60 protein-coding genes, 1 riboswitch and 1 other annotated feature (1 of these 62 running past the window's edge) are annotated in these 57671 nt (G+C 45.9%); of the genes, 22 read left to right on the forward strand and 38 right to left on the reverse strand.

Annotation, left to right across the window (positions count from 1 at the left end; translation table 11 throughout):
• Positions 1-204: 204 nt before the first annotated feature.
• The gene (locus tag PAEAM_RS28730) at positions 205-498 is read right to left on the reverse strand and encodes a YuiB family protein (RefSeq protein ID WP_017692435.1); all 294 of its coding nucleotides are present in this window, start codon (positions 496-498) and stop codon (positions 205-207) included.
• 228 nt (positions 499-726) lie between these two features.
• Here PAEAM_RS28730 and hemQ point away from each other — a divergent pair, with 228 nt between their 5' ends.
• Positions 727-1473: a hydrogen peroxide-dependent heme synthase gene (gene hemQ / locus PAEAM_RS28735; protein ID WP_062837936.1), complete on the forward strand. Its 747-nt coding sequence runs from the start codon at positions 727-729 to the stop codon at positions 1471-1473.
• 333 nt (positions 1474-1806) lie between these two features.
• On the opposite strand, the gene PAEAM_RS28740 is transcribed toward hemQ, so the two are convergent.
• Positions 1807-2061 (reverse strand): hypothetical protein, encoded by a 255-nt coding sequence (locus tag PAEAM_RS28740; RefSeq protein WP_036605767.1) that lies wholly within the window; start codon positions 2059-2061, stop codon positions 1807-1809.
• Positions 2058-3251: an NAD(P)/FAD-dependent oxidoreductase gene (locus PAEAM_RS28745; RefSeq protein ID WP_036605766.1), complete on the reverse strand. Its 1194-nt coding sequence runs from the start codon at positions 3249-3251 to the stop codon at positions 2058-2060. Before PAEAM_RS28745 ends, PAEAM_RS28740 begins: the two co-directional genes overlap by 4 nt.
• 655 nt (positions 3252-3906) lie before the next feature.
• On the opposite strand from PAEAM_RS28745, the gene PAEAM_RS28750 reads away from it, so the two are divergent.
• Both PAEAM_RS28750 and PAEAM_RS31640 read left to right on the forward strand, forming a co-directional pair.
• Positions 3907-4881 (forward strand): NAD(P)/FAD-dependent oxidoreductase, encoded by a 975-nt coding sequence (locus PAEAM_RS28750; RefSeq protein ID WP_207765610.1) that lies wholly within the window; start codon positions 3907-3909, stop codon positions 4879-4881.
• Between the two features lie 76 nt (positions 4882-4957).
• Complete coding sequence (locus PAEAM_RS31640) at positions 4958-5209, forward strand: hypothetical protein (protein ID WP_076319806.1); 252 nt, start codon at positions 4958-4960, stop codon at positions 5207-5209.
• Positions 5210-5230: 21 nt separating this feature from the next.
• Here the strand turns inward: PAEAM_RS31640 and sda are convergent, their stop codons facing one another.
• Both sda and PAEAM_RS28760 read right to left on the reverse strand, forming a co-directional pair.
• On the reverse strand, positions 5231-5374 hold the full coding sequence (sda, locus tag PAEAM_RS28755; protein ID WP_017692430.1) for a sporulation histidine kinase inhibitor Sda: 144 nt from the start codon (positions 5372-5374) through the stop codon (positions 5231-5233).
• Positions 5375-5729: 355 nt separating this feature from the next.
• Positions 5730-6389, reverse strand: a complete 660-nt coding sequence (locus tag PAEAM_RS28760; protein ID WP_076253234.1) for a YheC/YheD family protein — start codon at positions 6387-6389, stop codon at positions 5730-5732.
• A gap of 237 nt (positions 6390-6626) precedes the next feature.
• Here PAEAM_RS28760 and PAEAM_RS28765 point away from each other — a divergent pair, with 237 nt between their 5' ends.
• A complete protein-coding gene (locus PAEAM_RS28765; RefSeq protein ID WP_017692428.1) occupies positions 6627-6881 on the forward strand; it encodes a hypothetical protein in 255 nt (84 codons plus the stop codon).
• Positions 6882-6907: 26 nt separating this feature from the next.
• On the forward strand, positions 6908-8437 hold the full coding sequence (locus tag PAEAM_RS28770) for a Ppx/GppA phosphatase family protein (protein ID WP_047841288.1): 1530 nt from the start codon (positions 6908-6910) through the stop codon (positions 8435-8437).
• Here the strand turns inward: PAEAM_RS28770 and ppk1 are convergent.
• Positions 8397-10478, reverse strand: a complete 2082-nt coding sequence (ppk1, locus tag PAEAM_RS28775) for a polyphosphate kinase 1 (protein ID WP_100529767.1) — start codon at positions 10476-10478, stop codon at positions 8397-8399. The genes PAEAM_RS28770 and ppk1 overlap by 41 nt on opposite strands.
• 248 nt (positions 10479-10726) lie before the next feature.
• Here ppk1 and PAEAM_RS28780 point away from each other — a divergent pair, with 248 nt between their 5' ends.
• The 3 genes from PAEAM_RS28780 to PAEAM_RS28790 all read left to right on the forward strand — a co-directional run bounded on the left by PAEAM_RS28780 (position 10727) and on the right by PAEAM_RS28790 (position 13309).
• Positions 10727-10954 (forward strand): hypothetical protein, encoded by a 228-nt coding sequence (locus PAEAM_RS28780; RefSeq protein ID WP_017692425.1) that lies wholly within the window; start codon positions 10727-10729, stop codon positions 10952-10954.
• 347 nt (positions 10955-11301) lie between these two features.
• Complete coding sequence (locus tag PAEAM_RS28785) at positions 11302-12351, forward strand: glycoside hydrolase family 53 protein (protein WP_100529768.1); 1050 nt, start codon at positions 11302-11304, stop codon at positions 12349-12351.
• A 478-nt stretch (positions 12352-12829) separates the two neighbouring features.
• Complete coding sequence (locus PAEAM_RS28790) at positions 12830-13309, forward strand: hypothetical protein (protein WP_100529769.1); 480 nt, start codon at positions 12830-12832, stop codon at positions 13307-13309.
• Between the two features lie 521 nt (positions 13310-13830).
• On the opposite strand, the gene rarD is transcribed toward PAEAM_RS28790, so the two are convergent.
• From rarD to PAEAM_RS28825, 5 genes are all read right to left on the reverse strand, one after another.
• Complete coding sequence (gene rarD, locus PAEAM_RS28800; protein ID WP_017692421.1) at positions 13831-14709, reverse strand: EamA family transporter RarD; 879 nt, start codon at positions 14707-14709, stop codon at positions 13831-13833.
• Between the two features lie 151 nt (positions 14710-14860).
• Positions 14861-15439: a hypothetical protein gene (locus PAEAM_RS28805; RefSeq protein WP_100529770.1), complete on the reverse strand. Its 579-nt coding sequence runs from the start codon at positions 15437-15439 to the stop codon at positions 14861-14863.
• A gap of 219 nt (positions 15440-15658) precedes the next feature.
• A complete protein-coding gene (locus PAEAM_RS28815) occupies positions 15659-16006 on the reverse strand; it encodes a hypothetical protein (RefSeq protein ID WP_165790092.1) in 348 nt (115 codons plus the stop codon).
• 303 nt (positions 16007-16309) lie between these two features.
• Positions 16310-16951: an NAD(P)-dependent oxidoreductase gene (locus PAEAM_RS28820; protein ID WP_036605754.1), complete on the reverse strand. Its 642-nt coding sequence runs from the start codon at positions 16949-16951 to the stop codon at positions 16310-16312.
• A 223-nt stretch (positions 16952-17174) separates the two neighbouring features.
• Positions 17175-17531: a HesB/IscA family protein gene (locus tag PAEAM_RS28825; protein ID WP_036605753.1), complete on the reverse strand. Its 357-nt coding sequence runs from the start codon at positions 17529-17531 to the stop codon at positions 17175-17177.
• Between the two features lie 630 nt (positions 17532-18161).
• On the opposite strand from PAEAM_RS28825, the gene mqnE reads away from it, so the two are divergent.
• Together mqnE and PAEAM_RS28835 are read left to right on the forward strand one after the other, a co-directional pair.
• Positions 18162-19268 (forward strand): aminofutalosine synthase MqnE, encoded by a 1107-nt coding sequence (gene mqnE / locus PAEAM_RS28830; protein ID WP_047841294.1) that lies wholly within the window; start codon positions 18162-18164, stop codon positions 19266-19268.
• Between the two features lie 234 nt (positions 19269-19502).
• Positions 19503-20564: an NAD(P)/FAD-dependent oxidoreductase gene (locus PAEAM_RS28835; protein ID WP_036673332.1), complete on the forward strand. Its 1062-nt coding sequence runs from the start codon at positions 19503-19505 to the stop codon at positions 20562-20564.
• Here PAEAM_RS28835 and PAEAM_RS28840 read toward each other — a convergent pair.
• A complete protein-coding gene (locus tag PAEAM_RS28840; RefSeq protein WP_036605750.1) occupies positions 20561-20815 on the reverse strand; it encodes a YuzB family protein in 255 nt (84 codons plus the stop codon). The genes PAEAM_RS28835 and PAEAM_RS28840 overlap by 4 nt on opposite strands.
• Before the next feature lie 78 nt (positions 20816-20893).
• Between PAEAM_RS28840 and PAEAM_RS28845 the strand changes: the two genes are divergently transcribed.
• Positions 20894-21139, forward strand: a complete 246-nt coding sequence (locus tag PAEAM_RS28845; RefSeq protein WP_017692412.1) for a NifU family protein — start codon at positions 20894-20896, stop codon at positions 21137-21139.
• Positions 21140-21277: 138 nt separating this feature from the next.
• On the opposite strand, the gene PAEAM_RS28850 is transcribed toward PAEAM_RS28845, so the two are convergent.
• A complete protein-coding gene (locus tag PAEAM_RS28850) occupies positions 21278-22057 on the reverse strand; it encodes an SDR family oxidoreductase (protein WP_100529771.1) in 780 nt (259 codons plus the stop codon).
• A 212-nt stretch (positions 22058-22269) separates the two neighbouring features.
• On the opposite strand from PAEAM_RS28850, the gene PAEAM_RS28855 reads away from it, so the two are divergent.
• On the forward strand, positions 22270-23229 hold the full coding sequence (locus PAEAM_RS28855; RefSeq protein ID WP_165790093.1) for a DUF2167 domain-containing protein: 960 nt from the start codon (positions 22270-22272) through the stop codon (positions 23227-23229).
• Positions 23230-23352: 123 nt separating this feature from the next.
• On the opposite strand, the gene PAEAM_RS28860 is transcribed toward PAEAM_RS28855, so the two are convergent.
• From PAEAM_RS28860 to PAEAM_RS28885, 6 genes are all read right to left on the reverse strand, one after another.
• Entirely contained in the window at positions 23353-24192 is an 840-nt protein-coding gene (locus tag PAEAM_RS28860) for a MetQ/NlpA family ABC transporter substrate-binding protein (protein WP_036673328.1), read from the reverse strand.
• Positions 24193-24266: 74 nt separating this feature from the next.
• Complete coding sequence (locus tag PAEAM_RS28865; protein WP_036673326.1) at positions 24267-24926, reverse strand: methionine ABC transporter permease; 660 nt, start codon at positions 24924-24926, stop codon at positions 24267-24269.
• On the reverse strand, positions 24927-25961 hold the full coding sequence (locus tag PAEAM_RS28870; protein ID WP_100529773.1) for a methionine ABC transporter ATP-binding protein: 1035 nt from the start codon (positions 25959-25961) through the stop codon (positions 24927-24929).
• 125 nt (positions 25962-26086) lie between these two features.
• A riboswitch (SAM riboswitch) is annotated at positions 26087-26228 on the reverse strand.
• Between the two features lie 129 nt (positions 26229-26357).
• On the reverse strand, positions 26358-27074 hold the full coding sequence (locus tag PAEAM_RS28875) for a Cthe_2314 family HEPN domain-containing protein (protein WP_047841300.1): 717 nt from the start codon (positions 27072-27074) through the stop codon (positions 26358-26360).
• A 203-nt stretch (positions 27075-27277) separates the two neighbouring features.
• Positions 27278-28165, reverse strand: a complete 888-nt coding sequence (locus PAEAM_RS28880) for a COX15/CtaA family protein (RefSeq protein ID WP_243391500.1) — start codon at positions 28163-28165, stop codon at positions 27278-27280.
• 539 nt (positions 28166-28704) lie between these two features.
• On the reverse strand, positions 28705-29049 hold the full coding sequence (locus tag PAEAM_RS28885) for a thioredoxin family protein (RefSeq protein ID WP_017692403.1): 345 nt from the start codon (positions 29047-29049) through the stop codon (positions 28705-28707).
• 142 nt (positions 29050-29191) lie between these two features.
• Between PAEAM_RS28885 and PAEAM_RS28890 the strand changes: the two genes are divergently transcribed.
• Positions 29192-30478, forward strand: a complete 1287-nt coding sequence (locus tag PAEAM_RS28890) for a DUF2515 family protein (RefSeq protein ID WP_100529774.1) — start codon at positions 29192-29194, stop codon at positions 30476-30478.
• A 199-nt stretch (positions 30479-30677) separates the two neighbouring features.
• Here PAEAM_RS28890 and PAEAM_RS28895 read toward each other — a convergent pair whose 3' ends face one another.
• From PAEAM_RS28895 to PAEAM_RS28945, 11 genes are all read right to left on the reverse strand, one after another.
• Positions 30678-32306 (reverse strand): putative polysaccharide biosynthesis protein, encoded by a 1629-nt coding sequence (locus PAEAM_RS28895; protein ID WP_100529775.1) that lies wholly within the window; start codon positions 32304-32306, stop codon positions 30678-30680.
• Between the two features lie 61 nt (positions 32307-32367).
• Positions 32368-32808, reverse strand: a complete 441-nt coding sequence (locus PAEAM_RS28900; RefSeq protein ID WP_047841365.1) for a DUF456 domain-containing protein — start codon at positions 32806-32808, stop codon at positions 32368-32370.
• 54 nt (positions 32809-32862) lie between these two features.
• On the reverse strand, positions 32863-33612 hold the full coding sequence (locus PAEAM_RS28905; RefSeq protein WP_100529776.1) for a Cof-type HAD-IIB family hydrolase: 750 nt from the start codon (positions 33610-33612) through the stop codon (positions 32863-32865).
• Between the two features lie 689 nt (positions 33613-34301).
• On the reverse strand, positions 34302-35174 hold the full coding sequence (locus PAEAM_RS28910) for a metal ABC transporter permease (protein ID WP_076328977.1): 873 nt from the start codon (positions 35172-35174) through the stop codon (positions 34302-34304).
• Positions 35174-36133, reverse strand: coding sequence for a metal ABC transporter permease (locus PAEAM_RS28915; protein WP_017692397.1), 960 nt, complete (start codon positions 36131-36133; stop codon positions 35174-35176). Before PAEAM_RS28915 ends, PAEAM_RS28910 begins: the two co-directional genes overlap by 1 nt.
• A 3-nt stretch (positions 36134-36136) precedes the next feature.
• A complete protein-coding gene (locus PAEAM_RS28920) occupies positions 36137-36958 on the reverse strand; it encodes a metal ABC transporter ATP-binding protein (protein ID WP_235193917.1) in 822 nt (273 codons plus the stop codon).
• Positions 36959-36988: 30 nt separating this feature from the next.
• Complete coding sequence (locus tag PAEAM_RS28925; protein WP_100529777.1) at positions 36989-37933, reverse strand: metal ABC transporter solute-binding protein, Zn/Mn family; 945 nt, start codon at positions 37931-37933, stop codon at positions 36989-36991.
• Between the two features lie 237 nt (positions 37934-38170).
• A complete protein-coding gene (locus PAEAM_RS28930; RefSeq protein WP_165790095.1) occupies positions 38171-40117 on the reverse strand; it encodes a peptidoglycan D,D-transpeptidase FtsI family protein in 1947 nt (648 codons plus the stop codon).
• 396 nt (positions 40118-40513) lie between these two features.
• Positions 40514-42550 (reverse strand): peptidoglycan D,D-transpeptidase FtsI family protein, encoded by a 2037-nt coding sequence (locus PAEAM_RS28935; RefSeq protein WP_076328974.1) that lies wholly within the window; start codon positions 42548-42550, stop codon positions 40514-40516.
• Between the two features lie 105 nt (positions 42551-42655).
• Positions 42656-43801 (reverse strand): transglutaminase domain-containing protein, encoded by a 1146-nt coding sequence (locus PAEAM_RS28940; RefSeq protein WP_036605735.1) that lies wholly within the window; start codon positions 43799-43801, stop codon positions 42656-42658.
• Positions 43802-43819: 18 nt separating this feature from the next.
• Positions 43820-44302 (reverse strand): ATPase, encoded by a 483-nt coding sequence (locus PAEAM_RS28945; protein WP_174806458.1) that lies wholly within the window; start codon positions 44300-44302, stop codon positions 43820-43822.
• A 190-nt stretch (positions 44303-44492) separates the two neighbouring features.
• Between PAEAM_RS28945 and PAEAM_RS28950 the strand changes: the two genes are divergently transcribed.
• A complete protein-coding gene (locus PAEAM_RS28950) occupies positions 44493-45668 on the forward strand; it encodes an MFS transporter (RefSeq protein ID WP_047841308.1) in 1176 nt (391 codons plus the stop codon).
• 525 nt (positions 45669-46193) lie between these two features.
• The gene (locus PAEAM_RS28955; protein WP_062837991.1) at positions 46194-46541 is read left to right on the forward strand and encodes a toprim domain-containing protein; all 348 of its coding nucleotides are present in this window, start codon (positions 46194-46196) and stop codon (positions 46539-46541) included.
• Positions 46542-46614: 73 nt separating this feature from the next.
• Here PAEAM_RS28955 and PAEAM_RS28960 read toward each other — a convergent pair whose 3' ends face one another.
• A complete protein-coding gene (locus PAEAM_RS28960; protein WP_076254612.1) occupies positions 46615-47226 on the reverse strand; it encodes an SCO family protein in 612 nt (203 codons plus the stop codon).
• A 435-nt stretch (positions 47227-47661) separates the two neighbouring features.
• Between PAEAM_RS28960 and PAEAM_RS28965 the strand changes: the two genes are divergently transcribed.
• Positions 47662-48642: a metal-dependent hydrolase gene (locus tag PAEAM_RS28965; protein WP_036605731.1), complete on the forward strand. Its 981-nt coding sequence runs from the start codon at positions 47662-47664 to the stop codon at positions 48640-48642.
• A 116-nt stretch (positions 48643-48758) separates the two neighbouring features.
• Here PAEAM_RS28965 and PAEAM_RS28970 read toward each other — a convergent pair whose 3' ends face one another.
• Positions 48759-48977, reverse strand: coding sequence for an alpha/beta-type small acid-soluble spore protein (locus tag PAEAM_RS28970; protein ID WP_017692386.1), 219 nt, complete (start codon positions 48975-48977; stop codon positions 48759-48761).
• Positions 48978-49097: 120 nt separating this feature from the next.
• On the opposite strand from PAEAM_RS28970, the gene PAEAM_RS28975 reads away from it, so the two are divergent.
• Positions 49098-49298: a hypothetical protein gene (locus PAEAM_RS28975; RefSeq protein WP_017692385.1), complete on the forward strand. Its 201-nt coding sequence runs from the start codon at positions 49098-49100 to the stop codon at positions 49296-49298.
• Between the two features lie 114 nt (positions 49299-49412).
• On the opposite strand, the gene trpS is transcribed toward PAEAM_RS28975, so the two are convergent.
• Positions 49413-50405 carry a tryptophan--tRNA ligase gene (gene trpS, locus PAEAM_RS28980; protein WP_036605729.1) on the reverse strand — a complete coding sequence of 331 codons (993 nt, stop codon included), beginning with the start codon at positions 50403-50405 and terminating at the stop codon, positions 49413-49415.
• A 75-nt stretch (positions 50406-50480) separates the two neighbouring features.
• Positions 50481-50748, reverse strand: a binding site (T-box leader).
• Positions 50749-50993: 245 nt separating this feature from the next.
• Between trpS and PAEAM_RS28985 the strand changes: the two genes are divergently transcribed.
• Together PAEAM_RS28985 and PAEAM_RS28990 are read left to right on the forward strand one after the other, a co-directional pair.
• Positions 50994-51968 carry an aldose 1-epimerase gene (locus tag PAEAM_RS28985; RefSeq protein WP_036673298.1) on the forward strand — a complete coding sequence of 325 codons (975 nt, stop codon included), beginning with the start codon at positions 50994-50996 and terminating at the stop codon, positions 51966-51968.
• 205 nt (positions 51969-52173) lie between these two features.
• Complete coding sequence (locus tag PAEAM_RS28990; RefSeq protein ID WP_047841310.1) at positions 52174-52407, forward strand: alpha/beta-type small acid-soluble spore protein; 234 nt, start codon at positions 52174-52176, stop codon at positions 52405-52407.
• An 85-nt stretch (positions 52408-52492) separates the two neighbouring features.
• Here PAEAM_RS28990 and PAEAM_RS28995 read toward each other — a convergent pair whose 3' ends face one another.
• On the reverse strand, positions 52493-52903 hold the full coding sequence (locus tag PAEAM_RS28995) for an O-methyltransferase (protein ID WP_076319832.1): 411 nt from the start codon (positions 52901-52903) through the stop codon (positions 52493-52495).
• A gap of 289 nt (positions 52904-53192) precedes the next feature.
• Complete coding sequence (locus tag PAEAM_RS29000; protein ID WP_100529779.1) at positions 53193-54992, reverse strand: M3 family oligoendopeptidase; 1800 nt, start codon at positions 54990-54992, stop codon at positions 53193-53195.
• 118 nt (positions 54993-55110) lie between these two features.
• Between PAEAM_RS29000 and PAEAM_RS29005 the strand changes: the two genes are divergently transcribed.
• Together PAEAM_RS29005 and PAEAM_RS29010 are read left to right on the forward strand one after the other, a co-directional pair.
• Complete coding sequence (locus PAEAM_RS29005) at positions 55111-55281, forward strand: YycC family protein (protein WP_074096390.1); 171 nt, start codon at positions 55111-55113, stop codon at positions 55279-55281.
• Positions 55278-55511 carry a hypothetical protein gene (locus tag PAEAM_RS29010; protein ID WP_017692378.1) on the forward strand — a complete coding sequence of 78 codons (234 nt, stop codon included), beginning with the start codon at positions 55278-55280 and terminating at the stop codon, positions 55509-55511. Before PAEAM_RS29005 ends, PAEAM_RS29010 begins: the two co-directional genes overlap by 4 nt.
• Before the next feature lie 12 nt (positions 55512-55523).
• Here PAEAM_RS29010 and PAEAM_RS29015 read toward each other — a convergent pair whose 3' ends face one another.
• The 3 genes from PAEAM_RS29015 to PAEAM_RS32050 form a co-directional block, all read right to left on the reverse strand.
• Positions 55524-56255, reverse strand: a complete 732-nt coding sequence (locus PAEAM_RS29015; protein ID WP_036605724.1) for a DUF2225 domain-containing protein — start codon at positions 56253-56255, stop codon at positions 55524-55526.
• A gap of 43 nt (positions 56256-56298) precedes the next feature.
• Positions 56299-56676: a globin domain-containing protein gene (locus PAEAM_RS29020; protein ID WP_100529780.1), complete on the reverse strand. Its 378-nt coding sequence runs from the start codon at positions 56674-56676 to the stop codon at positions 56299-56301.
• 244 nt (positions 56677-56920) lie between these two features.
• A complete protein-coding gene (locus PAEAM_RS32050) occupies positions 56921-57085 on the reverse strand; it encodes a hypothetical protein (RefSeq protein ID WP_155984997.1) in 165 nt (54 codons plus the stop codon).
• A 152-nt stretch (positions 57086-57237) separates the two neighbouring features.
• On the opposite strand from PAEAM_RS32050, the gene ylbJ reads away from it, so the two are divergent.
• Positions 57238-57671: the start of a sporulation integral membrane protein YlbJ gene (ylbJ, locus tag PAEAM_RS29025; protein WP_100529781.1), read on the forward strand. It continues 820 nt past the right edge of the window; 434 of the gene's 1254 nt are visible here — the first part of the coding sequence; its start codon is at positions 57238-57240; its stop codon lies off the right edge, out of view.

A 57671-nucleotide genomic window follows, 5' to 3' on the forward strand; every position in this document is an offset into this window, starting at 1 on the left:
GAATACTATAAAAGCTCTAGCAGCAGAATACAAGTGAATATCTAAAGAGAATGTTCTCCAGATGTATATGAAGTACAAGTGTACAATAATCCTTATAATATAAATGAATAGCAAAAAAGCCTTCCCTTTGTACTCGTAAGCGTTTACGACAAAGACAAGACTTTCACGCGATTACAGTGGCATGTGTTACCTCTTTCCAACAATCTAAAACATTCTGTACCCACCCAGTCGCAACTTCTGGATCGTCCAGCCACTGATTACCGCACCAGCCAGTCCAGCGATGCCCGTCATATAGTCTACAAGCTGGAAAGAACCCAGATGTGACATCAGAGATGACGAATGATCCCATAGAGAGTACACGACGACAGGCAAAATCACAATGATGAACAGATAGGAAGGAAACCAGGTTGTCTTCATCAGCATGTTCAGAATGAAACCGATACCAAACATCATAACGAAAAATAATACCATCAATACCAACACAGGTATAAATTGCATCGGGCGACATTCACCTCTTCTTTCACACATTCAGGTTTCACTTCTGGATAGTAGTTAGTGTACCGCAAAAAATGTGGCGAAGCAACGAACTTTCTGGACAAATTTCCCTATATTTATACTCTGTTCATTTGCCCTTCTGCTTCATGTTGGGATACAATGTAAACGATAAAGCAATCACCCGTCCCTTATAGGGATTTGGAAATATACCTTGCAGGAGGAACACAACCAATGAACGAAGCCGCATCAACACTGGAGGGCTGGTATGCCCTGCATGATTTTCGCTCGATTAACTGGGCCGCCTGGAAAGCAGCAGATGATGAAGAACGCGCTGTAGCACTGGACGAGCTTCAGGAATTCTGGAAAGAATGGAAAGAAGTCGAGGATTCATCCAAAGGAAGTACCGTTGTATATACGGTTGTAGGTCAAAAAGCAGACCTCGTCATGATGCACCTGCGTGAAACGCTGGAAGATCTGAAGGCTGTTGAGAACGCGTTTAACAAAACGATGTTTGCTCAATACACAACTAAGTCGTATTCCTACGTTAGTGTAGTGGAACTGAGCAACTACCTTGGCAAAGAAGGCGAAGACCCGATGCAAAATCCGGAGATCATCGCCCGCCTGAAACCTGTTCTGCCACAACGACAATACATCTGCTTCTATCCAATGAACAAAAAACGTGAGCTGAATGACAACTGGTACATGCTGTCCATGGACGAGCGCCGCACCATGATGCGCAGTCACGGCATGATTGGCCGCAGCTATGCGGGTAAAGTAAAACAGATCATTACCGGCTCTGTCGGTTTCGACGATTGGGAATGGGGCGTTACGCTATTTGCGGATGACGCACTTCAGTTCAAGAAACTCGTCTATGAGATGCGTTTCGATGAAGTTAGCGCCCGTTATGGCGAATTCGGTTCGTTCTATGTGGGAAGTCTGTTGAACGAAGGAACACTGGAAGACATGCTTAAGCTGTAGAAACAGCACAAAGCACAATAAAGCACCGCGACATCTCCTGTAAAGGATACTGTCTGCGGTGCTTTATTATCTATCTATATTCTACTACCTCAAGCTTGATTTAGATCTATATTGTTTGAACTATTTATTTACACAAAAACGGAAAGGACAGAAAAAACCTGAAAAAGCGAAGCTATAAGCTTTCTGCAAGAAAGCTACTTCGAAAGCATCCACTTTGCCTACAAGCTTTCTGAAAGAAAGCTACATCGGAAGCATACGCTATCACCGGATTTTCCCTTTAACAAAAGGGAATCAAAAAAATCTGGGGATAACAGCGATTGGAAGGTTATGTCTCTAATCCTCGTCCTCATCATCTACCGCTTTTAGCGATTCGAGGAATTCGGCTGTGGCCCGATCACGGTCACGTCCCTTCTCTTTAAGCCGCTCAATCGCAGGCATAATGAGAATATCCACTTCTTTCTGCACGATGTAGGCCAGATCATACTGATCCTGTTCCTCGAGATAACCACCGACCTGCATCAGGGCGTTGTAACGATCCAGCTCTTCACGTGTTAATAGTCCCCGGACCTGAACACTGCAATGTCTCATCCAAAAAAACGCCCTTTCTTCAGTACCAGCGGAATACCACCAATGATGAACAGATAACGCAGATCTACCAGCTTCTTCAACTGAGCCGCTTTCCAGCCCTTGTATTTCTTGCCGCCCACAACGGCAATAGCTTCACCTTTACCAAGTGATGCAACCGTGCCTTTGCTCGTAAATACAAAAGGTTGTGGCTGTTTCTTGCGAATGGATGCCACGACGTTCTTAGCGCAGTTCACACCCTGCTGCATCGCAATCTGAGCTGTTGGCGGATAAGGCCGTCCTTCAGCATTGAACACAAGTGAATTATCACCAATGACATAGACATGCTCATGTCCAGGAGCACGCAGATAATCATCTACCTTCACACGTCCTCGCATCACTTCAAGACCTGCCTGTTCAAGCAGTGAGTTACCGCGAATACCGCCGGTCCATACGACTGTAGCTGCATCGAGCTTTTCACCTTCACCCACAATAACCCCGTCCGGGAGACATTGCTTGATTGGAACACCAATTTTGAAAGTAACACCCTTTTTCTTGAGCACATTCATTGCATGTTCTACCAATTCCGGGTCAAATCCAGGCAAGGCCGAAGGCGCTGCCTCTACATTATAGATGTGCACATGTTTCGGATTCACGTCGAACTCCTTGCACAGCTGTGGAATACGATCTGCAAGTTCAGCTACGAATTCAACACCACTGAAACCCGCTCCACCTACGACAAACCGAATACGATTTCGTTTGTTATCGTTTTTGTACATCGCAAATTGATATTCGATGTGTTCTCGAATCAGTCTGACCGAGTTAATGCTGCGGATTGTCATGGCGTGATCGAGCATCCCTGGAATACCGAAAGTCTCAGGCTCACCGCCTAGTCCAATAATCAGATAATCATAGGATAACGTGCCGTCCTCCAGAATAATCTTCCGATCCTGCAGACGAATCTCCTTCACGGAAGACTTGACCAGATCAATCTTGAACTCATCAATCAGCTTGGAAATGGGCACTCTCGCATGCTCAATGGTATCCGTGCCGGCTGCCGGCATATGTAGATGTGTAGTAATATAATGATAATCATGCCGGTTCACCAATGTGACGTCGGCCTCGTTATAGTTCAATTCCTTCTGCAGCCGCTGGGCTGTCAGAATCCCGCCATAGCCCGCGCCGAGGATGACGATTTTGGGAATACTGCTCATGTCTATACCCCTTCCGGTTTCACTTGCATCAGCCCGATCTTGGGTGAGATGCAAAATGCACATACTTACAAATATTGATGAGGTCTTGCCCATTATGACGACAAATGTTAACTTCGCGAATTTATTTAAACGTTTGCATCAAATTTCATAACTCACTAAAAATGGATTTTATGAAACTAGATATCGACGTATCGAACCGTTTTGATCTATATCTAGACTTGATTGAAGCAACTAAAGGGTTTATGAAATTGATACGTTTGCACGCAAGTTATCGTTTCAAGTTGTGAAATTAACCACAAGATTCTACAAAACACGGGATCTGTCTTCATATTACATATTGACTCTAAATTAGACAAAAAAACACATAGTACAGGTCAAGGATATCTGTATTTCTAGTAAAGATCAAGTTTTTTTTTGTTATTTTTCATAACCTTTCATTTCCAATTTCATCCTATTCTCATCTGATCTTCATCAATTGTTCCCAGTTTCGTGACGCCGCTAACTTTGCAACCCTGAATACACCGTTTATAATAGGAAAGACAGTTCAGCACCCATGCCGGTTACGATACGTAGCCTGCACATTCTTTCTGTTAACTACCTATTAAAATATGAAAGGTGTTGTTGATTCTTGACTGCACAAAATTCCAGTCATGATATGACTGATTTACTTATTATCGGTGGAGGCCCTGCGGGTCTGTTCGCCGCGTTTTATGGTGGGATGCGTCAGGCATCCGTTACACTGGTTGAAAGTATGCCACAGCTTGGTGGACAGCTTGCCGCTCTTTACCCGGAGAAATACATCTATGATGTAGCCGGATTCCCGAAAGTAACAGCTCAGGAACTGGTGAATAACCTCGTTGAGCAAATGAATCATTTTAACCCGAACATCCGGCTTGAAGAAAAGGTTGTATCGGTGGAAAAAAAGGATGAGCAACATTTCGTCGTGAAGACGGATGAGAATGAATATCATGCCAAAGCCGTCATTATTACAGCTGGTGTAGGTGCATTCGAACCACGTCGCCTGGAGCTTGAAGGTGCTGCCAAGTTCGAGAAGAGCAACCTGCACTACTTCATCAGTGATCTGAATGCCTTCGCTGGCAAAAAAGTACTGATCAGTGGCGGCGGTGACTCCGCGGTAGACTGGGCACTCATGCTGGAGCCTATCGCTGAGCAAGTAACGCTGATCCATCGCCGGGACAAGTTCCGTGCACATGAGCACAGTGTCGAAAACCTGATGAATTCCAAGGTGAATGTCGTTACACCGACCGAAATCACGGAACTTCACGGAGATGACACGATTACCAAGGTAACCCTTTCTCATGTGAAAACCAAAGAGACTCAGGAAATCGAAGTAGATGACGTGATCGTTAACTTCGGATTTGTCTCTTCTCTCGGACCGATTGCCGAGTGGGGTATCGAAATTGACAGTAACTCCATCGTTGTTGATTCCCGCATGGAAACATCCATTCCAGGAATCTTCGCTGCCGGAGATATCACAACATATCCGGGTAAACTGAAGCTGATCGCTGTCGGATTCGGCGAAGCTCCAACAGCCGTCAACAATGCGAAGGTATACTTCGATCCGGATGCCAAATTGTCCCCAGGACACAGCAGTAACATGAAACGCTAGTTTTGCTGAAATAACATATATTGATACAAAAAAGGGTATCTTACTCCTGAGTGAATCCATATCAGGAGGGATACCCTTGTCTTATATATGCCCGCTGTGTAACGGTCTGGTTGTACCGGAGCAGGCTTGCCCCCACTGCCTTCAGGGACTGTTAGAATGCGGCAAATTGGATGATTACACCGGACCATACAGCCCCTACGTATTCCAAACTTCCTCTGACACGGCAGACGAAGTCGAAAACGTTTGCAATCATGTGATGTACTGTCACCATTGTCAGACGAGCACGCCATGGCCAGTCTCACTATGGGACTTGTCCGGAAACCTGTAACATTGCCTGCAATGAGGATCTCTAGTGAAGAATGGCAGATACGTCGGTACCCAGTTTGCGCTTATGGATTTCTGCCAACAGCAGTGCGATGAAATCTCGTTCGAGATTCAACTCAATCGCTTTATGGTAGGAATCCAACAACATCTCATCGGATAACATAGCCATTTCCCGCCACAACCTTTCCTTTTTTTTCCTCAAAACTATCATATCAGAGATTCATATAGAGAACAAGCGTTCTTGTTATCCACAACGATATGTGGAAATCCTGTGCATAGTTTGTTGATAATTGGAAAAAATGTAGAGTAATCAACGTGTATAGTGTGGACAATATTTATGCACAGGGAGTTTGTACTACTGTCAGAACGTTTATCAGCGTATTTTTTTTGGAATAAATTCATAGTTTCAAGACTTGTTGCGAGTAAATTACCCGGTAATGTAAAATTTCAAACGGTTTTCATACCGTTTTCTTTTATATATTATCGGTTTTTCTTGAATTTTCTTGAGTTTTCCCATTCATTTTCTATTGGGGTCTGGTATTCACTTCCAGAATCCAGATCTTGCCTGAATAATCCAGTCCATAATCAAATCCAAGCTGACCTACACCAGGGAACTGACTTTCCATAATGTACGTACATGTCAGTGTAAGTGAACGCATCTCCCGGCGTTTGTGCCGACCGGATATATGTGGCAGGGATAAACCAAGAGCTCGCCTTCCTGATAACATGGTGCCACCCTTGCTCAGATTTGTCACACAGAGTCCGGGACGAGCGAGTCGCCCTACTAATGAACGGAATACCCAGCCTCGTTGGGTTTTGACAACTTTGACTCTGTAATCAACAGGTCTCCCTTGAATTGTTGCCAGATGAATGCCTTGCTGGATCAAGTACTTGCGTCTAGCCTTTACACGCACCAGAGAGCGATACATCTGGCTGAAACTGGCGAAAGAACGGGTCGTTTTCATATGGGTGTATCGATAAGCGCCACCGCTGGCCGATACCCGGATAACACCGTAACCTCCGCCTCCTACAATAGGTTTGACATACACCATTCCATAACGACTGAGCATTTGCAGCAGATTACCCGAGTTGAATGCCTTGGTCTGTGGGATATGGACAGCAGCTACCGGGTATTTCATCAGAGCCGCTGTCTTCCGCCATTTGCTTGCAAGTTGTCTCGACATGGGTTGATCTCCTTCCTTGAAACAATAGTCCTTCCTTATACATACTCAACAGAAGCCTTGCTTTCTTGGATGTCTGTCCACGGCAAAGGCCCCTTTTCCATGTAACCTGTCCCAGGGTGATGGCGGAAACGGGAACAAGCGCCCGGTTTACTTTTCAAACAAGTCAATCTGTCGTATGCTACTAAGGAATGGCTTGGAAGGGCTTAAATATGAGGATCTAAGGAGCGTTAAGAACAAATGGAAGCATTTTTCAAATCACTTTATGGCGTAGCCTATTTTGCAATGTCGATCGTTCTGGTAGCTGTTACGGTACTTCTCTTTGTCACAGGTATTCGACTGTTTATGCAAAAGCGTAATCGCGGCTTTGCCGTGAGTTGTCTTATATTTGCCTGTTTCATCGTCTTTATCATTGTTGTTATGTTAACTACGCCCTTCTCTGCCACACCGCCGGGTTCACCGGAAGCCATGGCTGCCCTTCTTCACTTCGGGTAGTTGAACCTCTGTAGAAGGAGATGCTTATGACACGTACTAATGAAACCTTAGGAATTATTGATATCGGGTCGAACTCCATTCGTCTAGTTATCTATGAACTGGATCAGGACGAAGCCTATCGCATCATTCATGAAGACAAATACGCCGCTCGTCTGAGCAGCGTTGTTGAGTCCGATGGAACCATTCTGCGCCATTCTCTGGATAAAGCCATCACCATCTTGAGTCAATTCAAAGCGACCTGTGAAGCGTACCAGACCAAACTGATTCGCGCAGCAGCTACCGCAGCTATTCGTAATGCAAGCAATGTCCTGGAGATTATCGAATGGCTGGAGACAGAGACGGGGCTTACCATTGAATGTGTATCGGGAGATCGGGAGGCCTATTATGGGTTCCTTGGTGTCACTCAATCCATTGATCTGGCAGACGGTTACGTCGTGGATATTGGAGGCGGCAGCACAGAGATCACGGTCTTTCGGGATCGGAAAAGGTTACATAGCATCTCCCTCCCTATTGGTGCAGTGAATTCACATGCCCGTTACGGGGGCGAAGATCAGTGGACTGAGGAGAATGCAAATGCATTATGCAACGAAGTCACTGAGGCTCTCCGCGGACAGGATTGGATTCGTGAGCATCCTGGTCTGCCACTCATCGGACTTGGCGGCACAATGCGTACACTCGCTAAAGTGGAACAGAAGCGTACCCAGTATTCTTTGCCTGTCAGCCATCATTATGAGATCAGTGAGGAAGCGATGGAGAATATCGCTCGCTCCTTACCACATCTCACCTCGGCACAGCGCAAAAAGGTACCTGGGCTCGCCAAAGATCGCGCAGACATCATTGTGCCCGGCGTACTGATCCTACGAACTGTCTTCCAGATAATACAAGGAGATCGTTATGTGGTTAGTGGCGCGGGTCTACGAGACGGGTTGTTGCGTGATTACATGGCTGGAGGGCAACCGGTCGTTCCAGACGCGCTGAAGGACAGTATCCGCAACTTTATCCATTTTGGTCCGCCTATTCCAGAGAAACGTCTGCAACGGATTCATCAGGATATGGTTACCCTGTATACGGCATTACAAGGTACCCCTCCTGATCAAGCAGATGCCCGAATCCTGTATGCATCCTCCATGCTGCACATGGCAGGTAAACAGATTAACTATTTCCGTTATACACAGCACTCGGCCTATTGGATTATGAATTCGAGCATTTATGGACTTTCTCATCGAGAGACCATTCTAAGTGCCAGTGCAGCTGATTATCATCCCAAAAAAAGAACGCCCCAGCTGCTGAATAAGCACCGGGACATTCTGAAAAACTCGGATGAGCGGCATGCTCATCGTTTAGGCTCTCTGCTGCGCGTAGCCGAAGCCATCAATCGATCCGAAAGCATCGCTGCGATCAAAGCAACAAAAGAAAACGACTCACTGCAGGTGCAATTCACCTGTACAGCTGAGCCGTTACTGGAACTAGATGGCCTGGAAGAGGCCGTCAAGGATCTGAAGGAAGCCTGGGGAGTTACGTTAACGCACTCCATTCAGCAGGCTTCCAAGGGATAATACCCATGGCCTCCGTCTGACTTCTCAGCGGGGGCTTTTCATTTTCTACAAATACATAATTGCCACCAGGCATAAGTTGTCTCGCTTTGACATTATCCATAAGGGACAGATTAAGGATATCCACTAGCATCTTTTTCAGCTCTGGATCAAATACGGGACACATCAGTTCAATTCTTCGATTCAGGTTACGTGTCATCCAGTCTGCACTGGAGATGAATACATCGGGGTTGCCGCTATTTTCAAAATAAAACAACCGTGAATGCTCCAGAAAACGATCCACAATGCTAATGACCCGAATATTCTCACTGATCCCCTCTACCCCCGGACGCAGACAACATACACCACGCACAATCAGATCGATCTGCACGCCGGCTTGAGAAGCCTCGTACAATTCATCAATCATTTCCTGATGGGATAAGGAGTTGATCTTGGCAATGATTCTGGAAGGTTTGCCTTTCAGCGCGTGCTCTGTTTCTCTACGAATCAGTGTAAACAACTCATCCTTCATACCATCCGGAGCTACACGGAACGCCTGCAATGCCTTCGGACCGGAGTATCCGGTAATCTCATTGAACAATTCGGATGCATCTTCCCCAATAATTGGATTAGAGGTGAACAGTCCCACGTCCGTATACACCTTGGCTGTACTCTCATTATAGTTACCGGTTCCTACATGAACATAACGTCTCAGCCCCTGCTGTTCCCTGCGTACAACAAGAATGATTTTGGCATGGGTCTTCAGTCCAACCAGTCCATATACCACGTGACAACCGGCTTTCTCCAGCTTACGCGCCCAAGCAATGTTGCGCTCTTCATCAAACCGGGCTTTCAGTTCCACCACCACCGTGACCTGCTTACCACTCTCAGCGGCAAGTGCAAGTGCCGGAATAAGGCGTGAATCGCCATTGACCCGATATAATGTCATCTTGATGGCCAGAACCCTTGGATCTTCTGAAGCCTCCAATATAAAATCAGTGACTGGTTCAAACGATTCGTACGGATGATGCACCAGTACATCGCGTTTGCGCAGTAGCTCAAAATGACTTTCTCTTGGCAGAAACTCAAGTGGGTAGACTGGCTTCACCGGACTGTATTTCAGATGTGAGAAACTTTCCAGACTGTCTACGAATCCCGCCAGAAAACTCAGATCAAGTGGTCCATCAATTTCATATACCGGGTCCTGAATATCAAATTCATCCTGCAATTCCAATAAGGCATCCGGACGAAAATCCTTGCACACTTCCAGTCTTACAGGAGCCCCGCGGCGTCTGCGGCGTAATTCTTTTTCAATAGCCTCAAGCAGATCTTCCGCTTCTTCTTCATTAATAAACAGATCCGCATTACGGGTCACTCTGAATTCCTGTGCAGCAAGCGAGATATATCCGCTGAAGAGCGTATGGATATGATGTTTGATAAGATCTTCAATCAGTATGAATGTTTTCTTTTTGCTATTCGCCCGAATGGGAGCCTGAACTACCCGCGGCAGATTGGAAGGCACCTGAACAATAGCCATAAACGGCTCGCCCTCTTGCTCCCCTTCCTTCTGTAACATCACGGACAGATAGACAGACTTGTTGTGTACCAGTGGGAACGGACGACTCTGGTCAATCGCCATCGGTGTGAGTACCGGAAAAATAATTTCATGAAAGTACTGGTCCATTGCGCGCTGCTGTGTCACATTAAGATCTGTATATTCCTGAATGTTCACGCCTTTCTTGGCGAGTAGACGAATGAGTTCACGATACGTTTTATACTGTTCGGCGACCATGGTCCCGGTTCGTTTGATCAATCTGCGGTACAATCCCGAAGGCGTGTATCCTGTAAAATCTTTTTGCGTGAATCCGGCCTTGATCTTCTCTTTTGTCTCCGCCACCCTTACACTGACGAACTCGTCCAGATTACTAGCGACAATGCCGAGAAATCTCATGCGTTCCAGCAGAGGCGTTGTTGGATCCTGGGCCTCCTGAAGTACGCGCCGATTAAATTCAACCCAACTCAAATCACGATTAACGTAGTTGCCTGTTTTGACGTCTCTATGCATGTATGGCCTCCGAATGTGTTGCATATCTATTCTTGGTTAGAAGTTCTCCTATAATTGTACTATTCGTAATCAACATCAAGCGTCAGCGCAGTGTAAACGCTACGTAAAATTTATGTAAATGATACCTCATGGCCGCAACTTTTTCCATCCCTTTACAAAGGTCAATAGACAGAGTAAAGTGAAGTACAGTGTGATTTGGTCCGGTTGCTTGTTCTCATTCCAAATATTATTGATCAAAGGAGTATATAATGAAATCCAACAAACCTAGAACGTTACAAAAAAATATAGAGTTTTTCACGGCTGCACTATCCCAATGTATGGTAAGCGCATGGCAGGAAGACCCGGCTGGCGTCTATTGCGAGGTCGGTTGTGGCATTGTGGAGCGGATCAGTGAAGACAGTGTGCGCATCCGAAACAATGACGGAACCAAGAGCCATTATGCACGAGATATCACGATGTTCCAGACTGAAAAATAATTTTTCGTAAATACGTAAAAAAGACTAGCTTTCCGAAACAAGGTGTTGTATACTCTTGCCACAAGGAAAGGAGGTGCGTCAACATTTCTAATGTCATGTTGAACGTGTCCCTTACCCGATCCACTAGCTCAAATTAAAAGAGTCTGGTGGAGGCGCGGGATACGGATCAATGTTTCAAAAAGCGCCACGGGTAGAAAAGCCGTCTTCGGACGGCTTTTTGTTTTCTCTTTTTCTGTAGAGAGGTTGAGAAAACACCCAAAATATTGGAAATGGACCCTTTAGTAGAGTAAACCAGGATGGCTATAATTAGGATGCAACTCAACCTAAATCCGAGGAGGCATCTTGTAATGTTCAAAAATGTAAGGGGTTTCAAGACATCCATCATGTTGGCTTTTGTTTTGTTATTCACCTCCATCATGTTGCCCGCAGGTCAACATGCCAGCGCAGCACCAAGTTTCGCCAAAGGAGCCGACATCAGTTGGGTTCCCGGAATGGAAGCCCAAGGTTACAAATGGAAAGATAAAAACGGCGTACAGCGCGACATCATTGATATTTTGAAAAAAGACTATCAAATCAATTCCGTTCGCATTCGGGTATTCGTTAATCCTTCGAATGATTATGGGAACGGTTACATGAATAAGGATCGTGCGGCTGCACTCGCACAACGTGCCAAGAATGCTGGCATGAGTGTAATGCTTACCCTGCACTATAGCGATTCATGGGCAGACCCTGGTCAACAAACCAAACCAGCTGCCTGGAAAAACTACACGTTTCAACAGCTCATGGATGCGGTGTGGAACCACACACGTGATGTCATGACGGCGATGCAAAGCAAAGGCGTTACCCCTGACTGGGTACAGATCGGTAATGAAACAAGCAACGGCATGTTATGGGAAGATGGTAAAGCATCTACCAACATGAAAAACTATGCGTGGTTGGTGAACACTGGCCATAACGCAGTAAAATCCCTGAGCAGCGGCACCAAAACCATTGTGCATCTGGCAGGTGGAGATGATAACGCCCTCTATGTATGGAATATTGGTGGTCTGATCAATAACGGAGCTAACTTTGACATGATTGCCATGTCCCTCTATCCTTCAGCTTCCGGCTGGAACACTGCTGTGACAAATACAGTAAACAACGCCAAGGATATGATCAACCGTTATGGCAAAGAGATCATCATCTCCGAAATTGGCATGGACAATAACCAGGCTGCAGCTGGAAAAAGTTTTGTTGCTGCGATGAAAAACCAAATCCGCAATCTGCCAAATGGCAAAGGTAAAGGTGTATTCTACTGGGAGCCTCAGGCTACACCAGGTTATAACAGTGGATATGGTAAGGGCGCTTGGCAGTCGAATATGATGCCGACTGTTGTCATGGAAGGATTTATTGACTAAGTACGGTGGGTAGAAGTGTGGGCTTTGGGGGCAGCGTGGTGGGTGTTCCGGTGGCGGATCGTTCTTATGATCGCTGTTATCCCCAGATTTTTATGAATTCCCCTGATAAGGGGAAAATCCGGGGATAAAGGCGACCGCTCCGCTTCTTCAGAATCGATTCCGCCCCCTCCACTACGTTGCTGCTCCTTGAGACACTTCTAAAACCGTGTGTAGGCAATGGTAAGTAGTAAGGTAAAACAAGAGCTTGAGGCGCTGTTCCCGGGGGGATTAGCGCCTTTTGGCGATGAAGTGCGTTGAGGGGGCAGCGTGCTGGACGTTTCGGGATCGGATCGGGCACTCCTAAAGCGTGTCGCAATCAATCGAGGAGGGGTGCATCGCTCGGGCTGGAGACTGATGTTCTTTTGGCTTACATATGAATATAATAAGTTTATTGAGATAACACATAGGATCAACTTCTAATTGGAGAGGAGACATAAGGATGAGTTTTTTAAAAATGTTCGGTCAGTTAGCTGGGGAAGTTACCGGGAAAGTGTTGGGCGGTAGCGTGAGGGTTGTTGGCGAAATTGCAGGAAGCCCCTTTATCAAAGAAGTCGGAAACGGCGTAGAGAAAGCCACGATTAATACAGGCAAAACCGTTGGACAACTCGCTAGCGGTACATATGATCTTGCCAGTGGTGCAATTCGAAAAGATGATACCGCCATAGACGCGGGGCTTGCCGATATTGGAGGTGCTGTAACCAATACTGCAAAAGGTGTAGCGATATCAGCCAAGTATGTATATAACAGCGGTAAAGATGTTGTTGTGGGCATGAAAGAGGAAGATAAGGACAGAGTGAAGCTTGGTGCCAAGAATCTTTTAGCTACTGCTGCGGTAACAACACTCGCTGTCGGTATCATCGATGCAGTTGATGGGGCTGAAGGTGTGGATACGTCGGAATCCGGATTAGATCACCAATAACACAACAACTGAAGAAAAACAGCTTATTAGGGCAACCAAAATATGGAGACAACTAAATGATATTTTTTCAAGAAAAATCCGTTGTTTCTTCTGAATAAAACATGAGTAGATGAACACCGTTATCACAACGGGCAGATATAAATGAAGATCCGGACCATCCGTGCTCGGTAATAGTTTATTAATATATCTACCTATCGTCTCGTTGACCATCATGAACCCATATATACTACCGATTATTGCTGAAACTGCAAACTGAAATAGTATCTGAACTACAGCCTTCTTTACAAAGAATGGTTCTCGTTTGCGGTAACGGTTATTAACCATCATATATCTGTCGCCTCCTCGTTTTTCTATTTCTCTTTTTGGTTACTATTTTTGATTACTACTCCTGTATTTTACCATAACGTTGATCAGCCTTCCTTTTTAGTTTTTATCGACCTATCGCTCCCCCACAAACAACAAATTGCCCTCTCCACCTCATTGGCAGAAAGGGCAATTATGGCGATACCAGATACCTCTGTTCAGCTTACCTTAGCGAGTCTCGTAGCACGTATCGATGCGGCAGCGTATACGATGAGCGCTGTCCAGATCAGCGCGAAACCAACGAGCAGAACTGGCGAGACCGTTTCCTTGAACACAAACACGCTCAGGATCAGCATGATTGTTGGCCCAATATACTGTACGAAGCCTAGTGTGGACAACGACATTCGAGCAGCCGCCCGTGCAAAGAACAGCAGCGGCAACGCCGTCACCACACCGGAAAGCAGCAGTTCGAAGAACATCGGTGCAGGCAACGTCCATGCCGTTGCTTTTCCTACTATGGCTAAGTATATCCAGTAGCCCAGTGCGACGGGCAGAACTACAGCTGTCTCCGAAAATAAACCCACAGAAGCGTCTTGCTTAATCTTCTTCTTCGCCAGACCGTACAAGCCAAATGACACGGCCAATGAGATCGCAACCCATGGGAAACGTCCGTAGTCGATAGCAATGATAAGCACTGCGACACCAGCGATGGCAATCGCGAGCCACTGTCCACGGTTTGGCTTTTCATGAAGGAAGACAACTGCCAGTAACACATTCAGCAACGGGTTCAAATAATAGCCCAGACTTGTCTCAACGACATGACCGTTGTTAACCGCCCAGATGAAGATAAGCCAATTAATAGCAATTAGGAGCCCACTCGCGGTAAGGGACAGCAGGGTCGAACGACTGGTCAGAATGCGCTTCATGTCACTCCAACGACGTTGGACGGCAACGAAAATCCCCATAAAGACAAATGACCAGACAACCCGGTGCGATAAAATCTCACCTGCCGGTACATTTTCAAACAACTTCCAATACAGCGGGAGAACTCCCCACATGATATACGCAATGATCGCGTTGATTAATCCACTATTCATAACTGTATCCCCTCTTATTGCTCTGATATCTCAACGGATTATACGCCTCGATCCTCATTTAAGTAAAGGGGGTAATAGGTCATACAGGAATCCATGCCTAGTTCAAATGACTTTTTGTTTGAGCAAAAGCTTCACGTTTAGCGCTACCAAATTATGCTTTGCGCTTTTTCTTTCTTACTCTCATGAAGAAGATAAAGATCGCCGCAAATACGACTACACCTACGATAAACAAATCCATATCTTGCTCAAACATAAACCACATTTTGTGTTCTACGTTCACTTGTTGTTTTGGTGGATATCCTTCCCCAAATAGCTCAGTTGCTTGGTTCAAATCATTCATTTCGATGGTCAAACTGCACGGACTACTACTTAATTCGCCATCCACTTCGCTAAAGTATATTAAGTATTTGTTACCTTCCTTGAAATCAAATCCCCATGTGAAATTAGTTGCAATAATTAGTTGAGAGTCAACTTCAGTATTCCAACTCCTCTCAACTTCCACTAAAATATATCTAATTTTCTCTTTGGTCCCCGTAAATCCCTCTTGCTTCAAGTCGACCTTTACTTGCTTTACTTCACCATAAACAGCTCCATCATATATTTCTAACTGTTCTTGGGGGCTTCCCGATTCAACACATGACAAAGCGTTAACATCTTGTGCATTTGAGATAAAGAACACGCTAGATATAAAAAAAATTAACGTGATTATACGAAGCTTCAGTTTTTCCACCTTCTTCTCATAATGTTAATTGGTACATCTTTATTGACCTGTTTAACAGGAAAAATGTTACATTTTTCCTGACCTTTAGGAACAAAATTCAGTCCATCTTTAACTCCAGTAATTTCAAATTCCATTCCGTCGACCTGTTCATATCCTGTAGTAGGAAGCCGTTCAGAAAAGAATCGTCTATGTATGGTAGCGTCACATTTGATCCTATTTTGGTTACTTTCACTTTCCTCCAACATGAAACACACCAATTACGGTTTCACCATCTTTGTCATACAGTGGAATATCCCATCCGTCTGGTGATCTGCTGTTCTGTATCGCAATAGCTTCTTCAGGTGTTTTTGGTTGCTCGCCATCCATGTCTTTTTTCAGCAGATATCCGTCTGTACCATCCACACCAGTAGCCAAGATTAAATCAGGTTCCGTTTCTGGAGAAGTCGCATATGCGGCAGAACCATATGTCTGTCCATTCTTATTTTTCGGATAAAGAGAAGTAATGTGAAATTGATTCATCTTATTTTTAACGTTTGTATATTGGGATAACCCTGAACCACTCGATTCATTCATCATAAAAACCAAAAAGATCAATAGTATAACTCCATTAGAATACATCTTCACAACTGTTCACTCCCTTGTACTTTTGAACTCGCAGCAATTCCAATGAAGAGAAGATGGCTTTCACACAATCAGACTTTCCTCCCAACTTTAGAATAATATAACATAGATTCAAAGGAGTAGTTGGAAGTTGAACGATACTCATCTAACCTATCTAACGTTATTGCAGAACTTCCCTCTTCGATAACATAAAAAAACGGACACCGATCTGTGGAGATCAGCGTCCGTTTGTATGTTCCATATTATCATTTAAAAGTGTTACTTCACTTCGCCAACAACGGTAAAGCGCTCGTTTTTGTGTTGTGGGTTCTCAATCTCATCAACCAAAGCAATCGCATAGTCTGCATAGCTGATGTAGCTGTTGCCTTCGCTATTCACGAGAATAACGTCGTTGCCTGCTTGATATTTGCCGGTGCGTACACCTTCTGGATTAAAGAATCCAGCCGGGCTCAGGAATGTCCATTGAATACCTGAGGATGCTTGCAGATCCTGCAAGTTTTGGCCTTGGTTCGTTGCAGTTGCTTTGTAAGCATCCGGGAATCCCGGGGATTCAAAGACACGCAATGTTTTGGACTCATCTGTGAACAGGCTTCCTGCTCCACCCACCACGATCAGACGAGTGTTTGGTGCATCCTTGAGGATGTTGATCAACGCTTGTCCTACTTCCACATGCAGGTTTTCTTTACCAGCTGGAGCACCAAATGCATTTACAACCACATCGAATGCTTTAAGATCTTCAGCTGTAAGATCAAATACATCTTTCTCCAGCGTATTCAGGCTTTTATCTTCCAATTTGGATGCATTACGAACGATTGCCGTTACTTTATGCCCTCTGTCTGCTGCTTCTTTCAAAATTACACTTCCTGCTTTGCCTGTTGCACCAATGATTGCAATGTTCATCATGATCTCTCCTTTAAATTATCGATATTGTTTATGTTTGAACTTTATATTGTAACTATAGTTGTTACAACTAAGTTTGTCAACCATGCACAATCAGTACACGCAAAAAAGCCCCTGATATCATGCCCGTGCAAAACGGATACAATTCAGAGGCTATCTATTAAAGGGACTACATACTGCTTATTTAAAACAAGATTGGGAAACCGCTGTACAACTCAGTTTCTTAACAATCCTTATCAGGCACACCCGCATCTTCCTTCGTACGGAAAGAAGATCCACATCCACAAGTGGCTACCGCGTTCGGATTATGGATGGTGAACCCACCCGTCATACCGGACTCTTCAAAATCAATTTCGAGACCATCCAGATACTTCAGGTTTTCCTTCTCAACTACAACCTTCATACTCTGAATATCCATATACAGGTCCTCATCGGACTCTTTATCGTCAAAGCCCATGGCGTACGAAAATCCGGTGCAACCGCCCGGTGCTACGCCAAGACGCAGGAACATACCAGGTGTTTCTTGCTGTGCAAGCATCTCTTTCAATCTGTCAGCAGCCGTTTCGCTGATGTTAATCATGCCAGGTCACTCTCCTTTTTCATATAAAATCATGTTCAAAAAGGGCGCTTTTCAGTACCAAGAAGATGGGATGAAGATAGAAATGGAGTAGCGGAGCGTAGGCAAAACTACGTGAGCAACGGACATTTCGGCTGAATCCCATATTCGACGCTGAGATGCCGCTAGGCATCCTTCGTAATCAAAAGCGGACTTTTTGAACTACCTTTCATTAACTCTTCTTTAAATTATACTCCACCCCGTCAAGGGTCTCAAGTCATGTTTGCCTCTTTCCGCGTTCCCCCTGAACTCCTTTTTCTTCCCAGTGTATTGAACCCCCGCGACACGAGGTTTATAATGAATAGGTGGTCGCACTGAAATGTCGATATTTTGCCATGACTTATTCAGGTGACGATCATATATAGAGTTGTAATTTTTTTCACATTTCGAGACTGTCCGCAGTCCCCAATGCATATAGAGTCACAAGACTCACTTTAATGAAAAAATTAGCTTTACGTACGCAGCACACGCTGCACCGGGTAAATAAGAGTTAGTCCATATAAGAAGGCGGCAGTTGACCGCATCTTTGCTATGTAGTTCTGTATACAGATCCTACACACAACTCAAATCCGGTTAAGAACAGGAGGAAACAGTATGTCTACATTGGTAACACCGTTCACAGACAAAAGAATGGCTGAAATCGTTGAGAAAGTGCAGAACGGCGTAAGGCTGAACGTAGAAGACGGCGTATATCTGTATGAAACAGATGATCTGCTAACTTTGGGCCAGCTGGCCAATGAGGCCAACTTGCGGAAAAATGGCAAGAAAGTATATTTCATCGAAAACATGAGTCTTTATTTTACAAACGTATGTGAAGCTCACTGCGCTTTTTGTAATTTCCGTAAAGACCAGGGTGAAGAAGGCTCCTATACATTATCCGGTCAGGAAATGATCGATTATGTGGAACAGCATATTCATCCAGGCGTACGTGAGTTCCATATCGTAGGCGGACATAACAACCATGTTCCTTTTCAGTATTATGTCGATTCCCTGCGTGCTTTAAACGAGAAATATCCGGATGTTACGCTGAAAGCCTACACGGCAGCCGAGATCGATTTCTTCACTCGCATCAGCGGACTCAGTATTAAGGAAGTTCTGCAGGAGCTGCAAAAAGCAGGTCTGAAAACATTGACTGGTGGCGGCGCTGAGATTCTGTCGGATGAATATCGCAAAAAAATGCGTGTAGACAAAGCGAACGTGGATCGTTATCTTGAGGTGCACCGTACTGCTCATAACCTGGGCATGCGTACCCATACAACGATGCTGTATGGATCGATTGAATCCTATGAAGACCGCGTTAACCACATGGTGCAGATCCGTGAATTACAAGACGAGACCAACGGATTCATGGTCTTTATCCCGCTTTCCATGCAGCCAAAAAGTAAAAACGCGAGCATTATGCGTCGTAACTCGGCTTATGAGGATCTCAAAACAATTGCGATCAGCCGTCTGATGCTGGATAACATCGATCATATCAAAGCATACTTCATTAACATCGGTCCACAGCTAGCTCAAGTTGCCCTTGGATTCGGTGCTTCGGATGCACACGGTACAATCGTTCGCGAACGGATTAGTCATGCGGCAGGTGCACTCACACCTGAAGGCCTTACACGTAAAGAGCTCATATGGCTCATTAAAGGTGCAGGACGTATTCCGGTAGAACGTGATACGTTCTACAATGAAATTCAAGTGTACGAATAGGATATACCTCCATCCACAACCAATATTGCACCAGCACCACTCCAGAAAGCAGCTTTCATTATAGGGAGACGTTTGAATTCGAGTGGTGCAAACTGCTGATTAATATCTTCAATTTTCAATATCTACTTTTCAATTATTCAAATCATAACAAAAGGAGCAGCTATGTTATTGCATAGCTGCTCCACAGTTTACAGCCCCATTTCAGTGGGACTGATGCAGAAAGGAAGCCGAGTCATGAAAAATTTCGTCATTCTTGGAGGCGGTTATGGCGGCCTCACCATCATCAAGGAACTTCTGGAGGGTAAAATTCCATCCGATACACAAATTATTTTGGTGGACCGCAGCCCCTTTCAGGGATTAAAGACAGAATATTACGCACTCGCAGCAGGAACCGTATCTGATTATGACCTGCGTATCCAATTTCCAGTGAGCGATAAAGTCACTTACCGTTATGGAGAAGTTACTTCGATTGACCTGGAACAGCGTCAGATTGAATTTGAAGGCCAAGACCCGCTCGTGTACGACAAACTTGTCATTGGACTTGGTTGTACAGACCGTTTCCACAACACACCAGGCGCCGAAGACTACAGCTGTACCATTCAGAGCTTTAGCAAAACACGCGAGACCTACCTGCGCCTTAATGAAGTCAAAGCCTATGGCAATGTGCATATCGTAGGTGGCGGATTAAGTGGTGTCGAGATGGCAGCCGAACTTCGTGAGAGCAGACCGGATCTGAACATCAGCATTTTGGATCGTGGTGAACGTGTATTATCCGCTTTCCCGCAACGTCTATCCGTGTATGTGCATGAATGGTTCAACGAACATCAGGTAGAGACACGCGGGCATATCGCCATTTCACGTGTTGAACCTAACGCCATCTATAACCGGGATGAACAGATTCTAACAGATGCTGTCGTGTGGACTGCAGGCATTCAACCAGTAAAAGTGGTACAGGATCTGGACGTAACCAAAGACCCTCAAGGACGTGTCGTCCTGAATGAATACTACCAAATCCCGGAATATACCGATGTGTATGTCGTTGGTGACTGTGCCAGTGTCCCTTATGCACCTAGCGGTCAAGCTGCGGAAGTACAGGGTGAGCAGATCGCCCATATTCAGCATGCCCTCTGGAAAGGCGAAAAGCCCAATCCACATCCACTCAAGCTTCGTGGCACACTGGGTGCACTCGGCAAGAAGTCTGGGTTTGGGCTGATGGGCAAAACGTCCATGATGGGACGTGTACCTCGTATTTTGAAAAGTGGTGTGCTCTGGATGTCCAAGCGCCATCTCGGTTAGTCGAGATCGAGCTCGTCCCAGACATCGGCTTCGGCAATTTTGGCCAGAATGGCGTTATATAGATCTTCCACTTTGTCCGTGATGACAACTTCACCATTCACCAGTGCAAAAGGAGTCATAGAACATTGGCCGCAGTTGGTGAGGCAGCCGTATTCAATCACGTCATAGTCTGGATTTTCTTCCAGTTGATCCATGACTTCATCTGTGCCAAAATGCATATTATTGGCACAAAATTCAATAATCGGTCTCATATAGGTTCACCTGCTTTGTTTGACCATTTTAATTTGTGGCCATTTGTAATATAATATAGGGGAAAGGAGTTGAAAAAAATGAGCGAAAACGCACAAAGCACCATGTATGATGAAGTAATTGATGTGCTTGACAAACTTCGTCCGTTTCTGCAACGCGATGGCGGTGACGTGGAACTGGTCGACGTGGAAGACGGCATTATTAAGCTGAAACTGGTCGGTGCCTGCGGCAGTTGCCCAAGCTCCACCATTACCTTAAAAGCCGGGATTGAACGTGCCCTTCTCGAAGAAGTTGAGGGTGTACAAGAAGTCGTACAAGTATTCTAATCAATCCTTCACGAAATAAACCTCAAGAGCCTTTCGCTTCGCATGAAGCGGAGGGCTCTTTTTTTGTGTGCATATGCAGAGAGTCCATGTTCACAGTCACCTTGACCCGTTTCCACGTACAATCCTTCAATTCACCTTTTAAGTATCCTCGCGCTGTATGGTCGGACGAATCGGATCAAGTCCTCCAGATACATCCATAATGTTGCCTGTTATAAAATCGGAATGATCAAGACACAGATACGTAATCACTCGTGCAATATCTTCACCGCTGCCTGGGCGCCCTCTTGGCGTTTCCTCGTCGGTGATGCCTGCCATTTCATCAATCGTTTTCTCTTTGTTCGCACCACGAATGTCACCTGGACATACCATGTTAACCGTAATTCCATACGGGGCTTCTTCAACCGCGAGTGTCTTTGTGAACGAAACCAGCCCCACCTTGGCAGCCGCATATACGGCGCGATGAGGCCAAGATCTCGCTTCTCCAGCATGACTGAAGCCAAAATGGATAATGCGTCCCCATTGCTTGCGTCTCATCTCTGGCAATACACGCTGATCCAGTAACATCGGTCCCAACAGATTTCCCTGCACAAGCATCTGGACCTCAGCTTCAGAATAATCCGCAAATAATCGTCGTTCACGGACAAATGGACCTGCGTTATTCACCAAAATATCAATGTTGCCCAGCTTACCTTCCACCTGCTCAACCAATGAAGAGATATCTTCCACCTTGGATATATCAGCCTGGATGGCAATGCACCGCACACCCTTGGCTATAATCTGAGCCTTTAAAGCCTCAGCTTCTGTTCTGCTGTGTACATAGTTGAGGGCAATATGACACCCTTGATCTGCCAGACTGAGGGCCGTCATTTTACCAAGACCTTTGGCACTTCCCGTTATGAGGGCAATCTTTCCCTTCACGTTCATCCCCCTCTTCAAAGAGCAGTCACTATCCAGTATAAAAGATTTATCGTCCTCCTACAACTCGCTTATCCACAAGGGATTATTCACCTTTAATTCCAAATATATCTTGATTGAAATTAAACACCTATGGTACTGTCGAGGATATAACCTGAAAGGACCTCTACACGAATATGAAGAACAAAAGATGGATATTATTTCTTACACTTTTAATGTTGAGTTTATTCACAGTCTCTAGTGCCTTACAGGTATCAGCGGCAAGTGAGAATGAGCCAGCACCTGATGAGTACGATTGGATTACTGGACCAGGATCTGTCTCTTTGGACGGTAAGGCCACCCTGGAAGTCCCTGAAAGCCATTCCTATCTGGATAAGCCCAATACCCAACGCTCGATACTTAACAGTGATGGGAAGCCTAACGGGAATGAAATCGGAAGCCTAACCAGCAATAGCGAATTCGGCTCGTGGTATGTAGTGTTCGAATACGTAAAGACAGGTCACATCCACGATGACGATCAAAATTTGAATGCCGAAGATCTGTTAAGCAGTTATATCCGAGGCACAGAAGAAGATAACAGAGAACTTGATCCTGAATATAGAACGTACATAACGGGGTGGGAAATCGAACCGGCATATGACAGTACCAAACATCAGTTGGTTTACTCCCTTGGTTTCAAGAATGCTGATCAGCAAGCCATGGTCAATTACAATGTAAAACTCCTGACACGCGAAGGGTACATCACAGCCATTCTGGTTACAGATACGGCCAACTTTCAACAGAGCCGTCAGGCATTCGAGGAAACCGTACTTCATAAGCTTAGCATCAATGCAGGATACACCTATGAGGAGTACAATGCTTCGACTGACAAAACATCCACTATAGGGCTCAACAGTCTTCTGATGGGCGGGATCGGGTACACAGCTTCCCAGAAATTCAGTGCTCTTCTTTTGCTCAAAAAAGGATGGGCTTTGATCCTCGTTGTCGTCCTTGGGTTAATCGGTTGGATCAGATACAAGATCAAAAGCTCACACGGAGAAGAAGAAACACTCTCTCCCTCCGAGAGAACGTACCTGCAAGAAGCAGATGAGCAGCAGTATGCTGATCAGAATGAATTATCCTACTACCGCCAATCTGGGCATCCATCCAACGCGGAGAAACAAGATAAGCCCTAACCCATCCTTTTTTGATCCCCACGTCAGCACAGATTAGGAAACATAAAATAAGCCGTATATCTCTTCTGAAGAGATATACGGCTTATTCTTAATAGCTTCACATCATATCATACATATCGTGAATTATTCAGTTGCAGGTTCAACTGCACCTTTATAACGTTCTTTGATGAATGTTTTCACTTCTTCGGAGTGCAAAGCAGCAGCCAGTTTTTGGATTGCATCTGCATCCTTGTTGTCCTCACGGGAAACGAGGATGTTTGCGTATGGGTTACCTTGCAGATCTTCGATCAGCAAAGCATCATTCGCCGGATTCAAGTTCGCTTCGAGCGCATAGTTAGCGTTGATGAATACCAGATCCGCTTCATCCAATTGACGAGGCATCATGGCTGCATCCAGTTCAATGATATCCAGGTTCTTCGGATTGGCTGTGATGTCTTGAATCGTAGATGAGATATTTGTGTTGTCTTTCAGCGTAATAATGCCTTCCTTCGCAAGTAACAACAGTGCACGTCCACCATTGGATGGGTCATTTGGAATTGCTACTTTTGCGCCATCAGCCAATTCATCCAAAGACTTAATCTTCTTGGAGTATCCGCCAAAAGGTTCAACATGAACAGGTGTTACAGAAACGAGGTTGAATCCACGTTCTTTATTCTCTGTGTCCAGATATGGTTGGTGTTGGAAGAAGTTTGCATCCAATTTTTTGTCAGCAAGTTGCTGATTGGGTTGAACATAGTCGTTGAATGTAACGACTTGCAGACGGATACCTTGTGCTTCCAGTTCAGGCTTGATGCTTTCCAGAATCTCTGCGTGTGGTGTAGGTGAAGCTCCAACTTTCAATTCAACTGTACGAGGTGCACCTGCTGAATTGTCTGCGCCGCTATCGGCGTCCTTGTTGTTTCCGCAAGCTGCGAGAACCGCAATCAACATAAGACTAAGTAGAGCAAAAGACCATTTTTTCATGTGTAAAACCCCTTCTCTAATCATTTTGTCATGTGGCGTCCGCATTATTGCATAACCATCATGTTATCTATGTGTTATTTCCTGGTGAAAAATGTAACCAAGCGATCTCCAGCCATCTGGAGAATTTGCACTAGAATGATCATCGACACTACGGATATGATCATAATTTCATTTTGATAACGGAAGTATCCATAGTTGATTGCCAGTGTTCCCAGACCTCCACCACCAACCATGCCCGCCATCGCCGTATAGGAGACGAGCGTAACAATGGTGATCGTTATACCCGCAAGCAGTCCAGGCAGCGCCTCAGGCAGTAACACCCGTCTTACAATCTGTCCGGTCGATGCACCCATCGACTGTGCCGCTTCAATGACACCACGATCAACTTCTCGCAACGTCGTCTCCACCAAACGAGCAAAATAAGGAGCTGCTGAAATCACCAAAGGAGGTATAACGCCGAGCACCCCCGTAGCTGTACCGACGAGTATACGAGTGAATGGAATAAGAGCAACAATCAATATGATAAATGGGACTGAGCGCAAAATATTCACAATCAGGGATAGTATAGTGTACACTGCCCGTGACTTAATCGAAGCAGATCGGGCTGTCATGAACAGCAGTACTCCGAGCGGTAAACCTAAGATAACGGTAAACAAGCCTGATACACCCAAAATTTGCAGTGTCTCTATGGAAGCTTTACCAACCTCTTCCCAACGTACGGTTGAAAAATCCATCTAACGAAGCACCTCCACATCAAGTCCCTCAGCGGTTAATTCTGATATCGTCCGATCAATCGCATTTGAATCACCCTCGAACCGAACGGTCAGCTGCCCATAAGGAACCTGTTTGATCGTAGAGATTGTACCTTGCAGGATGGCAAAATCCACGCCTGTTTTACGTACCGTTCTAGACAAAATCGCTTCATACGTTTTGTTACCCAGAAAGGATATCTTCACAAGTTTGGAAGCAGCACCTGCCTGCAATTCAACGCCTGCATTTGCCAGAGCGGTCTCTTCCAGAGCAAGTCCAGCTTCATGGTCACGCATCATGAAGTCCCGCGTAATCGCATGCTGCGGCTTCAGGAACACGTCTGTTACAGGTCCTTGTTCCACAATGCCACCTTGATGAATGACAGCCACCTTGTCACAGATGTTCTGAATGACATGCATCTCATGTGTGATCAGCACAATCGTTAGGTTGTACTTTTCATTAATGTCGAGTAATAACTTCAGGATTGAATTTGTCGTCTGCGGATCAAGTGCCGAAGTAGCCTCATCACAGAGAAGTACATTTGGATCACTTGCAAGTGCTCTCGCAATCCCTACACGTTGTTTCTGGCCACCCGATAATTGAGCCGGATATTTGCTGCTGTGGTGCTCCAGACCAACCAGTGCAAGCATTTCCTTCACTTTGCGATCAATGGCATCCTTGGGTGTATTCACAAGCTTTAGTGGAAAAGCTACATTGTCATATACCGTTGCCGAAGATAACAGATTAAAGTGTTGAAAAATCATCCCGATCTTGCGTCTCTGTTGCTGCAATTCGGTTTTGCTCAGTTCAGTCAGGTTGATTCCGTCGACCCATACCTCACCCTCCGTAGGCCGTTCCAGCAAATTAATGCAGCGAATCAATGTGCTTTTTCCAGCTCCGGAATGGCCAATCACACCGTAGATTTCACCCTTTTGGATGCTCAAATTCAGCTCGGATAACGCTGTTGTAGATTTTGCCCCTTTGCCGTACGTTTTCGTTAAACCTTTTAATTCAATCAATCGCACTTGCCCCTTTCCAAACACCTACATGTATCTTTACCCGATCTAAAGGAAAACTCCCCTTAAGTACAAAAAAAGAGCCCTTTGCAGATACAAAGAGGGCTCTTCACGTGAAAGAATATACCTTCTCATCTGCCAAAATCGTGTCTTGCACCATTTTGTAGGAATTAGCACCTAACATCTATAACGAATGATACATGTATCATGTCATTACAAATCGGTTGCCGGGCTTCATCGGGCCTGTCCCTCCGCCGCTCTCGATAAGAAATATGTTGTTGTAGGATTTTATAAGTTCATGTAGTTTATGCTTTATAATGTGAACGTAACTTCCGAAATATCAGTTATATCCATGTAACATTCGATTGAAACTCAGTATATTCCAAGTATTCCGATTTGTCAAAGGGAATTATTTCTTTTCCATATTTTATTGATATAACTATAAGAGGCTGTTAACGTTTCACAGACCATATCCACGCCCTGACGCATTTCCTGCACATGCTGATTCAGATCCTCCAATTTCACTTTACCTTGCAAGGTCTGGTGTAACTGCCACAGGTCATCGTGCATTTCTGAGTTCATGTAGTGAATTTCCATATTACGTCGCTTGCGCAGCTTGCTCATCGGTTCACGATAAGAGTCCTTGATCTGTATTAATTGCAATGCAAGATCATGATGCTCCCTTGCATAGTCGAACTGCCTTAACACAGTAAAATAAGAAAAATGCGCTTTGGTATTGGAAGTATTCAGCTGGAATATTTCATTTAATACTGTGCCGACTTTATCCAGAATGGCAAAGCAGCGGATAAAGCCATCTTTGTAGAAATACACATAACGTGCATACTCGGCTTTTTCAGTCGCCGTCATATCATCCGTTGAGCCTGCAACGACCTTTTTGCGAAAATGAGCAGCAGCGAAACAGCTTTGCTCCAGTTCATCCAGTGAGGAGATGAGTCCCTGAGTCCACACATACAGTTTCCGATAGTCATGCGTGGGATCATGGTCCACATGCATTTGTCGTTGAAATAGCTCAAGCGTATGCGCCATTGCGTCCATCGCTGCCTTCAATTTACCTTCGTTTATACGTGGCTTTTCCCCCAACAACGTTCGCAGCATATCTAACCTCCTCTTTTCCAAATCAACAAGAATTCATCACCGTAAACGAAACATCATTCATTCCGTGTAATTGCTGCTTGCCATAGGTTGCCCTGATCCCTCTGACATCAAACAAAGTCCACCTGTCCAATGATGTACATATCACTGGATGGTGGACTTTCATATTTAGCCCAAGTACCTTTGAAAAAGAATGGATCTATATCTTAGAAACGATTAGCCGGGCGATGTAGCTTGTACACCAGGAAACTCATATACGTTAAGACTCCAAACAATATGGCGATATCCAGCATATGAGCAAGAGCTACGAACATGTATACTTCCGGACGGTTCATTGTCACCATCATGAAAATACCAATGACTACTTGCATCAGAATAAGAACAACGGATACCACACCCAGAGTACGCATTTCCTTGTTGTCCGGATGATTACGGTAAGCGAAATGACCCAGGATTGCGATAACAATCACGAGCGACGCAGCTGCTGCACGGTGAGCAAAAGCAACCGCTACCCCACCCGAAAGCTCAGGAATAATCTGACCGTTACAAAGCGGAAATCCAGAACATCCACCGGCAGAATCCGTGTGACTCACAAATGCACCTGTGTATACCACGAGATATGTGTAAATGGTGGAGAACCAGACCAGATTCCTGAATTTTTTGCTAACCCGAGGGTATTTATTCAGGCGCTCCAATCCGCCATCTTTGGCCTCCTGCCTTATGCCCAGCGCCATCATTAGAGAACTCGCAAAAGCAATCAGTGCAAAACCAAAATGCAGTGCCATGACTGCTGAAGATTGGGAGAAGACAACGGCAAAAGCCCCCATGATTCCCTGGACGATAACAAATACCAGAGTTAAGAAAGAAAACAATTGCAGGTCACGGCGTGACTTGCCAAACCGCAGAAAAGCAACAAACGAGGCAATGGACAACAGTCCAGCCAGTGCACTTACAGCGCGATGGGAATATTCAATGAGTGAAGCCACAGTATGTGCGGGAACGAGTTTTCCGTTACATAAAGGCCATTCTGTTCCACAGCCAAGGCCTGATTCCGTTTTGGTTACGATGCCTCCACCAAAAGTGGCCAGAAACATGACAAGACAGGTTAATACGGTTAACCATTTAAACAAAGTTAAGTGTTTCAATTTTTTCTCACCCGCTGTTGGTTTAAGATGGCGAAGAATATTCTCCGCTTGTTTCGGTACTTTGACACTTATTTCACAACTAAATTCATTATACCGGATAAAATGTTCATTGACGTCGCGCTTTGTGACAAAATGTTAACGTCTGGTGAAATAATGACCCGCAGGTCATTGAGGATATGTACAGAAACGTTTCTTACATAGAACGTGTCGAACACACAAACGCCATTTCCCTATTTCAAGAGAAATGGCGTTCTTTTTATTATACCCTTTTACAACATGAACCTGTCATACTTTTATATAAGTTCATGAAACATTTACACAATAACGGAGAGGACAGAAATAACCAGAAGAAGCGGAGCGTTCGCCTTTATCCCCGGATTTCTCCCCTTTATAAAAGGGATCAAAGAAATCTGGGGATAACAGCGATCGGAAGGTTATTCTGGCATCGTAGTGCCTGTGTGATATTCATCATTTGAACTTATATAACATTATTTATGGATCGTGTTGTACACCTCAACTGCGCGATCCAGGAACTGCTCAATCTCTTCTCTCGACTTGCGCAGCTTGTTCACATACCGTACGAGTTCGCGGCCATCTGTATATGCCACAAAGCTCGGAATACCAAGAATATTCTGCTCTTCACTAACCGTTCCAACCTGATCCACGTCGACCTCAATCAAGGTCAGTTCACGTGCATATTTCTCTTCAACCTCAGGCATAAACGGATCGATGTATTTGCAGTCACCACACCAGTCTGCCTTGAATACGGCAATCGTCAAACGTGGGGATTGGATGGCTACATCAAAAGCCGGTTTGGAAGTAATCTGTTCCATTCGGTTCATCTCCCTTTCTGTACCTTGTCTTACCCTAAGTGAAGCAAATTGGCGAGTGGAAGTCAAATAATCAGCGCATACTTAGAATAAACCACATGGTCTGTGAAATTAAACCCAGAACATCATGAAAGGATGTCACATCATGACTTCCACCAGAACCGATTCTTCCAGCGAACAACATCACGGGTCCCTCCTGCAGATGGTCCGTTCCATTCCGGGTGCTGCCCGGGAAATCTGGCGTGGCAAACAGGCTGCATGGCAAGCTTCAGCACAGCTTCGTCACCCTTTGCGTGACATCGAGTGGGATACCGATACGGCAGCTGCCTTACAGTCTGAGGTGGAGCGTTCGTTACCTGCCAGCGGCAAGTCTTTTGCACGCACGGACCAGGTTCAAAGTGCACTCGTCTGCGAAGAAGATTGCATCATTCTGGAAGAGATTAAGACACTGACTCAGGAGAATAATCGGAGTAATATCACCCGCACTTCAGCCTATCTAGAATGTTATGAGCAATATCCCGAACTGCATTGGGCACTGCTTGCCCATATGGTCTCTCGCAACGGCGGATATCACATGACAGATCTTCAGAGTGACTTAATGCATAATCTACAGAATCAAAGCGATCGCGAGCATATGTACCGGCTGCTGGAGCGGTGCAATGCACTCATTTTCCAGGATGCATATCCCCAGCTTCTGCTGTATATGAACAGTCGCCGGATCGGACGTAGCTGTTTCCATCTCTTGTCGCACTTTCACATATCGGCGTTTATGACACCGTTTTGGGAACGCTTTTGGCTGGAACGATGCAGTTCACTGCTAAGTGTGGCATTAATTATTAATGAGCAGAACTATATCGAGAGCCGGGTGGTGCAGCATCCTTATTTTCAAAAAGAAGTACTATCCAAACCCGCATTCCATCTGCATAATCTGGCCGGTCTGAATCATATCGTCTTTCCTCTTGGACGGGGAGCAGGACTCGCAGGACGCGTCATTGAACATTTTGGCAAACTAGATGAGCGAATCATGTTTGGCAAAGGCCTATATGCACTATTGTTTGGCGTGGAGCAAGTACACACACAAGTGTTGGAGTTCGCACGTTCGGTTCCCCATCGTGGCTCGCGCGCTGAATATTGGCCTGGCCTGTTTACTGATCGTGAAGACGAGGCGGGTGAACATACACTTTATGCTCAGGAGCTCCTGGATGAAGAATGGCTTCCAGAAGGGCAACGATTATATAGTCCTGAACTGCTCTCCGTATGGGGGGACACGCCTTATGAACCGATTACCAGACATGACTGGCTTCAGACTCGGGATTGTCTCGGTTATCTGACGGCACCGCGTCGGCCATGGCTGTTTGAGATGAGTCACGAACACCGGTATGGCATGCTGAAAACAGCACTGGCTCATGATGCTAAAGCTATCACACACTAATGCTGAAGACTATATAAAGCAGGCAAAGACGGATGATGTGATGTCCGATGTACCGCTAATCCTCGCTTGTTGGGCTAATGTCGAGTTCAGTCGCTCAGCACTCCTTAACTATATAAAAAGCCCTGTCCGCTTAACAGCAGACAGAGCTTGTATCCTATTTTCACAAAATATTGGAGCTTGAATGATGCTCCTTGCATTTTTAACCTCTTTGCCCAGCTCCACGTTGAAGACGCATAAGTGGACGAAGAATTTTTTGCAGAATGCGAGGGTAACTGCCCAGCTCGTCCTTGCGCAGTACACGCAGCACAACCATGAGAACCAGATACACCACCACAACAAGCACACCAACCACAAGGCAGGTAAACAAGAAGGATACACGCGCTGGCAGGAACAGTCCAAAGATCGTATTCCCAATCCAGTTCGTTGCAAATCCTACACCTGCTGCAAGCAACACTGTAATGATAAACCCTTTCCAACGATCTCCCATGATGGAGAAATCAACGATTTTACGAAGGACCCGCAGATTCAGGTACGTGATGACCAAGAAGCAGAGGGCCGTTGCAATAATGATGCCGTAAATGCCGAAGATCGGCGCCAGAATCAGACTTGCGATCAGTTTGATCACAACACCTGCTGCGACACTGATCATCGTAATCCGCGGTTTCCCTACCCCGAGTAAAATGGAGTTGGTGGTCATCATCGTAATCTGGAAAATGGTACCGAATGTTAACAAGGCAATGATCGGCGTTCCATCCAGATTGGTAAACAGCAATCCGTTGACCGAATACGCTGCCGCACAAAGTGCAATGACAATCGGCATACCTGTCAGAATCGAAATGCGCAAGGCAAGTGTAACCTGACTTTTCAGATGCGCTTCATCCTTGCGGGCAAATGCTGCCGATATGACAGGCACCAACGATTGACTCAAAGCGATAGCCAGAATCGGAGGAATACCCGCAATACTTTGGGCTTTCGCACCCAGGATCGCAAGTACACCAGTCGCTTCTTCGAGTCCGATCTGACCACTAAGCAGTGGTACCACAAGGGATGAATCGATGAAGTTAATGGCTGGAACCGCAAGTGAAGACAGCACAATTGGAATAGACAGCTTGAAGATATCACTGTAGATACCTCGCATCGGTAACTGCTCTGCACGCTCGTAATTCAATTGGGCCGCACGGTCGCTACGACGCAGCTTCAAGGTGAAGTACAGCATGACACCAAAGGCACCCACACTTCCTAATACCCCACCAAATGAAGCACCCGCAGCAATCGTCTGGTCATCATAATTCCATTGCAGCATGACATAAGCCACGATAACGGCTGTACCTACACGGGCGAACTGTTCCACGATCTGTGAAATACCGCCTGCTGTCATGTTGCCGCGTCCCTGGAAATATCCTCGCATCATTGCAATAGCCGGGAAAAGTAGTAACGCTGGAGCCAAGGCGCGAATGGCGCTGACCGACTCCGGTACTTTGGACACATACGTGGCATAATAAGGTGCCGCGAACCACAACAAAGCAGACATGACTACCCCGGCAACAGCGGCAAAGATCAAGGCTGCACGGTAGATCTGTTGGGCTTCACTCGCGCGTCCGAGCGCATAACGTTCCGATACCATTTTACTAAGTGTACTCGGTATGCCCGCCGTTGCTACAGTTAACAGCATTAAATATACCGTATTGGAGATCGTAAATGATGCGTTACCGATATCGCCGAGGATATGCTCCAGCGGCACCCGTTGAACCAATCCGAGTACTCTTGCGATCAGCGCAGCGGCCGCCAGAATGAGCGTACCCCTAATGAATGTTTCTTTCTTAGACAAACGAATTCCCCTTCTTTCCTCCACACCGGACGTGCATCCCGTTGAAGCTAATCCTGAACGTTTAGGCGAATCTTACCACCCAGATAATAAAGAGAACAATCATGACGATTTGCAAAATAATTTTCATCACAGTACTCGTAAATAGCCCCACAACGGAACCAAATCCAACTTTCGACGCTTTGGAAGGTGAAGACCCTCCGATCAGTTCCCCGATAAATGCACCGATAAATGGTCCCAGCACCAGTCCAAATGCCGGAATGACAAATGGCCCAATGATAACACCAATGGTACTCAGCGTTGTTGATAACTTGGAGCCACCGAACTTCTTCACGCCCCATGCACTGACGACATAATCAGCCACAAACAACACAACAACAATCAGAATCTGAATGATCCAGAACCACACACCAAACGGATCAAAGCTGAAGAACCAGCCGTAGACCAGAAACGCGAAGAAAATCGCTACAGCACCAGGCAGTATGGGATATACCGTTCCAGCCATCCCCACTGCAAACAGCAGCACAATTAAAATCCAGGCAACGGTTGCAAGCAAAGGTTACTCCCCCTTCAAAATATGTTCACGGATCACTTCAACAATACCGTCTTCATTGTTACTCGCTACGATCAGATCAGCCGCTTCCTTGACCTGCTCCTGCGCATTGCCCATTGCTACACCCAGACCCACCGCCTCAATGACAGCCAGATCATTCAAACTGTCTCCAACAGCAACAACTTCGGACATCTCTATGCCCAGCAGCTTGCAGACTTCCGCTACACCACTGGCTTTGGATACGCCAGCAGGGTTGATCTCAATATTAACGGGTGAAGAATTCGTCATTTGCAGGCCACCCATTTGTTGCAGTTCCATCATGATCTGGTGACGAACTTCATCCACTTCCGTATTAAAGCCGAATTTCAACCATTCCAGACCTTCAATGTTGTCCGTCCAGCGGTCACGATTGAAGAGTTCTTCCACGGAGTATGCCCAGTACCAGCTGTTATATTTCTCACCAATTTCCTGCATTTTGCTAATCAATGCCGGGTCCATCAGATGACGCATATGCAGATCATGCGGGGCTTTCCAGACCTCACTACCATTAACAGTAACCATCGGTGTCTCCAGCCCAAGCTGGACCGCATAAGGCATCGCGTGGAATACGGCTCTTCCTGTGGAAAGGCACACATGTACACCCCGACGAATGGCAATTTGAATCCACTTGGCCGTCTCCTGTGTAATTTCATGATTATCGTTAAGTAATGTTCCATCCATATCCAATGCAAGCAATTTGTATTTCAGTTCACTCATACAGTAGTTCCTCCTAGGTTGTCTCTCTCCAAATTGAACTCATGGATATCCATTCAGGCACTACGCGGGCAGAAAACCTTTCGAGTCGTAGTATCTTTGTTTTAGAATTACCTTTTTCTTTAGTGTGTTGAGATTATACGAGGTAACCGTTACGTGTACGGATCGTCTTCCGATCGCTGTTGTCTCCAAATTTTCTAGATTCTCTCTTCTTAAAGGTTAGAAATTCGGAGACAAAGGCGAACGCTATCGCTTCTTCAGATCGATTCCGTCCCCTTCACTAGATCACCTTTGTATTTAGAGCTCATAACACCTAACATCAAGAAGGAAATTCATAAACAAATTTCCCTTCTCTAGGTCCTTTCTGCCCTCTCCGTTCCACAATGGTTCTCCAGTTCAACTTAAAGGTTCTCTTTATCTAATTTTAAAATTCTTTCACAACAAGATCGCCCGGCACCCGTAACAACGGACGCTCCGGACGTCACAGCTAACGACATTTTACCACAGATCATCTGTATGCAACAAAATAACCCGTAATCGGCAGGATGACGCTACATTATCAATTTATATTGCATATGTTATATCCGGTTGCCCTTGTCAAAGTAATACGACCAGACACGCAAAAAACCGCCTGCGATGCAGACGGCTTCTTATAATTTTATTTATTCACCTGTTATTCACTTAAACTTCCATTACCTTGCCGCGAATTTGCGACGAGCGTAACGGAATACGATGCCATGTTTCGGTGACAGCAGCAGTGCAAGAACAAACAGAATTCCAGCAACAGCTACCATACAGCCCGCAATGGAAGCATCCAGGGCGTATGCCATGATGTAACCTCCAACCGAGGATGCTGCTCCGATTAGGACGGCATACAGAATCATTTTGCCCAGACGATCAGTGAGAAGGTAAGCCGCCGCCGCAGGTACAATCAGCATGCCCACAACGAGAATCGAACCAACACTCTCAAATGAAGCTACGGACGTCATCGAAACGAGTCCCATGAGCAGATAGTGGAACAACACTACTGGAATGCCGCAGGCCGCAGCCAGCGCCGGATCGAAGGCACATAGCTTGAACTGTTTGTAGAACAGCCCAATGACGACGAGGATGACTAGTAAAGTGATACCTAGCATCCAGACCGCCCTCGGCCCGACATCCGTACCCCCAAGGGTTAGCGTATCCCACTGTACATAAGCGATCTCACCGAACAAAACACAGTCCAGATCCAGATCAATATGCTGGGCGTTCAGACTAATCAGAATGACCCCTACTGCGAAGAGTGCTGTGAACACAATTCCGATCGAGGCATCAGACGACAGTCCACCCGCCTGCAAACTCTGTATGAAGAACACCGTCAGTAGTCCAAACACCGTTGCACCAAGTAGCATCCACAATGAATCTCTGGAACCACTCCACAGGAAAGCAATCGCAATACCGGGGAGAACTGCATGGCTGATCGCATCACCGACCAGAGCCATTCGCCGCAGAATCAGAAAACAACCGAGGATGGCGCAGGCGGAAGAAACCAATACGGCCGTTAAGATAATCCAAAACGTTGCCATTACATCTCCCCCCGTTCCTGCTGATTTCGCTGTGTGGCGAGAGTCTGGAGTGTAGCCCGCTCTTCACGCATATACGCCGATTTTGCCTGAATACTACGTAACCGTCGAGCTAATAATCCACGACGCGGAGCCAGCAAGGCTGACCCGGCAAACAACACCGTAGCCGCAAGAACGGTTACAGGTCCTGTCGGCAGATTAGGTACAAGCGTACTGAAGATCGTGCCTGTTGCACCACTCAATGCACCAAATATGCCTGCCAATACCACCATCAGTGCAAGTGAGTCGGTCCAGCACCGTGCCGCTGCTGCTGGAGTTACCAGCAAGGCTGCAACAAGCACCACACCAACGGCCTGAATTCCTGCAACCACCGCGATCACTGTCAAGAGCAGAATGAGCTGCTCTAACATGGCAACTGGCAGACCCATACCACGTGCAAATCCCGGGTCAAAACTCACCAGTTTGAATTCCTTGAACCAGGCAAGACAGGCAATCAGTAATACTAAACATACGCCACCCATGACATACACATCCGTCATGACCATGGATGCCGCCTGCCCAAACAAATATTTATCGAGTCCGCTTTGACTTCCGCTCGCCCCATGCTGGATGCGCGTCAGCATCACTACACCAACCCCGAAAAAGACGGTCAGCACAATTCCCATCGCCGCATCCTGCTTGATCCGGGAGTAGCGTGTAATCCACGAGATTCCGAAGGTAGCGACAATGCCAGCCACCAGAGCACCGAACAGAAACAAGCCTACGGACTTCGTTTCCGTCAACATAAATGCAATACAGATCCCAGGCAGAGCAGCATGAGCAAGGGTGTCCCCCATCAGGCTCTGTTTACGAAGAAAGGTGAAGGAGCCAATAATCCCGCTACTGAATCCTAACAACAGACAGCCAAGCAATATCCAACGTGTATTGGGGTCAGATAAGATGGCAACGATCCAGTTCCACATGCACTACACCTGGCCTTTCTCCGTCCGGCTTCCGATCATCGCAATCCGGCCTCCGTACGTCTCTTGCAGTGTATCCGGTACAAATACTTCACTTGTCGGTCCACCTGCCACCAGTCGTCCATTGAGTAGTAGCACATGGTCGAAGTATTCCTCGACTGTCGCTAGATCATGGTGAACGACCAGTACCGTCTTGCCTTGTTTCTTCAACTGTTCCAAAAGCGAAATGATCGCTTTCTCTGTGGTGGCATCCACACCTGCAAATGGCTCATCCATGAAATACAGATCTGCGTCTTGCACGAGTGCCCGCGCCAGAAAGACACGTTGCTGCTGTCCACCGGACAACTGACTGATCTGGCGGTACATGTAATCACCCATGCCGACTTGCTCAAGGCAGTGTGCCGCCAGGTCTCGCTCCTTTTTCCCCGGACGACGGAACCAGCCTAGATGACCATACCGTCCCATCATCACCACATCGAGTGCATGCGTTGGAAAATCCCAGTCAACCGATTCCCGTTGGGGCACATAACCGATGCGGCGACGTTGTTCCCTGTACGATTGACCGAAGATCCGTACCTCTCCATGCATCTTCGGTACCAGTCCCAGAACGGCTTTGATCAGTGTTGATTTCCCTGCGCCATTTGGGCCAAGAATACCGATGAGCTGTCCTTCAGGGATATCGAAGGATACGCTGCTAAGCACCGGCTTTTTGTGATACGCAACAGCCAGATCCCTCACACTAAGAGGAGCCGATGTTGGCTGCGTTCCTTGCAAGTGACTATTGTTCAGTTTCGTAGGAGTTTGTTTCAATAAAGTTGTATCTTCCATAATCCTGTACTCCTCTCTTCATGTGATTCATTATTTCAGTGCTTCTACAATCGTCTCAACATTGTGGCGAATCATACCGATGTATGTGCCTTCTTCCGTTCCCTCAGCCCCCATGGCATCCGAGAACAGTTCTCCGCCAATGCTGACCGTATGTCCTTTTTGAGCTGCTCCGGCAATGATGGCTTCCATCGCTTTTGCAGGTACACTCGATTCAACAAATACTGCTTTGATATGGTTATCTACGAGATAATCCCGCAGTTCGCTAACATCTTTTGCACCGTATTCGGCTGCTGTACTGATGCCCTGAAGCCCCATCACTTTCATGCCATATGCCTGACCGAAATATCCAAATGCATCATGCGCCGTAACCAATACCCGGCTTGCTTCCGGAATCTCCAGAATCTTCTCACGCACCTCGGCATCCAGTGCTTCGAGCTTCGCCAGATACGCCTCTGCCTGAGCCTTGTACTCTTCCGCATGGTCCGGGTCCGCCTCCACGAGCGTATCGCGTACGGCTTCTGCCGCATGCATCCAGTGGCTGACGTTAAACCAGACGTGTGGATCATATTCGGTACCGCCTGTATCTTTGCCTGAGTGTAACTCCTCGACTGGAATAGTCTCTGTAACAGCAGTAACCAGCTTGCTTGAGGACATTTTCTCCAAAATGTCTGTCATTTTGCCTTCAAGATGCAGTCCATTATAGAAAATGACTTTTGCTTGTTCCAGCTTGCGAATATCACCTTGGGATGCCTTGTACAAGTGGGGATCAACTCCCGGGCCCATTAGCCCGGTAACATCAACATATGCCCCGCCTACCTCACGTGCTACGTCAGCGATCATTCCCGTTGTAGCGGTTACTTGTAGCTTGCCACCACTGCTCGTCTCTGCATCACTGGAACATGCCGTAAGTACAACAATCAGAACCAGAGCGGCTAGCGTAATGAACCCCCTCTGAATACTCCTCATTTTCACCATTAACAATTCAACCGTCCCCTTTCCCTCTCCTAAAATACTTGTCTACATCTAATTTTGTTGTACAAGGTATTAAGTTTTAATCAAGACTAATAATGTTTCCCTTGTGCAAATTTTATCCGAAGCCAAAAAAAAAGGCAAGGGATTATTTCCCCTGCCTGTCCAAATTCATATGTTGTTCACTTCATTAACCTGTTAGATGTGATGTAAAAGCGCTACATCTGCCTCGTTTCTTTTACATTACTCTTTGTCTTTCCCTTCGTCTTTCTTACCTTTTGGCGTTCCATCGAGACCATACACTTCATCATATGCATCGAAAATTTTTCGTGCTATTGGTGAAGCACTGACTGACCCGAATCCACCTTCTGGTACAACAACAGCTACAGCAAGCTTCGGATTATCTCGTGGTGCAAAGGCAATAAATACACCATTCTCTTTTTTGTTCGGTCCGGTTCCCTGCTCTGATGTTCCTGTTTTCCGAGCATAATCGTAAGGGAAACCGTCAAATGCACTTACTTTGGTAACCATTCCTTTGTGCACTTCATTCCAGTGCGCATCGGCAAAATCAACTTCATTGAGCACCTTAGGTTTGATCTCTTTCACCACATTGCCGTCCGCGTCACGGATTTCCTTCACCAGATGTGGTTCCATGCGCTTGCCCTTATTGGCAAGCATGGTGGTATATTGTGCGAGTTGCATCGTGGTGTACTTGGCTTGCTGTCCAAACGAGGCAAATGCCAAACGTGTTAGAGCTGATTCGTCTTTATTAGTATATTCTAGCCTACCCAGAAATTCGTTAGGCAGATCTACACCAGTGGACACACCCAAGCCAAATTCCTTCATGTGTTTGTCCCAGATATCAATTCCTTCCGAGCCATATTTGCTTAACAAACGTTTACCTACCATATCGATCATAAACGCATTGGAGGATTTCTCGATCGCTCTTCTCGCCGTGATAGAACCATTATACGCAGAATGTGAGTTCTTCACTTGTCGTCCGTCTTTCCCCAAGATAGCATATCCCTGATCGTGATAAGTCTGTCCTGCTGTAAATAATCCCTCTTTCAATCCAATCAGCACACTTAGCGGCTTGATTACTGATCCAAGAAGTATAACGGATTCCGCCCGACTAGGCTTGGCATCATTCGGTGGGAACGACTCGGTGGTTCCGTTCCGGAATACATATTTGATTTTATCATAATCCCAATCGTTCGGATCATAATCTGGCATACTTGCCATAGCCACCACATTCCCCGTATCCACTTCCATGGCTACTGCGTATCCAGTAATTGCCTTGGGAAGTCTTCGCAATTCGTCCGTTATCGCCTCTTGTGCAGCCATCTGAATCTCCTTGTTAATGGTGGAAACCAGACTGTAGCCTTTCTCCGGTGGTGTTTGTAACATCGTCCCATCTGGCAGATTACGTGCGTCAATATCAATGGACTGATATCCGCTTCGTCCACGGAGTTCTTCCTGGTATTGAAGCTCCAGCCCATCGAAGCCAACCTTCTCTTCTTCATGGTACACAAGACCAGGATCACGCTGGGTACTTGCCCCCTCGCGGATGGCCTTATATTTGGCAATGGAATCTGGTGCCCGTTTGAACTCTCTTGTGTAACCCACAATCTGAACGGCTACACCATCCGGGTCATATTTTCTTATGTTTTCTTCCAGCACCATAACGCCTGGATAATCTGCTTTTTTCTCCATGAAAAAAGCAATTTCTTTGGTAGATAGATCCGACTTCACAAGCCTCGGCACATACCCGAACGTTTTCTGGTAATCCAGATCCAATCGTTTGATGATCTCTTCAGCATCCGGCTGCTCTTTGTCCCCTGGATTAAACTGCTTAAACACAGCCGCCAGATCATGAGCCAGTTCCTCTGCTTCCTGTCTACGTTCATCATTCCGATAATCCTCATACAACAACACATAGAGGGACTGTACAGGTTCGGAATAAGCGAGCGCGACTTCCCCTGTCGCATCATAGATGGGACCACGAACAGGTGCAAGTGGAATGTCTTTGGTATTACGACTCGTTTCCATATACGTCAGTTCAGGACCCTCCACAAATTGCACAAAAGCTAATCTGAAAATTAGGATACTGAATATGACAAATGCCGCGAAAAAAAACAGATTCAGCCTTGCGGTGGAAGGCTTGTTGACGGGTGTATCTTCCTCAGTCATGGGTTTCTTCCTCAATCGGTTAAACATGTTTTAAGCCTCTCCCGTTCCTCTATAAAAATAAAATATTTAATCCGTCTTGTGAACGCGTTCAATCCGATTTTTAATCCTTTCTCACACAAGTCTACCAAAGGTTAGCTGTCACGTCTTTCAATATTTGGTTACATTTTCGTAAACAGAACTTTTACACTACCCCATCTACTGGTTTCAATGTAAACACTGACATATCAACGTTGTCCCGCTCTCCAGATCGCGTTTACCCTTCCCTTATATAAACGTGGTACAGCTCATATGGTTACATATTAATGCAACTAATTAGTTCACTCTTACGATCCATTCTCCACGTAAAAACAAAAAAGAGGACCCACGAAGGGTCCCCTCTGTAACCAATGCCTCACATTACTGTGTGCCTGATTCCGAATCTGAATCTTTATTTTTGTCTTTTTTCGGTACACCGTCGAGACCGAATTCCTCGTCATAGGCATCGAAGATCGCACGTGCAACCGGAGCCGCACTGCTCGATCCAAAGCCCCCTTCGGGGATAACCACAGCGACAGCAAGCTTTGGATTATTACGTGGTGCATAGGCGATAAATACACCATTATCCACCAGTTTACCGCCTACTACCTGTGTCGATGTTCCTGTTTTTCTAGCAAAGTCATAAGGGAATCCGCTAAATGCAGATACCTCGGTTGCCATGCCTCGTTGTACTTCATTCCAGTAGGCATCGTTAAACTCCACCGTGCTGAGTACCTTCGGTTTTACTTTCTCGACCACGTTGCCTTCAGAATCCCGGAACTCTCTAACCAGTTGTGGCTCCATCCGCTTTCCTTTGTTCGCCAGCATTGTCGTGTACTGTGCTAACTGCATGGTTGTGTATTTTCCCTGCTGTCCAAAGGAACCATACACGAGACGAGTCAGCGAGCTTTCCGTGTCGTTCATGTAATCCCGTATGCCCAGGAATTCATTCGGCAGATCAACCCCTGTAGATACCCCAAGGCCGAACTGCTTCATGTATTCATCCCATTTGTCAATTCCGGTCGCACCGTATTTTGAGTACATCTTCTTCCCAATCTCATCAATCATGAATACGTTCGAGGAATGACGAATCGCATCACGAGGATACATTGCACCATACACATGCCCTGATGAGTTCTGCACTCTGCGATTGTCCCCACCAAAGGTCGTTGAACCTCTATCCGAATAAACCGTATTGGTAGTGAAGAAACCTTCTTTCAAACCGATTAAGACACTAAGCGGTTTGATGGTGGAACCGAGTAGCACGATCGATTCAGCTCGCTTTTTAGAGTCATCCGGAGGGAATGAACGAATCGTACCATTTTGATACACATATTTGATATCATCATACTGATCATTGGTGATACTGCCTGTTCTCCAGATGTTGGTATCATAATCTGGCATACTGGCAGCAGATACGATTTTCCCCGTATCCACTTCCATCGCAACTGCAAATCCGGTCTTGGCATTCGGATGTAATCGACCGGAAACCTGATTCCGATGAAGCCAACTCAACTGATCCAGAATGGCCTGTTCTGTTTTCACCTGAACGTTTTTGTTAATGCTGGAAATCAGGTCGTACCCTTTCTGCGGCGGGGTAGAACCTGCTACACCTTCAGGCAAGTTACGCAAATCAACATCAACGGATGTATATCCGCTTTTGCCGCGGAGAGCATCCTGATATTGCAGTTCCAGTCCATCAAAGCCTACAAATTCATTTTCCGTATACACAAGGCCCGGATCCGTTTGCGTTTTATTGGCCTCGTCCACCTCTTTGTATTTGTTCAAGGACTTCGAACTTCTGAACTTCTTCAGATAACCGATGGTCTGAACCGCTACCGTATCCGGATCGTAGAATCGTACACTCTCCTCGACGATCTGAATACCTTTGAACTCGTCCTTGTGCTGTAGGAAATAAGCAACTTCTTCCTCGGACAGATCACTCTTGATCAGACGCGGCATAAAACCGTTCGCTTTGCGGGAGTTCAAGTCCATCTCTTCAATAATTTTCTCCACTGTAAGTGACTCTGAATCCTTCAGCTTGTACTGTTCAAATACATCGTGCAACCGGGTTGCAATATCCTGCACTTCCCCTATGTTAGGACTCGGTTTCCCATCAACATCCCCATAGTTTTTATACAGTGTCAGGTAGAGAGACTGAATGGGCTTGGAGTAAGCCAACTTCACCTCACCTGTAGAATCATAAATCGTGCCTCTCACAGGAGGAAGTGGTACATCCTTGGTAATGTTACTTGCTTCTTCCTGGCTAAGTTCAGGCCCTTCCACGAATTGCAAAAAGGCCAAGCGTACAATAATAACGCTAAAAATAACAAAGGAAGCGAAGAAAAATACGTTCATTCGGTAACTGAAGCGCCGTTTGTCCGTAAGTTCATCCTTCTCATTGGAATGTTTTTTCATCCATCCTACCTCTTTCATGACTTGATGCATACCGCTCAATCTGATTCTTCGCGGCATGATAACCTGGCAACGTCGTCATATTCCGGACCCATGTCCGTTGTATTGCTAAGCTGATTGATCCTTTAGATGGGTGTCGGCAAAATTCGGAGGATTAAACCAGTCTCCACTGATCGCCCATGTCGGGTCAAGCGGAACCCAGCTCTCGGAACCACTCAAATACACCTCATTCCACGCATGCGGACCGTACCCTCCCTGGCCGTTATAACCAAGTCCTGTAACAACTTTGACTTCAAGTCCTTGTGAACGGGCCATCACGGCATAAAGACGGGCATAATCAATACATACGCCTTTGCGTGTATCAAATGTATTCTGTGGATTTTGTTCATGCCATATGCCCTTTTGCTCATAGTCATCCACTTTACCATAGTCATACTGAATACGTGAACCTACCCAGTCGTATAGCGCTCTTGCTTTGGCTTCATCTGTCGATTGGCCTTTGACAATCTCACTCGCTGCTGATTCAATGTCCGTCGGAATATTGTGGTCGATGACTTCATATTTGCGTTGCAGGATGCCGCCCAGTTCCTTCTGCACAGCCTGCGTAAATACGGGTAGCTTGTCCTTAATGAACGTGCCAGACAACGGTTCGATAACCGATTTGGCCCCTTGCATATAGATCGGGGATGCTTCCACATATCGGCTGAACATGCTTCCAGGGTAGAGACTGACAATCATGAACAAAACTGCGATGACAATCATTCCGCGGACGGAGCCTATGATCGTGCCAATGAATGCACCCGTCAAGCGACTAAACATACCTTTAGGCGCACTTTCCTCGGCTGACCTCTGCCTGCTGCTAAAAATAAATGAAGAGAGAAACCCGAGAATCAGTCGGATGAGTCCATAGCTAAGTACAAATAATACAGCGAACCGCATCAGCGGAAAATCTGCAATCGCCGTAACCAACGTATAATACATCTGTTCCCACCGGTTCAACTCACGGTTAGGCATGGCTGAAGCATACTCAGACAGCCACTGCTGTACATATGGCGCAAGCCACAACGTTAAACCGATCGACAACAGAATACCAATGACCGCCATAATGCCATCCATCAGGAACCCAAAGAGTCTGCCTGCTGAACGCGAAGCCCCTCTGGACCAACCCTGCAATAATGAAGCAGCCACAATCAGCAACAGCATAATCGTGATGCCATTCAATTCCTTCAGGCTGTCCAGCCAATTCTGCAGCACGTACCGATTCCCCCTTTACTACGATGCTGGTGCTGTTTTGTTCTCCTGTGCCTGTTCGACAAACGTACGTATAGTTTCATTGTCGAGTTTCCATTCGCCAAGTGAAATTCCGCGGAAGGTCACATCAACTTTATCCGATTGAGTTCTGCCCTTAATCTCAACATTGGGACTTGTGATGGTGAACGCTCCATCCTGTCCTTTGACGTATTTCGCTTTGGAAGCCTCCTTCAGCATCATGCTGGTTGCTTCCTTCTTCAATGTGTCCATCGTGCTGGATTGTACGTCTGTCACTGTCTGTTTGATCTGATCAATGGAGATGCCGCTGTATATCAGTAGAGCCGCAATAATGATGATGGCAATCGCCCATTTCAATACGGTTTTGACCACATTTAGAACAAAGAACAATATGATCAATGCAACCACGATCACCAGCCAGTTCTGCATCACAAACTCTTTGATTACTTCTATGTTCATGACTACACCTTCCGTATTAGAATTCATTCGTAACACTCCCGAATATTATACATGATTTCCGAAGCTGCTGTCAGCTAAGCCCTCTCCCTTAAAAATAAACGGTCTAAGTTCGTCCCGCCGGGCGTACAAGTAGTACCATGAGGTTCTGCCGGGCGAACGGGGAACACGTTCAAGACCTGTAGTTTGAACATGCATCGCTTAACAAGGAGGGGCTTATGTGAAAACGGCCATCTGGCTATACCTGTTTTTGTTCCTTGCTGTATTTGATTTGCACGCCCAGTATCCCATTCTGACCCCTTTTGCCATCTCGCTGGGAGCCGCCCCTACTTTCATTGGCTGGATGATGGGCATCTATTCCTTAACACATCTTCCTGGCAATCTGATTGCTGGAACACAAATCGATAAACATGGCAGTCGCCGCTACATTGTATTCAGTCTGCTCGGTGCAGGATTCATCCTGCTCCTGCAAGCCTATGTCCAGACACCATGGCAACTGCTCGCGCTGCGTTCCATCAGCGGTTTTGTACTGGCCTTCCTGTCTCCTGCATGTCTCGCTCTGCTTGCACAGTTATCCAGCGATCCGGTGAAACAGGGGAAGTATATGTCGGGTCACGGGGTAGTGCATACCCTTGCATCTGTTGTATCACCAGCAGCCGGTGCGATCATTGTGGGTTCCATGGGATTCTCTGCTACATTCTCAGGTTTGGGCTATCTGCTTATTCTCACAGGTGTCATTGCTTTCATGACCATGCCCCGTGGTATCGTCAAACAGCAGGAGAGAGTAACTGAACCTGCTAAACCTGACGCTTCACCAGCAGATGCCACAAGCGCATTCCTGCCGGTGTCCTGGCGATACTTCGCCTTGCCTCTGGTGATTGCCTGTGCCCAAGGGATTCTCTTCTTCGAATTACCCCTGCGGGGCGGAGGACAATCGTCCATCATGTCTACCGGACTGCTGTTCTCTATAATAAGTATTGGGGCACTCTTCACCCTCAGCATGTTATTTCTCAACCGGTATTCCCCCAAGCTGCGTCTGGTTGCGGGCGTGCTGTTAATGTCCTTGTGTTTTTTTGTGATGGCAGCCATTCCGCAAGTTCCGTTGTCTACTGTATTATTTGTACTTGGGATGTCCAAAGGCATCATCTTTCCAGCTATGGCAACCCTATTTATCCGTCTGAGCGGAGGAAGCAAGTTGGGCCGCATTTTCTCGTTGCAATCCATTGCCACCTCCATCGGCTCTTTCATCGGCCCCATCACAGCCGGGCAACTTCGTGTCGGGTTATCACCCTATTTCATCGCGTTTCTTTTGTTAATGATTGGTATGTTGCTGCTTCCATACTATACATCCAGACGCGAAGCTCCCCTGTCCGATCCGAAAAGTATATTGAATTAAATTCCGATCAGACTCTGTGTCCTTACCGTAATGGCATCAATTAGGCCAGTATTTTCATTAGCTTTGCATCATTCCCCCATTTACAGCTAAACTATATAAAATGGACTAACGTTTTACACGTTAATAAAAGCTAACTGGGAAATCTATCTTTTACAATCACCGAAGGTTTTATCTTATTGAAGATCATTAAGGTTGAACAATTAGCCAAAAGTAGTGAAGGGGACGGAATCGATTTTGAAGAAGCGGTAGCGTTCGCCTTTGTCTCCAAATATTAACTTTATAAAAGCAAATCAGAAATATATGGAGACAACAGCGATCGGAAGAACGATCCGTAACCGGAACGGCCACTAAAGCTATTACTGACCTAATGATGCATTTATGAAATAAGACCTCAAACTTGATGTTTTGTTCTAACCAGTTAGCAGTCGTGTAAAGAAAGGAGTCCATTTTATATAATCAGTCGATTTTCGCTGCAACATTTCCCGGGGAATGTCGACATAAGCTCTCGAACAAGAGGTGAATATCATGCCTATTCATGTCATTGTGGAAGGTAAGAATGATCGAAGCAAACTGAAACGTCTGGTTGGGCCCGAAATCAACATTCTATGTACGTTTGGAACACTTAATTCCCTCAAGTTGGAGACCCTGCGCAAGCAAGTCGGTTATGATGAAGTCTTTTTATTTATGGATAATGACAGTTCCGGCAAAAAAATTAGAGGTGTACTTCGGGATGCTTTCCCGGATGCAGTACAGATGTATACACGACGAGGATATGCGGGTGTGGAAGGAACACCTGATGAGTATATCATTGCCCAGCTGGAAAAGGCCGGGTTAGAGACATACATCCAATACCCTGAACATCCTTCCTTTTAAAATGAAATACCAAAAGGCTGCCTTTGGGTTGATATCCAACCTGAAGGCAGCCTTTACAATATGAGTAACATGATTATTCGTTGATCAGATTGCGAATATCCTCGGCAATGACAGCAGGCACAACGTCCTCTGTATTAAATGCATTATATACCTTGCGTAGCTGGTTGTTCTCATCCACCAGACCAATCATATTCATATGGGCAAAATCATCCTTACTCTCCCCATCGATCAGGATCTGGAATGATTCCCTGGCGAACTGTTTGGTTTTGTCCATATCGCCTCGCAAGAAGTACCATCCGGAATAATCCGCGTGGAAGCGGTCCGCAAACGTCTTAATCTTCTCTCTTGTATCGACTTTCGGGTCGAATGAAATAGATACAAATGAGACATCTTTACCAAAGGTATCGTCCTCTTTCAACAGATCCTGCACCTGGGATAACGTAAAGGTCGTAATAGGGCAGACATCCGGACAACTGGTGAAATAAAAGTAGAACAAGCGGACTTTCCCTTGAGTATCCTCCAGCGATACTGTACTGCCATCTACATTTTCCATAGAAAAGGATTGGATTTCACGAATCTCGGGTAATTTTTCCTTACTGGCAAATACGGTGCCCCACATCAGATACACAGCCATAATCAGTGCGAGCCCGAGCAGCATCCATGTCCATTTGTACTTTTTCAGCATCTTCCTCGTCCCTTCTGCATCTTTTCTTATGAATACGCATACATATGTGAATCCAAAATCACGTTTGTTTCGCTTTATCCATCTACTGTGACATATGTATTCAAAGAAACCTACTTTTTATGAGATTCTATATTATTGTAACGGTTTAAAGGAACAATGCCCATAAATTATTTTAGCATTGTATATCATTCGAATAGTATCGTACGTTCTCTGGCGATTTTCTCACTGTATCCGATATAAAGTTTATCATAGGAAATGCCAAAATAGTTTGACAAACTACGTACATTTATTGGGTATGGCACAGGAAATTGTCATAACTTTGAAATTAGGGATGTTTTGCATCCTGACAAACGGATATTATACACTATATATGGGTATCACCTAGATAGAGAAGTAATATGCCTTAGAACGATATACCACACAAAGGAGACGTTTATGGATACCTCTACACATTTTGTCATGGGGATTGGTCTAGCCGGTCTGGCTTATGTCGATCCTGTCGTCGCGGCGAGTCCCATGCTTGCAGCTGCGGTAATGGTTGGCACGATCGCCGGTTCCCAGGCCCCTGACATTGATACTGCGTTACGTCTCAAAAGCAATTCGCTTTACATTCGGAATCATCGGGGCTTGTCACACTCTCTGCCATTTCTCCTGTTATGGGTTTTGCTCATCACCGGCGTCATTGCACTGATATTCCCTGGTGTCCCTATTGGACACGTTGCCACCTGGACCGCTGTGGCCGTAGGCTTTCACGTATTCACCGATCTGTTCAACACCTATGGAACCCAAGCCGCCCGGCCTTTTACGGAACGCTGGATCGCCTGGAACATCATTCATATTTTTGATCCGTTTCTATTCACTACACATGTCATAGCTATCCTGTTATGGGCCTTTGATCTGATCGCCCCTGCACCACTCTTCGTTACGTTGTATAGTTTGACCGGTTTATATTATATATGGCGAACGATTGCTCGTGCACAAGCAGTCAGAAAAGTTAGACGTCTCGACAACAGCCCAGAGCAGGCAAGATACATCGTCATTCCAACGATATCCTGGAACCGCTGGCATGTGGTCAAACGAGTTGAGGACGGCAGTTATGTGATCGGTAAAATGGATGGTTCTAATCTGGTATGGAGTCTGCACGCCTCGTCTTCTACTCACGCGGCCGTTGCTGCTTCACGCAAATCGCCGGAAGTCAGTGCCTTCCTCTATTTCACCTCCTATGCGGTGGCAGAGGTTGAAGAACTGCCTGCCGGTTACAAGGTCCGCTGGGCAGATGTACGTTATCGACACCGGAAACAATATCCATTTGTCGCTGTGATTGTGATGGATCGGAATTTTGAGACGATTGATACGTATGTAGGCTGGTTAAGCGATGAGAAAATGGATAAAAAACTTTTATCTGCACGCCCTTGACGAAGTGAGCATGGCAAGGCACAATCAGACATAGGAACTGATACGCGAGAAAGCCCGGAGCGTTTCCGCTCCGGGCTTTCCGTTTATCCTGTTTTGTTGCTGTTGGTTAAAATAAATTATTTGCCAGACCCAGCCAGAGACTGCTCAGCGATTTGTACCAGACGTTTGGTGATATATCCACCCAAAGATCCTGTTTCACGGGAAGTGTAGTTACCATAGTAACCGTCTTGTGGGATAGTTACACCCAGTTCCTGTGCAGCCTCGATTTTCAATTGTTGCAGTGCTGAATTTGCCTGAGGTACCACCAAGTTGTTAGAACGAGATCCTTGAGCCATATTTATAATCTCCCTTCAATCTGTGTCTGTAATGTAATTGCAAGCTTGCAAGATTATTATGGCTCGTAGGCTACAGGTTATACGGAGTTTTACTAAATTTGTAGATGGAGGTTTTTCCCAATGAGTAAAGGCTTGTCTTTATGGTTCGCATTCTCTTCGATTATCTTGTTAACGGTTTCAGCAATTATGATCTCCTACTCCGGTTGGTTTGCTGCACTACTGTTTGTCCTGTCCATTGCCAACATTGGCTGGGGATTTGTGATTCGTGCCAAAAAAGAACGTCAGGAAGTTCGTTCGGCTGCTTCAGAGCCCACTTCTTGATTAGGTCATTTGATAGTTCAATAATGAACGCACAAATAAAGAGGAGTCCTTCAATAGGGCTCCTCTTTATTTATGTTAACTATTCATTGCATGAAATGAAGATCTTGTTCAGGGCTACTGTTTACGTCTCGGAACAAATCCCATACGTTCTTTCACTGCATCCAACGTTTGAGCAGCAACTTCTTCTGCACGACGGGCTGACGTATCCAGAACATCCGCCAATTCGCCAGACTCACGAATCTCATTATATCGTTGTTGCAGCGGTTCAATCACAGATACAACCACTTCAGCCAGTTCCTTTTTGAACGGACCATACATCTTGCCTTCATAACGCTCAGCTACTTCCTTAAGCGTCATACCTGCACATTCAGCATAAATACTCATCAGATTGCTGACTTCCGGTTTGTTTGCCGGATCATATACGACTTCACGTCCCGAATCTGTAGTGGCACGGCTGATTTTTTTGCGAATCACATCCGGCGGATCCAGCAGGGCAATATAGCTGCCAGCGTTAGGGTTACTTTTGCTCATTTTCGAAGAGGCATCATCAAGTGACATTACCCGTGCACCCACCTGCGGAATATACGGATCTGGAATGGTGAAATACTCCCCATAACGGTGGTTAAAACGTCCTGCCAGATCACGTGTCAGTTCCAGATGCTGCTTCTGATCTTCACCTACTGGTACAAGGTCAGCATTGTATAACAAGATATCAGCCGCCATTAATGATGGATACACAAACAGTCCGGCACCAACCGAATCTTTACCGGATGATTTATCCTTAAACTGAGTCATGCGTTCAAGCTCACCCATGGAGGTCAGCGTTGTCATCAACCAGCCCAATTCCGCGTGCTGCGGTACATGGGATTGCAGAAATACGTTAGATTTCGAAGGATCAATACCTGCTGCAATAAACAGTGCAGCTACCGCTTCCGACTGTTCACGCAATGCTGCTGGCTCCTGAGCCACGGTGATGGCATGAAGATCAACCACCATGAAATGACATTGATAATCATGCTGGAGTTTTACAAAATTTTTGATTGCACCAATATAGTTGCCCAATGTGAGCTTACCGCTTGGCTGAATACCTGAAAGTACTGTTTTCATTACACATAACGCCTCCCTGATTGTATATAAAAAAACTCCTGCCATTCTCTGCGAACGCAAAAAGGCCCCACATCCGCAAGGGACGTGAGACCGTGGTGCCACCCTTATTCGCTTTTCTTCGATTGCTCCTGACCCTGAATCAAGTCAAGCTGAAGAAATGCCTTCATTGTTCCGTAACGTGGATTATACGGCAGACTCTAGTGGGGCAAGCCCATCTCTGGCTTAACCTGTTCAAACCTACACTCAAGGGTCCATTCGGTAAAGAGCTCACACCGGTTCACATCAACCACCGGCTTTCTGGAGAGGATTCTCTTGGCCTACTTATCCCTGTCATCGATTTCATGTCATTTAATTCTAATAAATGCTTTTAGAGTTCCATCTTAATGCGCACAGGCGTGAATGTCAAAATGAGTTGAACTTTTTTACCCGAGACATCAAAATCTGTTATGATGGAATTGCTTATCCTGTTGCCTACTTCACACGAAATAGCGCAGGAAATCGCTGGCATGTACACAACGACACGCCTGCAGCAGTAGCTTCATCACAACTGCTTGCAGACAGATTTCAAGTGGGAAAAGGAGCATCGATATGAAACAAGTGACCAAAGGCCAATGGAATGGTTACGACACGTATATCCTACATAGCCGTGAATTGGAAATCACCCTGCTGCCGCGTCTTGGAAATAATATTATTTCTATTCGCGATTTAGTGCAGGACAGAGATGTCGTCCGCCGTCCGGATGAAGACGATCTTGCCTTTTATCTGCAGAAGCCGTACCATTTTGGCGTTCCTCTCCTGATTCCACCAGGGCGCATTCATCGTGGACAATTCGAATATGAAGGCGTTCGTTACCAGTTTGATCAGAACACGGCGAATGACAACCATATTCACGGTCTCCACCGTACCCAATCCTGGTGTGTCAGTGACATTGAGGAAGATGAAGACGGCTGTGCAATTACGACTGAATTACTGACCGAAAATGAAGAGCACTGGATGGCCCAATTCCCGATTCCCCTAAAACTTGAGATGACGTTCAGTCTGCAAAACGCTGTATTTAGCCAGCGTCTGCGAGTCACCAATCTGAGCTCAACGCCTGCTCCTTTTGGGATGGGATATCATACATGGTTTTTGTTAGACGGCAAACCTGCCGACTGGACACTGCAACTGCCTGTTTCCGGAATATACGGACAGAATGAAGAACAACTACCGACAGGTGAACTGGAATCCCTGGGTGAATGGTCTGCTCTGAACGAAGGCATCAATTTGCAGGGACGTAACTGGGATACCCTGTTGAAAGCTACCGAAGGTGAACCGGCTACGGCTTACTTACGCAGGCAAGATGGGTATACATTGAAATATTCAGCAGATGAAGCATTTTTCAAACATTGGGTTCTCTTTACCAAAGGTGAATCCGATCAGTTCTTGTGCATTGAACCGTACACTTGGCTCCCGGATGCACCTAATTTGGCTTTATCAGATGAACAAACCGGGTTGATTCGCTTGGAACCAGAACAGCCTGTTGAGTTATTTACACGTATTGAGGTTATACCTCCTACAGACTAAGCGAGCTGATCATGCTCTATTTTGCTTTTACGCATATCACCCTATATTTTGATATCCAAATACAACTTGCCGACCCGCATTGGGTCGGCTTTTTTATGTGTCCTGTGCACTGATAGTTATCCATATTTTCCCTTACGCCATATCATGTATATTTCCGTATTCTCTAACCATACTAACATCACCAACCCATAAGGAGGTGACACATATGTACGGAAGTCAAAACCAAGGTAGCGGTAGCCGCTCCAACAACCTGGTCGTTCCCCAAGCAACAGCAGCATTGCAACAATTGAAAATTGAAGCTGCTCAAGAGCTGGGTGTAACTATTCCACAAGATGGTTACTACGGTAACTATACTTCCCGTGAGACAGGTTCTCTGGGTGGATACATCACTAAACGTCTGGTGCAAATCGCTGAGCAGCAATTATCGGGTCGTTCGTAAGCTCGTAATTATTGCTTGAGCCTAAGCAGAATCCAAAAGTAAAAGCGGCCTTCTTCGGAAGTGCCGCTTTCTCTTGTGCAACGAATTATGAGCTCGACTCCATATCTGAATCCTTGTATGTATTGGTTCTAGGGTAGCGAATCATCAGGCTCGCCATATTGTAATTAGACTCCATTGTTGCATCTACCAAAATCATACCTTGTCTTACTGTGAAGTCGTACGATATTTCGCCATGTGTCCAATTACGTTTGAATTTCAACGTCTCCAGTGCCATTGCCCGGAAAGAAGTTCTCTGGGTTTCGTTTAGCCCCCCTTCCTCCATATCCATCTGCCCATCTCGTCCAGCTATCGGATTATGTCGAATACCGAATTTCCCAATTACGTTGTTTCGTATTTGCACAAAAACTACCCCTGAATCTAACCCTGACAACTCATGATCAAGTTCTTTGAATACCAGATCCAACTGTCTCGCTAATGAAAGCTCATCAATTTTCATATTAACACTCTCCTTATATGCTTATAGTCCTATACAGCAAGGACTTACGACTCATTATATGACATCATATGTGCTCATTCAACAAAGAACGGCAAAGTTGGGTATTTCTAACTATGATTTGCACAATTAATTGCCATTCCACTCCCTTAAACTGAGCTTTTTCAATTAATTACGACAAAATCTTCGATAATCAAAAATGAGGATTCTGTACAAAAAAAAGGCTGCAATCCTGTGTCTGTTAACACGGATTTGCAGCCTTTTCATATATATTCAACCTATTCTATTCAACCTATTTTTCGGTTGCTGTCATCTGCAGAAACTGCTCAATATCGGCAATAACCAAGTCCGCAGCATTTTGCCAAAATTCCGGTTGTGTCAGGTCCGTACCCAAATGTTTCTGAGCAAGTTCTTCAACCGTCATACGCCCTGTATCCCGCAACAAATCATCGTATTTATCTGCAAATGCTGTACCTTCCTGCTGCGCTCTTGCATAGATTCCCGCACTGAACATATAACCGAACGTGTATGGGAAATTATAGAATGGCACACCTGTCAGATAGAAATGCAGTTTGGATGCCCAGAAATGAGGATGATCTGATGCAAGCACACCGCAGAACGCTTCCTGCTGCGCCTCCACCATTAATTTGGATAATTCATCCGCGTTGACCAGACCTTTTTTGCGTTGTTCATAGAAACGATTCTCAAACAGGAACCGGGCATGGATGTTCATAAAGAAAGCCACACTTCGCTGTATCTTGTCTTCCAGCAAAGCCAGCTTCTCTTGCTCATCTGTTGCCGCCTGCACCAGGGCATCTGCTACAATCAGCTCAGCAAACGTGGACGCTGTCTCAGCCACATTCATCGCATAACGTTGATTCAAGGCAGGCAGCTCTTCCATAATGTGTTGATGATATCCATGACCAAGTTCATGCGCAAGAGTCGACACATTAGATGGTGTCCCGGAGAAGGTCATGAAAATCCGGGTTGCTTTGCTAAGTGGCAAAGACGTACAGAATCCACCTGGACGCTTGCCAGGACGGTCTTCTGCTTCGATCCAGCGTTTCTCAAAAGCCATCTCTGCAAACGAGGAAAGTTTAGGACTGAACTTGGCAAACTGTTCAACAATATTGATGGCTGCCTCATCGTATGTGATTCTGCCACTCGATTTACCTACAGGTGCATCTACATCGCTCCAGCTAAGCTTGTCTACCCCCAGCAGTTCTGCCTTGCGCTCCAGATATTGAACAAGCGCAGGTTTGGCACCGTTAATCACATCCCACATCGTATCCAGTGTCTGACGTGACATCCGGTTGATGGCCAGAGGTTCTTTGAGGATATCATCCCAGCCACGTTTCTCATATAACTTCAGACGGAATCCCGCGAGGTGATTCAGCGTGTCAGCACAGAAATCTTCGACATCGGTCCAAGCTTGCTCCCAGTTTGCGAATACCGTCTCGCGTACATTCCGATCACTATCGCTCAGCTTGTTGGCAGCCTGTCCTGCGGAGAGCATCACCGTTTCCCCATCTTGCTCAAATGGAATGTTCACCTTGCTGACAATGGTGTTATAGAATTTGCCCCAACCATGGTAACCATCCACACCCAGATCCAGTACAAGGCCTTCCAGTTCAGGCGACAGCTTCTCACGAGCCAGCGTGCGACTCTCGTTCAGTACAAATGCCAGCGGCTGAATATCTTCCCGAGCAATCCAAGCGTCCCACACCGAATCCGATGTCTGACTGAGTGTATTATCAAACTTCGATTTGCTGCCGTTCAGCATCGCACCAAGGGAACTGATGGCGCCTTGAAGCTGCGTTGCCTTTTTGTCCTTCTGGTTTTGCGATGAGAGGCAGGATACAAACGCAGATCCTTCCGATATGCGGATATAACAGCTTTGCAGCAGTTCCAAAATGGGATCAAATGCAGCCGTCTCTTCTAATGAAGTCGGTGCAGCTGTTTCGTTCAGCAGATGTTGCAGTTTACGTACATCCTCTTCCAGTTCAATCAGATACGCAGCAAATGTCTCGGAGGAAGAACCTCCACTAAAAATGGACTCCAGGTCCCATACCGGGTGTAATGGCGTTTTCATTTAATAAGGCACCTCTCTCTATAAATTGGATGGTTAGGATTGAATTAAAAACTGGTTTTCTGTGGGCCATATCTCTATACTAGAGAAATACTTATAGCAACCTTCAGGAGGTAAACGTATGAAACCTTTACAAGTATCGGCTGATACAGCCGTCAAATTAGCAGAATCCCTGGGCGTACCTTTGGAGCACCTGATGCACATGCCCCAACATATCCTGATGCAGAAGATTGCGGAACTCGCCAAACAAGAAACCTCCAAACCTTCCGCACCAGAAGGCGAACAAGAATGATTCCGTTTGAGAACAGCTGGCCTTACGATATTGTGATGGGAGACATCTATGTACAGCAATGTCCCTACTGTCACGCAAGCAACGTGCTGCTCCCCCTCAAACCCAAAGAGCTTGTGCTCATTCGCGAAGGCAAAAAGAAATTACTGGTCTTTCCCTGCTGTAATACAAGCATGACCGTGATCGACAACGACAGTGACTATTTGTTATCCAGCCGTCCTGTCCGTAACTAATGTAAGATCAACCTAGAGGGGGCTGCGCTTTGCAGCCTCTTTGTCTGTTTCCAGCATCTCTTCAGGGAGTTCCAACTTACTTGAAATCATCTGCTCACGCAGCACGGCCCACTGTTCCCTTGAAGCACGAATCATGGCCGCATCTGTGATCCGCTTGTCATGAATGACCTTGCTGAACCATTGCACTGCTTCATTAAACCGTCCTACCCTGCGGTTCAATTCCCCGAGCAAATACAACAGTTTGGCTTCATTGCCACCCGTTCCTTCACGTTCGAACACCTTCACATAGGCTTCCAGGCTAAATTCAAGAAAACGATGTTCCTGTGCATGGTCCTCCATATAACGATACAACCAAGCTATATGATGCAACAGACCAGCGACGACACGATCTTTCTCCCGGATAACCTGTGCGCACAGCAAGGCAAGCTTGTACGTTGCCAGCGCCTGTTCCAGTGTTCGTGCTCCGCTATAATCACGTTTAACCCAGCGGTTACCGATCTGTTCCTTAAAAGCCTTGCGCTGAGCATCATTTAGATGCTCCGTTGCGTTCTCCGTCGTGGCAAACCCGCACTGCGGACAGATGCGAACCACATAAAAATCTGGATTCTCCAGCTTGTAGTAAGCACAAAAATCCGAATCCGTCCGGTAGGGCCTTTTCAAACTCGGTCTTACCCGTGAGGTTTCATACTCGGTTTCGCAATAATGGCAGGTCACTTTCACCTTATACAGCGGCTCTAATTCCAATCTATTCCATCCCTCTCCCGTACGCTTGTAATCATATTCGGATCTACGGTGTATTCACAAAATGATGTGCAGGCCCGGATAAACGCTGCAGGATAAACGAATGCAAGGGCTCCTCCACACCAATCTGTGTTAAGGCTTGATCCATACATGCAAGCCAAGCCTCAGCCCGTTCAACCGTCACTTCAAAATGCATATGACGGGCACGCATCATCGGATGTCCAAACGCCTCGGAAAACAGCCCTGGTCCTCCAAAAAACTGAGACAAAAACATATACTGCTTGTCGATGACCGGCTGAATATCTTCCGGGAAAAGCAGAGCCAGCTGCTCATTCTGCTGAACGATCGGATAGAAAGCCTCGACCAATGCGCGAACACCTTTCTCACCGCCAAGATTGTCATAAATACTCAAACTGGGATTCATTCGTCTGATTCCCCTTTCTGATGTCGAATTTTGCCATATATTACACGTTCCGTGAACATTGTGAAAACAGTAACAATATCCAGGCCACAAAAGCCTTTATCTCCATTCTATCAAAAAAAACCAAAAAGTCCTATATAACATGAAATCATCAGGACATGTAACCTGCCATCTGTGTATAGGACCTTATTCAAAATGTAACACAAAAAAAGCGCCAACCGCTTGGGTTGGCGCACTAGATATTTCATTAATAACTCCGCCAGTCCTCTTCCTCAGAGCGTACCAGCGAGGCACGTATCACATATACAAAAGCACAGACCAGGATTCCGGTGACAAGACTCATGATCATCACTCCATCCGAATTGAATTCCACCTTGGAGACAATTAGGTGACGTTCAGGCGTTTTTCTCATTTTAGCACACATCACTCAAAAACACAGCCACTTTTGCAAGCGCTTTCTACGTATAATTTTGTACTGTTTGTCCACTTTTTTTCATATATTGATGGCAATAACACCACAGACTTCCGCACACCGACCATTCCAAAAATAAAGGAGAAGAATTCATGGCTGCTTCACAACGACTCACCCATGTCCTGGTCACACTCGCTCTCCTGACCCTTTGTGTGTTAATGGTCTTGTATCCAGCGGAAACCTGGCATGCAGGTGTACGCGGACTGTCCATCTGGTGGGACGTATTGTTTCCCTCCCTTTTTCCTTTTTTGGTGCTGTCCGAGCTGCTGCTCGGCTTTGGCATTGTTCATTTTCTAGGTACCTTGCTGAATCCACTGATGCGTCCATTGTTTCGTGTTCCCGGAAGCGGTGGTTTTGTATTTGCCGTGAGCTGTGCATCCGGTTATCCTACAGGGGCGAAACTGACCGCTCAGTTATGGGAACAAAAGCTGGTTACCCGGGAAGAAGGAGAACGGCTCGTTGCCTTCACTACATCATCCGATCCGATCTTCATGATTGGAGCGGTATCGGTTGGGTTCTTCCATAA

Origin of the sequence: Paenibacillus sp. GM1FR (genome assembly GCF_002803315.1) — a bacterium.
GTDB classification, from domain to species: Bacteria; Bacillota; Bacilli; order Paenibacillales; family Paenibacillaceae; genus Paenibacillus; species Paenibacillus amylolyticus.

Coding starts and splice junctions, on each gene's coding strand:
- PAEAM_RS28730 (WP_017692435.1), bottom strand. CDS start 498: ATGCAATTTATACCTGTGTTGGTATTGATGGTATTATTTTTCGTTATG.
- hemQ (WP_062837936.1), top strand. CDS start 727: ATGAACGAAGCCGCATCAACACTGGAGGGCTGGTATGCCCTGCATGAT.
- PAEAM_RS28740 (WP_036605767.1), bottom strand. CDS start 2,061: ATGAGACATTGCAGTGTTCAGGTCCGGGGACTATTAACACGTGAAGAG.
- PAEAM_RS28745 (WP_036605766.1), bottom strand. CDS start 3,251: ATGAGCAGTATTCCCAAAATCGTCATCCTCGGCGCGGGCTATGGCGGG.
- PAEAM_RS28750 (WP_207765610.1), top strand. CDS start 3,907: ATGACTGATTTACTTATTATCGGTGGAGGCCCTGCGGGTCTGTTCGCC.
- sda (WP_017692430.1), bottom strand. CDS start 5,374: ATGGCTATGTTATCCGATGAGATGTTGTTGGATTCCTACCATAAAGCG.
- PAEAM_RS28760 (WP_076253234.1), bottom strand. CDS start 6,389: ATGTCGAGACAACTTGCAAGCAAATGGCGGAAGACAGCGGCTCTGATG.
- PAEAM_RS28765 (WP_017692428.1), top strand. CDS start 6,627: ATGGAAGCATTTTTCAAATCACTTTATGGCGTAGCCTATTTTGCAATG.
- PAEAM_RS28770 (WP_047841288.1), top strand. CDS start 6,908: ATGACACGTACTAATGAAACCTTAGGAATTATTGATATCGGGTCGAAC.
- ppk1 (WP_100529767.1), bottom strand. CDS start 10,478: ATGCATAGAGACGTCAAAACAGGCAACTACGTTAATCGTGATTTGAGT.
- PAEAM_RS28780 (WP_017692425.1), top strand. CDS start 10,727: ATGAAATCCAACAAACCTAGAACGTTACAAAAAAATATAGAGTTTTTC.
- PAEAM_RS28785 (WP_100529768.1), top strand. CDS start 11,302: ATGTTCAAAAATGTAAGGGGTTTCAAGACATCCATCATGTTGGCTTTT.
- PAEAM_RS28790 (WP_100529769.1), top strand. CDS start 12,830: ATGAGTTTTTTAAAAATGTTCGGTCAGTTAGCTGGGGAAGTTACCGGG.
- rarD (WP_017692421.1), bottom strand. CDS start 14,709: ATGAATAGTGGATTAATCAACGCGATCATTGCGTATATCATGTGGGGA.
- PAEAM_RS28815 (WP_165790092.1), bottom strand. CDS start 16,006: ATGATGAATGAATCGAGTGGTTCAGGGTTATCCCAATATACAAACGTT.
- PAEAM_RS28820 (WP_036605754.1), bottom strand. CDS start 16,951: ATGAACATTGCAATCATTGGTGCAACAGGCAAAGCAGGAAGTGTAATT.
- PAEAM_RS28825 (WP_036605753.1), bottom strand. CDS start 17,531: ATGATTAACATCAGCGAAACGGCTGCTGACAGATTGAAAGAGATGCTT.
- mqnE (WP_047841294.1), top strand. CDS start 18,162: ATGTCTACATTGGTAACACCGTTCACAGACAAAAGAATGGCTGAAATC.
- PAEAM_RS28835 (WP_036673332.1), top strand. CDS start 19,503: ATGAAAAATTTCGTCATTCTTGGAGGCGGTTATGGCGGCCTCACCATC.
- PAEAM_RS28840 (WP_036605750.1), bottom strand. CDS start 20,815: ATGAGACCGATTATTGAATTTTGTGCCAATAATATGCATTTTGGCACA.
- PAEAM_RS28845 (WP_017692412.1), top strand. CDS start 20,894: ATGAGCGAAAACGCACAAAGCACCATGTATGATGAAGTAATTGATGTG.
- PAEAM_RS28855 (WP_165790093.1), top strand. CDS start 22,270: ATGTTGAGTTTATTCACAGTCTCTAGTGCCTTACAGGTATCAGCGGCA.
- PAEAM_RS28860 (WP_036673328.1), bottom strand. CDS start 24,192: ATGAAAAAATGGTCTTTTGCTCTACTTAGTCTTATGTTGATTGCGGTT.
- PAEAM_RS28865 (WP_036673326.1), bottom strand. CDS start 24,926: ATGGATTTTTCAACCGTACGTTGGGAAGAGGTTGGTAAAGCTTCCATA.
- PAEAM_RS28875 (WP_047841300.1), bottom strand. CDS start 27,074: ATGCTGCGAACGTTGTTGGGGGAAAAGCCACGTATAAACGAAGGTAAA.
- PAEAM_RS28880 (WP_243391500.1), bottom strand. CDS start 28,165: ATGTTTCTGGCCACTTTTGGTGGAGGCATCGTAACCAAAACGGAATCA.
- PAEAM_RS28885 (WP_017692403.1), bottom strand. CDS start 29,049: ATGGAACAGATTACTTCCAAACCGGCTTTTGATGTAGCCATCCAATCC.
- PAEAM_RS28890 (WP_100529774.1), top strand. CDS start 29,192: ATGACTTCCACCAGAACCGATTCTTCCAGCGAACAACATCACGGGTCC.
- PAEAM_RS28900 (WP_047841365.1), bottom strand. CDS start 32,808: ATGGCTGGAACGGTATATCCCATACTGCCTGGTGCTGTAGCGATTTTC.
- PAEAM_RS28905 (WP_100529776.1), bottom strand. CDS start 33,612: ATGAGTGAACTGAAATACAAATTGCTTGCATTGGATATGGATGGAACA.
- PAEAM_RS28910 (WP_076328977.1), bottom strand. CDS start 35,174: ATGGCAACGTTTTGGATTATCTTAACGGCCGTATTGGTTTCTTCCGCC.
- PAEAM_RS28915 (WP_017692397.1), bottom strand. CDS start 36,133: ATGTGGAACTGGATCGTTGCCATCTTATCTGACCCCAATACACGTTGG.
- PAEAM_RS28920 (WP_235193917.1), bottom strand. CDS start 36,958: ATGGAAGATACAACTTTATTGAAACAAACTCCTACGAAACTGAACAAT.
- PAEAM_RS28925 (WP_100529777.1), bottom strand. CDS start 37,933: ATGGTGAAAATGAGGAGTATTCAGAGGGGGTTCATTACGCTAGCCGCT.
- PAEAM_RS28930 (WP_165790095.1), bottom strand. CDS start 40,117: ATGACTGAGGAAGATACACCCGTCAACAAGCCTTCCACCGCAAGGCTG.
- PAEAM_RS28935 (WP_076328974.1), bottom strand. CDS start 42,550: ATGAAAAAACATTCCAATGAGAAGGATGAACTTACGGACAAACGGCGC.
- PAEAM_RS28945 (WP_174806458.1), bottom strand. CDS start 44,302: ATGAATTCTAATACGGAAGGTGTAGTCATGAACATAGAAGTAATCAAA.
- PAEAM_RS28955 (WP_062837991.1), top strand. CDS start 46,194: ATGCCTATTCATGTCATTGTGGAAGGTAAGAATGATCGAAGCAAACTG.
- PAEAM_RS28960 (WP_076254612.1), bottom strand. CDS start 47,226: ATGCTGAAAAAGTACAAATGGACATGGATGCTGCTCGGGCTCGCACTG.
- PAEAM_RS28965 (WP_036605731.1), top strand. CDS start 47,662: ATGGATACCTCTACACATTTTGTCATGGGGATTGGTCTAGCCGGTCTG.
- PAEAM_RS28970 (WP_017692386.1), bottom strand. CDS start 48,977: ATGGCTCAAGGATCTCGTTCTAACAACTTGGTGGTACCTCAGGCAAAT.
- PAEAM_RS28975 (WP_017692385.1), top strand. CDS start 49,098: ATGAGTAAAGGCTTGTCTTTATGGTTCGCATTCTCTTCGATTATCTTG.
- trpS (WP_036605729.1), bottom strand. CDS start 50,405: ATGAAAACAGTACTTTCAGGTATTCAGCCAAGCGGTAAGCTCACATTG.
- PAEAM_RS28985 (WP_036673298.1), top strand. CDS start 50,994: ATGAAACAAGTGACCAAAGGCCAATGGAATGGTTACGACACGTATATC.
- PAEAM_RS28990 (WP_047841310.1), top strand. CDS start 52,174: ATGTACGGAAGTCAAAACCAAGGTAGCGGTAGCCGCTCCAACAACCTG.
- PAEAM_RS28995 (WP_076319832.1), bottom strand. CDS start 52,903: ATGAAAATTGATGAGCTTTCATTAGCGAGACAGTTGGATCTGGTATTC.
- PAEAM_RS29000 (WP_100529779.1), bottom strand. CDS start 54,992: ATGAAAACGCCATTACACCCGGTATGGGACCTGGAGTCCATTTTTAGT.
- PAEAM_RS29005 (WP_074096390.1), top strand. CDS start 55,111: ATGAAACCTTTACAAGTATCGGCTGATACAGCCGTCAAATTAGCAGAA.
- PAEAM_RS29010 (WP_017692378.1), top strand. CDS start 55,278: ATGATTCCGTTTGAGAACAGCTGGCCTTACGATATTGTGATGGGAGAC.
- PAEAM_RS29020 (WP_100529780.1), bottom strand. CDS start 56,676: ATGAATCCCAGTTTGAGTATTTATGACAATCTTGGCGGTGAGAAAGGT.
- PAEAM_RS32050 (WP_155984997.1), bottom strand. CDS start 57,085: ATGAGAAAAACGCCTGAACGTCACCTAATTGTCTCCAAGGTGGAATTC.